Below are 57,671 nucleotides of genomic sequence, written 5' to 3'. Positions count from 1 at the left end.
AACAATATTTTTCAGTTCGACTATTGTCTGGGAGTCCTGTCCCTGTATATTGATAAAGAAATCAATCTCATCGGAATGGCTTTCACCGTCAGGATCTGAATAGTCAAGCTTCAATTTCAGACTATTGGCACCGGCCTCTATTTTCTTTGATGCCGAAAGATTATATGTTATTGTTGAAGTATCATATCCGTATATGATTGAACGGGTTTGCTTGCTTGTGGTTCCCTGGATACTGACACCGTCATTTTTCAGGCCTAACAGCGTAACTGAAACGTTTTTTGCAGATAACTGGCCTTCGTTTTCAAGTGTGATATCCATCCGAAAGTCCTGTCCCGGCTGTACGGGAGAAGGATTTGTAGTCACGGTTTTAAGGATCAGCTTTGGAAGGGCGTTTCCTTCCAGTGTTTTTATATAGCCGGTTTCTGTGGTACTGTAATAATCATTATATGTATTGTAGAATTGAATATTAAATTTAATGGGGTATGTCTTGGCTGCCGCTCCGGGAGTGATGCTGAAGGTGAATTTAACCTCGGTAGCCTCATTGGGGAGCATTGAGTCAATGGTTTGAGACAGATTCATTGATTCTATCTCAATTGGAACAGAGCCGTCCAATACGGGGGAAACAGTGACCTTTTTGGCCACATACTGTCCTGCGTTCTTTATGGGCAGTGCATAGGTAATTTGATATCCCGCCTGTCCCGACGGTATGGGGGAGTTACCTGAAATTACTATTTTAGGTGCTTTTTTAGTGGTATCTTCCGGTGCTGAGGAGGAAGTATCGGGTATGGCCTGTGATATGTTGATAAAATCGGATAAATTGTATTCAACACCGTTGATTTTATAATAAATATTAACTTCCAGTCTTTTAGAGCCTCCGTTAAAGACGAAGGTCGTATCATCGGTTTTAAAAATTTGATCCTTCGGGCCTTGCTGTCAGCGTCGATCCTCCGTCCTTCAGGGAAAAGGAGGAGCCGGTGATTTCAATATAATCCACCACAGCATTTGAGGTGTTTTTTTTGACATGAAGGGTTATATTGAACGTATCGCCGTCTGTAAGTGTCGGAGAATTGGATATGTTATAGCTATAGCCGCTCAAAACCACATCATTTACCTCGGCATTCACAGGGGTAACTCTAAATAAAACATTTGATAGTACTATCAGGCATATCAGCAGAATAGAATTATATTTTTTTACGGTTTTCATAAGTTTTTATCCTCCAGGCTACACTTTGGTGTTATTTTTAAATTTATTTTGGTAAATTCCTTCTATTTTATCAAGGAAGGAGTTTTAAATTCCACTTTTTCAATATTGCCGTCCAGAATATGTATTATTTTGTCGGCGTAACCGGCAATGTTTGTATCATGTGTAACTATTATCAAAGTTTGATTGTTTTTTCTGGCAATTCCGGTAATCAGGTCCATGACCTCCACGGTGGTTTTGGAATCAAGATTTCCTGTGGGTTCGTCGGCGAAAACTATTTCCGGATTGCCTACGAAGGCTCTTGCAATGCCCACCCTTTGCTGCTGGCCGCCGCTCATCTGCGAAGGCTTTCTGTTGCTGTGGGATTTGAGCCCCACAGAGCTAAGCATCTGCTTTGATTTCTTGTCCCTTATCCAACGGGGAATTCCTTTAAAGGCCAGCGGCAGTCCGACATTTTCCATGGCTGTCAGGTTTGGGAGCAGATTGTAGGATTGAAAAACGAAACCAATATATTTTTGCCGAAAAAGCACAAGCCTTTTTTCGTCTAATTTCTCAACATGTGTATTTTTTATTATGATTTCACCTCTGGTCGGTTTCTCAAGCCCGGCCATGAGATTCAGCAGCGTGGATTTTCCTGAACCCGAAGTTCCAAGCAGGCAGCATATTTCACCCTTGCCTATGGAAAGATCGATATTTTCAAGAGCTATGACCTTTTCATTACCAACTCTGTATACTTTGCGGATTCCTTTTACTTCGATGATATTCTCCAAATAAATTCATTCCTCCTTTGCCTGAATTTTCCTAACCATATTTAGACGAACCAATAATAATAAAGGTTCCCAATATAATGTAAAAAAAATTTTACATATATTGTACTTAAATGGCGAAATTTGGGTGACTATTTCCCAACTTTATTATATAATATTCTTGTAAAAAAAATAGTGGGTGTATTTCTTAAGTTTTTCTTAATTAATGAGAAAGCGGGCGGGATACTATGGAAAAAATATATGTCGGAGTTAATGAAGATATTTTGGGAAGTTATCTGGGCGAAGACGTGTACTCGGTGGGCGGTAACATGATTGTGCCCTCAAATACCATTATTACGGATTATATTTTAAAAAAGCTTGTTGACTTCAGAATTGACAAAATCTTTATCTATAATTCAAATCCTGTTCATGGGGATGAGTATCTATCCAATGAAAAATTAAACCAAGACCAGAAAAAATATATTGAGGATGTCAATGTTGCAAAACAGATGCTCCAGGACCTTGCCTCGGGTAAAAAATTGGACTTCAGCAAGGCCGAGGATATATCCGAGCATATTTACAGCAAGATAAATGACTGCGGCTCTCTGATGGATTGTGTAAATTCAGTCCGAATTGCAGATTCCTATACATATTCACATCTGGTCAATGTTTCGGTATATTCCATGCTTCTTGGCAAATGGCTGGGCTTTGGCAAAAAGCAGTTAAAGGAAATAGTAATGGCCGGCTTGCTCCATGATGTGGGTAAGGCACGGATTCCCGAAGAAATACTGAATAAAAAGGGTGCATTAACTGATTGTGAATATGAGATCATGAAAAGACATACTGTTTACGGTTATGAAATAGTAAAAGGCATCAAAGGGATCAGTATGGATATCAAAAGGGCTGTAATAATGCATCACGAAAAAGAAGACGGCACCGGTTATCCTTTCGGAATAAAAGGCAGTCAAAAAAATCTGTATTCCAAAATTGTTACTGTATCGGATATTTTCGATGCAATAACCTCCGAAAGAGTCTACAGGGGAAGACAGACTCCCTTCACAGCTTTTAAAGAACTGGAAAATGTGGGCTTTGAAACAGTTGATCCCAAGATCATGATGGCCCTATTTACAAATATGCCCAGCTATTATGTGGGTTCAAAGGTAAAGCTTAAAAACGGGGAAATCGGTGAGGTGGTATATGTTCCAAATCAGTGTGCATATGCTCCCGTTATCAGGGTCAATGAGGATTTCGTCGATTTCTCAAAAGAGAAAGAGGAATTGATCAAGGAGTTTTTATAAAAACTTTGCAGGGTACTTTCCTGGTTAAAATCTGTTTGTACAGACAATAAGGAACAATTTTAATTCATGTCTTTAAATCAATGGTGCTCCTGGTGAGTCAGCAGCCATTTATTACGAAAAGTACCTGCGTTTTTAAAACCGGTACAATATTATACTGGTACAAGCATTAAATTAACCCGTTGTGCTAATTAAAATTTTGTTTTGCTTTACAGATAGATTTAATCAGAATCAACTGGTACGAGAGGACAACTTCATGAAATAAGATGCACAGTTAAAAACAATTGCGGTAAATTGTCGACGACGGCAAAACCGCTTTAAATGAGGCGATACAATTTTCGCAATTGTTTTGTGGGTATCCTTATTTCATGAAGTTAGTACGGAAGTTACCAGTTGATATAAAAAATTACACAGGTAAAGTAAAGATTAAATTAACTGGCACAACACGTTAAATTAAATAACTGCAACAAATATTTATCACAGAAGGATATCTATAAAAGTTTTGACTGCTTTTGAAAGCATTACATTTTTCATGGTAACTATGCCGACCTCTCTTTGCGGCAGTTCTTCCATGGTTTTTATATGGAACAACTGCCCGCTTTTAATATGTTCAACCGCACTGTTCTTCAGAACATAAGCAATTCCTGTGCCGATCAGGGCGAACTCCACCAGCAGGTCAAGGCTTTCAAGTTCTATTTCAGGGGAGCAGGCAAGGCCATGCCGGGCAAAAAAGGCATCGATGGCCTTCCGGGTGGAACTGTCGGGAGGGAGCATGACCAGGGGGTTGGTGTTCAATTCCTCAAGAGATATTTCTCTGCCTTTAAGTCCGGAATATTTTTCAGAAGCAACAAAAATATCATCAACAGTTATAAATGGTACTGCCGAGTATATTTCACCGTTTACCGGAAGGGTCGAAATGACCATGTCCACCATGCCGTTTTTCAGTACCTCCAGCAGCTGAGGAGTGGTACGGTTTACTACTTTTATAGCTATCTGAGGGTACAGAAGTCCGAAATTTTTAATATATGGCATAACGAAGTATTTGCATATGGAATCACTGACACCTATCCGTATCTCACCGGATTTCAAATCCTCCAGCTCCTGAAGCTTCGATTCGGCCGTTTTCAGAAAATTAAAGGCCTGTGATACATAACTGAAGAGCATTTCTCCTTCCGAAGTCAATTGAATGGCTCTGGATTTTCTGAAGAAAAGTGTTACTCCCAGCTGGGTCTCCAGCTGCTTGATTGACTGGCTCACCGCCGATTGTGAAATAAACAGCTTTTTTGCTGCTGTCGAGAAACTTTTATTGGAGCAGCAGTAATAAAATATTTTATACAGCTCAAAGTTTATATCCATAAGTACTCCTAATGTAAAATATTAATAATATTAATTTTACTAATATATTTTATCATATTATAATTTAAATATCATCCTGTCCTTAACTGATAAATATAGATTTTTTAACATATTCTGAATTTTGAATGGCGTGAATTTTACGCCGGAAACGGAGCCGATATGGGAAGCATAGTAAAAAGACTTTTTGTTGAAAAGAAAAAACCATATGATGTGGAGGCACAGGGGCTTTTGTCCGACCTGACCGAAACATTGGGCATAAAGTCACTGGAGTGGGTAAAAATAGTAAACCGGTATGATATGGAAGGAATTAGCGACCAGGAGTACAGGATGGCACGAAACACTATCTTTTCGGAACCTCCCGTAGATTTTGCATACGATGAAGAATATGCAATCCCTGCCGGCTGCAAGGCCTTTGCGGTTGAATACCTGCCCGGACAGTATGACCAGAGAGCCGATTCGGCCGCCCAGTGCATACAGCTGCTGACCCAGGGAGAACGTCCTGAAATAAAGGCTGCCAGAGTAATAGTGCTGGGCGGCTCAGTTTCTGAGCAGGACCTTGCAGCTATCAAGAAATTTTATATAAATCCGGTTGAAAGCAGGGAAGCAGGGATGGAAAAGCCTGAAACCCTGAGAACCGAGGTTGAACAGCCGGAGGCTGTGGCAACTGTCAACGGATTTATAAATATGGACCGGGAACAGCTTTCGGGTCTTCTGAAAGAAATGGGCTTTGCAATGTCTTTTGATGATATTGTGTTCTGTCAGGAATATTTTAAAAATACCGAGAAAAGAGATCCATCTGTAACTGAAATGAGAATGATAGATACTTACTGGTCGGATCACTGCCGGCATACCACCTTCCTTACCTGCATCGACGACGTCAGATTTCAGCCGGGTAAATATACCAAAGTGATAGAAGAAACTTTTAATGACTACAAGTCTGCCAGAGAAGATATTTACAAGGGGCGTTCCGACAGGGATATATGCCTGATGGATGTTGCGCTCATGGCTATGAAGCAGCTTAAAAAGCAGGGCAGGCTGGAGGATCTGGACCTTTCGGATGAAATCAATGCCTGCAGTATTGTTGTTAATGCCGATATAGGCGGAAAGAATGAAGAATGGCTGGTAATGTTCAAGAACGAAACACATAACCATCCCACAGAAATAGAACCTTTTGGAGGAGCTGCCACCTGTCTGGGCGGCGCCATCCGCGACCCGCTTTCGGGAAGGGTATATGTCTATCAGGCGATGAGGGTGACAGGAAGCGGCGACCCCAGAAAGAAGATGGAAGAAACCATTCCCGGAAAGCTGCCTCAAAAGAAAATAACCACCGGCGCCGCAGCCGGCTACAGCTCCTACGGCAACCAGATAGGTCTTGCGACAGGGCAGGTTGCTGAAATATACAATGAAGGCTATGTTGCAAAGAGGATGGAGATAGGTGCCGTAATAGGCGCCGCCCCCAGGAAAAATGTTGTGCGCATGCAGCCGGTAGCCGGCGACAGGATAGTACTGCTGGGAGGCAGGACGGGGAGAGACGGCTGCGGAGGAGCAACGGGTTCATCCAAGGCGCATACCGAAGAATCGCTGGTAACCTGCGGAGCTGAAGTTCAGAAGGGAAATGCTCCCACAGAGAGAAAGATCCAGCGCCTGTTCAGAAACCCCGAGGTAAGCACCTTGATCAAGAGATGCAACGACTTCGGTGCAGGAGGCGTATCGGTGGCTATCGGCGAACTGGCCGACGGACTTGAAATAGATCTGGATATGGTTCCAAAGAAATATGAAGGTCTGGACGGGACAGAGCTGGCTATTTCCGAATCCCAGGAGAGAATGGCTGTAGTTGTAAATTCGTATGATGTGGAAAAATTCATTAAATATTCAAATGAAGAAAACCTTGAGGCCGTTGTGGTCGCCGAGGTTACTGCGGCACCCAGGCTTAAGATGAACTGGAGGGGCAAAACCATAGTCAATTTAAGCCGGGAATTTCTGAATTCAAACGGAGCAAAGCAAAGAATAGACATTGAGATAACTGCTCCGGATGAGGAGAGCTATTTTGACAGATATAAAAATATAAAAATTGAGAATCTTACCGAAAAGTGGGTGGAAAACCTTCAGAACCTGAACAGATGCAGTCAGAAAGGGCTTGTGGAGCGCTTTGATTCAACAATAGGCGCAAATACAGTCCTGATGCCCTTCGGTGGAAAGAACCAGCTCACGCCTGCCGAGGGTATGGCCGCAAAGCTGCCGTTAATGGAAGGGGACACCACTACCGGAACCTTGATGTCCTATGGCTGCAATACTGAAATATCCACGTGGAGTCCCTTCCACGGTGCGGTGTTTGCAGTTGTGGAATCTGTGGCAAAAATTGCAGCCATGGGCGGTGACTGCAAAAAGATCAGATTGACACTGCAGGAATATTTCGAGAAGCCGGGAAGGGATGCAAAACGCTGGGGCAAGCCTTTAAGCGCACTGCTGGGTGCATACTATACACAAATGAAACTCGGAACTGCCGCAATTGGGGGCAAGGACAGCATGTCGGGCAGCTTCAATGAGCTGGATGTCCCGCCTACACTTGTATCCTTTGCAGTAGATACAGTAAATGTAAACAATGTTGTTTCCAATGAGTTTAAAGGGGCTGGGAACAAAGTTGTACTTTTGCCGGTTGGACTGGACCGGAATAACCTTCCCGACTTCGAAGAACTGGAGAGGGTTTATGAAGCTGTTCACCAAATGGCTGCCCAGAAGTCAATATTGTCTGCAAGCTCGGTAAGAGAAGGCGGTATAGCTGAAATAATCAGCAAAATGGCCTTTGGAAATATGATTGGATTTGATTTTGCCGGGAATATGGAAACAGCAATGCTGTTTAAGCCGCTCTATGGCTCAATTGTTATTGAAGTTAAAGAAAGCACCGAGCTGTCATCGGTTCTGTCGGGCATAAATTACACGGTGCTTGGTATTACAGCTTCCACTGCCGAAATAAAGGTTGCAGGAGAAAAAATACCACTGGCCATGCTTGTAGAAAAGTGGCAGGCACCTCTGGAAAAGGTATTCCCGACCAGAGTAAAGCAGCAGGCGGCAGCCCCTGTGGAATATAAACATGAAGCCGGTAAAAAGGCAAGGCCATCCGTAAAGCTTGCCATACCAAGGATATTTATACCTGTATTCCCGGGCACCAACTGTGAATACGATACTAAAAAGGTTTTTGAAAAAGCGGGCGGAATTGTTGAAACTCTGGTTATAAGAAACCTCTCGCATAATGATATAGAAGCATCTATCAAAGAGATGGAAAGATTGATCAACAATTCCCAGATAATAATGATTCCGGGCGGCTTCAGTGCCGGAGACGAACCAGAAGGCTCAGGCAAATTCATCGCCACAGCCTTCAGAAATCCTGTGGTCAGCCAGGCTGTGATGAAGCTGCTCAAGGAGAGGGATGGTCTGGTGCTTGGCATATGCAACGGCTTCCAGGCACTGGTAAAGCTTGGATTGCTGCCCTTCGGGGAAATCAGGGATATTGATGAAAGCTGCCCGACGCTTACCTTCAACACTATTGGACATCACCAGTCCTGTCTGGTGAATACCAAGATAACTTCAAACCTTTCACCGTGGCTGAACAACGTAAAGGTTGGAGACATTCACACAGTAGCCATCTCCCATGGTGAGGGCAGATTTACAGCCGGCAGCGATGTGCTGGAAACTCTGCAGGCAAATGGTCAGATAGCTACCCAATATGTTGATTCCAACGGCAGGCCGACATACGATATCAGCTATAATCCCAACGGATCGGTAAATGCCATAGAAGGCATTACAAGCCCTGACGGAAGAGTATTCGGTAAAATGGGACACTCAGAGAGAATAGGGACAAACCTGTATAAGAATGTGCCGGGAGAGAAGGATCAGCAGTTATTCCAGGCAGGAGTGGACTATTTTAGAGCGTAGAATATAAACATAGGAAAGTACAGGTGTGGTCAATGAAGAAAATTACCGGCAGAAGTTTAAAATATGTGGCTGTATTTTTGCTGACAGCATATCTCTTTTTATTGGCCTACCTTACTTTTTTCAGTTCCCATTACGGCCGCGGAAACGGACTGAGAGGAATAAATATTGTCCCGTTTTCAACTATAATGCAATATTTGACCCGTCATATGGGAACCCGCAGTGTGATAGTAAACCTGGCAGGAAATATAGTGGCATTCATGCCGATGGGTTTTCTATTGCCATTAGCTTTTGAAAGTATGAAAAAATTCAGCAGGGTAATTGCTGCTTCCATTTTTGCAACTGTTCTTGTTGAAGTTGTTCAATACCTGACAAGCTCAGGGATAAGCGATATCGATGATATTTTTCTGAACCTCCTGGGGGGTATATCCGGGTATCTCCTTTATAAAGCATTACTTACCATTTTTAAAAAGCATAAATCTTAAAAGTATAAATCTTAAGACCTAAAATGGATTATTTCCTGAACTTCTAAAAGATATCAAAAGAATAATATTATAATATATATGGCAATACTTATACAGCGTATTAAAGGCTGCAGTGCATCACGGTATTGATGGGTTTTGTTTCCTTGCAGTCAACGGAAAAAAATGTTATTATGAGAACTAGTTAAATGTCTATTGATTACAATTTAACTGTGTGTCAACGGCACACGGACGGGAGGTTAATATGAAGATATCATTTTCTACGCTGGGCTGTCCTGGCTGGAGTTGGGAGGATATGCTCTCGACAGCAAAGGACATCGGCTTTGATGGTATTGAAATTCGAGGTATAGGAAATGAATTATATGCACCCAGAGCTAAACAATTTACTATTGAAAATATTGATTTGACTAAAAAGAAGCTTGATAAAATAGGTCTTGAAATACCTTGCCTGACGTCTGCAAGTTATTTATTTGATAAAGCAAATATTGATAAGCATATTCAGGAAGCACAGGACTATATTGAACTTGCTTCAAAACTCGGTGCACCTTATGTCAGAGTATTGGGAGATGCACAGCCTCAGCCCGGCGATGTTGACATTGAGTTTGTAATCGATAACCTGAGAAAACTGTCAGTAAAGGCTCAAGAGAAGGGCGTAAAGCTTCTCGTAGAAACAAATGGAGTTTTTGCAGCTTCAAAGGTATTGAAGGCGGCCATTGAAAAGGTGGCGTCGGATTATGTAGGAGTTTTATGGGATGTCCACCATCCAATCAGATTTTTCAATGAGTCTGTAGAGGAAACTTATGAAAATCTGAAGAACCATATTTCCTTCATTCATATCAAGGATTCAATAGTGGTTGATGGTGTTATAAAGTATAAGATGATGGGACATGGCGATATTCCCATTAAAAGTATAGTCAGAATACTTAAGGAAAATGACTATAAAGGATATCTGTCTCTTGAATGGGTAAAGAGATGGTGCCTTGACCTGGAGGAGCCGGGAATAGTTTTTTCACATTATGCCGGTTACATGAAAAGTCTGATCTGATCAGCAGGCTTTAAAAATATTACTGTATGAATAATTAGCCTGTCCATTCTTCAAAGTGGGGTGGACAGGAAATAATTGAGTTTATGTGGAAAAATATGGTATTATTCTTGCGATAATAATATTGCAGGAGACTACCATGAAGAGATTAACCATATATTTTCTGTTTCTATTTATAACAATTCTATTAGCAGGCTGCGGTCGGCAGGCTGTTGCCCTTCATAAGCAAGGCACCTATCAATATAAGAATTCTACAATTGAGCTAAGTAAAAAAGTAAGGACACTGGATATTTCGGTGGACTCGGGAAAACTTCAGATATTCTGCTGGGACAAGCCCGAAATAAGCTGTGAAATTAAACATACGGTCAGGGACAAAAAAACTGATGAGCAGCTTCAAAAGCTTCTTAACAAATTTTCAGTCAAGAGTACGGTTAAGGATAATATCTGCTATATTTCGGTAGACTATGACGGAAATATCAAAAATTCAAATGATATTTTTTCGGAAGTCAAGCTTACAATTCCCCGGAGAATCAACAGCATTGAGCTGGTACAGGAACAGGGGAGTCTTGTAGTCGAAGATAAATTCGAAGGAAGCATAAAAGCAGAACTGGAGGCTGCAAGTGCAGAGATTAAAGCTTTATACGGCTCAATGTCGATACATTGTGAAAATGGCAATTTCAGACTGAATTCCGGCAGACTGACCCGAGCTTCCGAGGTTAAAATTGAAAAAGGGAATATATATGTAAAGGCTGAATGTGAAGGTAAGTCTACCCATTCCTTTGAAACCAGAACCGGGAATATTGAGCTAACCTTTCCTGTTACCTCGGCTATAAGCCTTGACACAGCCGGCACTATATCCCATAATCAATTTACCGGATCAGAGGGAGATATCAAAGTAAATGCAAGTACAAAATTTGGTAAATTGTCAATTAATGGATACATAAATTGAGAAAAATGAAATAAATTAACAAATTTAGAAAAAACATGTTGACAAAAAATAAATCTGTATTTATAATTTAAATAGATCGTTTAAAAACCTTCTCATTTTCCAATTCGCTTATACTTTTAGAGAGATTTATATATATTATACAAAAGAACTGGAGAAAGCTAATGTCACTCATAAAAATAATGATTATGGACGATGATGATGAATATTCGTTCAATCTGTGTAATTCTCTTACCCATAATTTTTCTGAAACCTTGCTTGTAAATTATTGCAGCAATTCCTATAACATTGAAGAATGGATAAAAAAAATCGACCCCGACATTGTTCTCACCTGTGAAAAGTATTATCTCCAAATAAAAAAATATTTTGCAAAGCCTATCTTTATCTTATCATCAGGAATCACAGAGAGCAGCTTTTCAGAAATCCCTTCGATATATAAATACAAGGAAGTCGATAAAATTGCCGGAGATATTGTCAATGGCTTTATAAATACAGGAAATATCATAAAAAATACTAAGGAAAAAAACACGAAAGTAACAGCTGTCTACTCTGCTTCGGGCAGTGTCGGAAAAACCTCCATTGCCATGGGAATAAGTTCATTTTGTTCTCTATCCGGTCTAAAGGTTTTCTATCTGAATCTGGAACAGTTTCAATCCACAAATTTCTTTTTTTCCTGCAATGCGGAATACTCGCTATCTGAAATTATTTATTATGTACAGCAAAGGGACAGGAATCTGCTATCAAAGCTTCCAGCCCTGTGGTGTCAGGATCCGTCTGCAAATATTTTTTATTTCAAGGAGGCGAAGCATCCCTTTGAAATAAATGAGCTGCTTCCCGGGGATATTGAATTTCTCATGAATTCGCTGAAGGAATGCGGAAAATACGACCTTATTGTCATTGATATGGATTCGAGGTTTGACTCCAACTCAATAGAAGTCTTCGTAAATGCTGATGAAGTTATATATATTATCACTGACGAAGAAATATGTTTACATAAAACAAAGGTCTTTATGGAAAGCTTAAGCATGCTTTCAAATACAACAGGTCAACATTCTTATTTGTTACATAAATTCTTATATGTTGCAAATAAAGTATCAAATCAGGGTCTCCCATTATTCCCACATTTCATATCTAAAGAAAGTTTCATTTCTCAAATTCCCTTCAATGAAATTGTCAATTCAAAAAAGTTCAGTATAATGGGAGGACCTGAAGAAATATACAATTCCATAAAAAAAATCGCCGGCAGATACATCAGCAGTCAACCTGGAGGATAAAAATTGAATCAGAACCTGGTAAACGAAATTAAAGCTGCTATAAATGAAAGAATTGATTTAAAGAGGAATTTATCGGATGAAGAAATTAGTGAAATAGTTGAAAAATCGGTATTTGAAAAATCGAGAGAAATTATTTTAAGCACCTGTGAAAAGAAGGAAATAATATCGTCCATTTTCAATTCCCTGCGCAGACTTGATATTATCCAGCCCGTGCTTGAGGACCCCGGTATCACCGAGATAATGATAAACGGGCCGGATAATATTTTTATAGAGAGGAATGGAAAAAGTGAAAGACTTGATCTTCATTTTGAATCTTCTCAAAAGCTGGAAGACATAATTCAAATAATGGTAACAGCAGTAAACCGGACGGTCAACGAGTCCACACCTATTGTGGATGCCAGGCTCAAAGACGGCTCAAGAATAAATGTGGTTCTTCCGCCCATTGCTCTTAATGGGCCAATCGTTACCATCAGAAAATTTCCCGACAAACCCGTTAATATGGAAAAGCTCATAGAGCTTGGGTCATTGACGGCCCAAGCCGCCGATACTCTGAGAAAACTGGTGGTGGCAAAATACAATATTTTTATCAGCGGCGGAACCGGTTCTGGCAAAACCACCTTTCTCAATGCATTATCAAATTATATCCCACAGGATGAGAGAATCATTACAATAGAAGATTCTGCAGAACTGCAAATACACAATATCCCGAACCTCGTCAGGCTTGAGACCAGAAATGCCAATCTGGAGGGAAGAGGTGAGATCACCATCAGGGATTTGATAAAGACCTCTCTTAGAATGAGGCCAAACAGGATCATAGTTGGCGAAGTAAGAGGACCTGAAGCTATTGACATGCTGCAGGCAATGAATACGGGTCATGACGGTTCACTTTCAACAGGCCATGCCAATTCAGCCATGGATATGCTGTCAAGGCTTGAGACAATGATATTGAGCTCATCGGCCATACCCCTTGAAGCAGTACGTAAGCAGATAGCCTCGGCAATAGATATAATTGTTTTTCTGTCAAGATTGAGGGATAAATCCAGACGAACACTTGAAATTTCAGAAGTGCTGGGTCTTGAGAACGGACAGTATATGCTCAACCCGCTGTTTAGCTTTGAAGAGGTTCATGGGGACAATACCGGTTTAACCGGCAAGGTTACCGGCTGTTTGGAAAGAAGTGCAAATCCATTGGTTAATACTCAAAAAATGATAAATGCAGGCTTATCATGTGATATATAGTATATTGTCAGTGAATATGATTTCACTGATGTTTAAGGAGGGATAGTTTTTGCAGGACTACGATATTTATTTGATACCTCTGAAATGGAAGGTATTCTATATATTACTTGCTTCAGCAGTTATTTTTACAGTTTCCTATCTCTTTTACAGAAGTGTTGTATTTGCCGGAATTCTCAGTCCGTTGGGAATTTTATACCTGAAGTATAAGAAAAAGCAATTGATAGACAAACGAAAAAATGAGCTGAATATTCAGTTTAAAGATTTGCTGACATCTTTGGCCTCCTCTCTGTCTTCAGGCAAAGCAATAGAGAATGCCTTCAATGTTGCCCTGGGCGATTTGCTCGTTCTATACCCAGGTGAAGAGAGCGACATAATCAAAGAGACCAGAATCATAATTCATAAGCTGTCTTTAAACATCACAGTGGAGGAGGCCATATGGGATCTGGCCAAACGCAGCAAATTGGAGGATATAGTTAATTTTTCCGATGTGATAAGCATTTGCAAGAGGGCCGGAGGGAATTTGATAGAAGCAATAAAGAATGCCTCGGGAATAATAAGCGACAAAATAGAAATGAAGCAGGAAATAGAAACTCTGTTGTCTTCAAGAAATTTTGAGCAAAAAATCTTGAATATTATGCCTGTTGCTATGATTCTTCTTTTATCCCTGACTGCCCAGGATTACATCAGTCCCATATTTACAACGGTTCAGGGGAAAATGGCAATGACATTGTGCCTGCTGCTGCTATGGGCTGCTTATGTACTATCCGGTAAAATTATGAATATTAGGTTGTGAAATATGCTTCTTATAAAAATAATCACATTAGCTGCTCTCATGGGCAGTATCTCGTACCTGCTGGTCATACTTGCGGGTAACTATGCCAGGTACCTGGCATATATTAAGGCTCTGGACAAGTCAAAGGACCGCTTTTTGAAAAGATTTCTTCCTATCGGCCTGTATGTTCTTGACAGATATGGCTATTCGTTTAATTCTGCCTATGACAGGAGAATCCTTAACTTTATTTGTGAAGTATACGGTCAGGAATACTCCTTCTTTTACATAAGAGTAATGTATGCCAATAAGATTGCCCTATTTGCACTTTTTGTCATTTTGGAATTGATTACTGCTCTGGCTTCAGGATATGATCTGTCATATATGATTTACATTGTAATGCTGATGGCCTTAATTATGATAGTGGAGGATACACGTCTGAAGAACAGGGTGAAATTGAGAAGACTGGAGATTCAGCTGGAATTTCCGAATTTTATTAATAAACTTACCTTACTGTTAAATGCAGGGATGACAATGTCAAAGGCCTGGGAGAAGATTTCCGGCGACAGAACCGGCAGCAGGAGCACTTTTTATCAAGAGGTTGAGAAAACTGTATGCGACCTGAAAGCAGGGAAGAATGAAGCCGAGGCCTACAGCCAGTTTGCAAAAAGGGTCAAAGTGCCTGAAATATCAAGATTAATGTCGACAATTTTGCAAAATACCAAGAGGGGAGGAACTGATTTGGTCCTCTCATTGAGATTGCAGTCAAATGAATGCTGGGAGATGCGCAAAAGTGCAGTAAGAAAATTGGGAGAGGAAGCTTCAACAAAACTCCTGTTCCCGATGATGATAATGTTTTTTGCGATTTTAATAATAGTCGTAACTCCTGCAGTTCTCTCCATGCAGGGGATAGCATCGGATTTTTAAAAAGGGAATATCAAGATTTTATTATTTAGGAGGTCAGTTATGAATTCTGCATTAAAAAGGTTTTTTACAGAAGAAGATGGGATGGGTACTGTTGAGGTAATAATTATTATAGCTGTATTGGTGGGAGTTGCATTGCTTTTCAGAAAGCAGCTCATCAACTTTGTGAATGCTATAATCAACAATCTGTTTCCTGATGCAAGCAAGCTTGAGAATAATAAAAACGGAACCCAGGGTACTCTTGCCGGCTGAGAATTTTACATTTGATAACCTCGTATAAAATGGGGAGTTTATCTCCCCCGATGCTATGGCGGCCCGGACAATTGAGAAAATGACTGCCTGCCAGAATAGGGGATGAGAAAGAGTGAAGCAAGTTCTGAATAAAATAAAGTCAATGGTACTTTGCTTTAATAAGAAGGGCAGTTTTACGGTAGAAGCTTCCATTGTATTTTCGTTGGTATTTTTACTGATGGTTGTTCTGGTTTACTGCTTTATAATTATGTATCAATATATCTCTCTTCAAAGTGCTGCAAGCGAAGCTTCCAACCGGGGGGCAGCATATTATGTAAAACAATTTAAATCAAATTCTCAATGGCCGCCCCAAACAAATTTATACTGGAGAATTTTCGATTCCAACACAGCGGTCAAAAAGGGCAGTATAGAAACATACACATTAACCGGTCTTGAGCCCTCCATAATCAATTCGGGAAAAACAGCAAAAATTGATACACATTACAGTTTATTGATCAACCAGCTGAAGGTTGGGATTGAGGAAAATTATCCGCTTCCTGCCGGAAAGCTGCTCGCAATTTTCGGCATTTCTCCCCAACTGGCAATAAGGGCTGAGATCTCAACTCCTCTGGAGGATAACGCTGAATTTGTCAGGAATCTGGATATGGTTATCGATATAAAAAACTGCATGGTTAACAGCGATAATAAATGGATAGGAACCGGCTCGGAGGTTAATGAGATAATAGGCAAACTGCTAAAAAAACACTAAAAGTGTGGTGAAGAGATAATGAAAGCAGTAAAACCAATTTATAATAAAGGGTCTATTACTGTTTTTATCAGTATAGTATTATCTTCAATTTTTCTGGTGGCAGGCACCTTTACCGATGCGGCCAGAATCAGGCTCGCCCATTCCCAGGTGCAGAGAGCCAGCCAGACTGCCCTTTCCTCGGTGCTTGCATGTTATAACAATGAACTTAAGGAACAATACGGACTATTTGGTTTTTATCTGGATAACGAAACTGTTAATGACAGTTTCGAGGAATACTTTTCCAAAAATTTAAATATAGGCAGTCAGGATTTTCTTTACGGCTTTAACATTGAAAATATAAAATTGGAGCGGCCCTTCGGTTTGGGGAACAATAAGATTTTTGAAGAGCAGATAATGGAGTTCATGAAATACCGGGCTCCTCTTGAAATAGCTTCAGAACTTCTCTCAAAAATTGAAGGGATAAAAAAATTTATCAAAAGGCTCAAAAGTCTACAAAAGAAAAATGGAAACAGATAAGAAAGCGGGAGCAATAGGTAAACTTCAAATGCTACTGGAGGAAAAAGCCGGTGCCATAAATAATTCGGCTATGGCAGTAAAGATTAAGGATTTAAAAGAACAGCTTATAGAGAAAAATTCGATTATCGAGGAAATATCGGCAAGACTGGGGGACCTTCAGGGAATGTATTCCAATGAAAAAGATGCCGGTACCAGAAAGAGCCTGCTGAGCGAAATAAACTCTGTCAGAGCCGAACTCACAGATATTAATAATGCTAAAGCAAATATAAAAAATACAATATTGGATAATTTAAATTTGTTTAAAAACTTAAATACGGTGGCAGCAGATTATTCACAAAGCATAACTGTTCAAAAGGGTGACCTGCTCAACAGAATAGAGGAAGAAATGAAGTTTGTAAGTGACAGCCGGGAGGGTATCGAAGAAATACAAAAAGCCTATAATCAAAGCCTGTCAAACATGAAGGATATTATTGGGGAAGATAATTCCGGCTCAATAATAAGAAGTCTGGAATCAAATATCGTCAGCTGCCTTAACGCCATTGAAAAGGCCGGTGAAAGTGAAGGCAGCTTCCTGTCGGCATTGGATTCATTCCAGCCACAGGAGATAAATTACACTTTTAATAAGTCCGGACCTGCTTCTTCGGAGGATGAAGACAATAGGGACAAGGTGCTTCAGGTATTGCAAAAAGCCTTTAAATCAAAAGGAGAGATGAAAACCATCGACCATAGCTTGCTGACGCAGCTTCCTTCCAAAAAGCGGATGCTTCAGGAGGAAAATTCCGACTGGGATATACTGGACTTTAATACCACAAACGGTGCCGAAAAGGAGCTGCAATACATTGGAGAAAAAGAAAGCGGCTTTGAGCAGATAAAACTGAATATAGCTGAAGACTTGTTTGTTAATGAGTACATAATGGGAATTTTCAGACACGATGTTCCGCTTTTGAAAGGTGAGACTGACAGCGAGGCCTATAATTTGAGATCAGAAGACAAGTATCAAAGAAACGGTTTCTTTTCATGCTATGAGGTTGAATACATAATTAACGGAAACAAGGATGAAGCCGTCAACTCCATGCTGATAACATCAGAAATACTTGCTGTAAGGCTTGCTGCAAATGTAATACACATTTATACCGACCCTTCCAAAATGAACAGGGTAACTGCCCTGGCCGCGGCGCTGAGCAGTTGGAGTGCAGGCTTGTCGACCCCCTTGATACAAACCATGCTGGTTTTTTCCTGGGCCATGTTTGAGTCACTTTACGATCAGGAACAGCTAAGTCAGGGAGAGAAAATAGCTTTGTATAAAAACGGAGACCAGTGGAAAACAGATATATCAGGTGCAATTAACAACAAAAAAACTGCAGAGGCCAATAATAATCCATTGCTTTTAAGCTATCAGGATTATCTGAGAATATTTCTGCTGTTGACCGACAAGGAAAAAAAGCTGGCCAGGACCCAGGACCTCATACAATTAAATGTGGCTATGTCCCTCCAGGGCTTCTCAATAGAAGATACACACGTGGCTTTGGCGGCCGATACAACGGTATCCATGAAAAATCTCTTTTTATCCATCCCGGCTTTTTCCCTGGAACAGAGAAGAAACATTTCCAGAACTGATATCAACGAGGGTATGCTGTTGAGTTATTAAACCGGCAAGGAGGCTGCATGAAGAGAAACAGGTTCCGTAAGGGAGCAATTACCGTTGAAGCTGCCGTAATTCTTCCGTTTTTTATTATAGGGGTTATGTCCTTCGCTTTCATACTAAAAATATATTTCACGCATGAAATCATGCAGAATGCACTGGCGGGAGCATGCCGGCAAATGGGTGTTTATGGCCTTTTGTATTATAAAACAAATGCTGAAGAAGTTATCGGAGGTATTGAAAAGTTCAGCAGTTCAAATACTGTAGAGGATACACTGGGAGATAACTGGCTGGCGTCAAGCATACGTGAGGCCGGGAAGGATGTGACCGACCGTGTGAGAGCACAAGTGGCTCTGATACCTGCCGCGAGGCTGCTTGTGGGAAATCAGCTTGAGGCGTGCTTTAATACGGCAGTTGAAAAGGGACTTCTGGGACTGAACATAGAGGATGGATTTGAGGGATTGGATTTTTCCGAAAGCAGGATGCTGGCTGATGGGAGAAGCATAGACATTTCAGTGGGTTATAAAATGAGGTTTCCTTTCCTGTCCGGGCTTCTCCCGGGAGTAAAAATCAGACAGACGTCATCGGTTTGCATCTGGGCAGGTGAGGAGGGTGTAGGGGGCAGCGGGGATGAGGAAGAAAATAATAAAAGTGTATGGGATATGACCAATTTAAAACGCGGTCAGGAAATAAGAAAGCTCCAGGGTGCAAATCTGCCCTTTAACTTTCCGACTGTTGCAAAGTATGGGAACGGAACTGTAACCAGCATTAAAAGTCTAAACATCGAGGAAGCTTATTACAAGGATCCTGTAAACCTTGAAAAGAAAATAACAAGTTACATAAATAAATTGAAGGAGTTTAACGGTGGGACCTGCGGAGAAGTTTCCATAAGGAGCTCGGATATTTTCCGAAAGGAACTGTTACTTATAATCCCTGAGATAGAGCTTGCTTCAAATCAGCAAAGTGTTATTGACAAATGTATCGGTCTGGCTGAAAGCAGGGGAATAACCTTAAAACCTGTTAAAGCCTATGGGAAACAGGGCAGCGGAGGTACAAAAGCTGACACCGGAGAAAGCGGGGAGAAAAAAGCTGAAAATGATTAAGGCAATCGAAAGGAAAATTGCTTTGCCCATGGTTTTGATACTGATAATAGGTTTGGGCACTGAAGTCCGGTTGTTTTTAACTGCCGATGGGAGCCTCAAAGCAATACTTATGGCTGTTCTGCTGGTTATTCAACTTATTGCTGCCATCAGTGACTTGAGCACCGGATTAATACCCTTGTGGCTGGTATTTCCGGCGCTCGTACTGGGAATGCTGATCATTCTTATCTTTGATGGAACTTCTAGTATGTTGGGGCACATTTTAGGCGGTGTACTGTCATTTTTCATATTTGCTTTCTTTATGGTTTTAACCAGAGGTCAGATTGGAGGTGGTGATCTGCTGCTGTTTGCATTAACCGGTTTCTTTTTGGGTTTTTCCATGATCCCGGGAATTTTGTTTCTCTCAATTATTTTGTCAGGCATGTTTTCAGTATTTCTGATAGTTTTCAAAAAAACCGGCCTGAAAACAGAGATACCTTTTGCACCCTTTATTCTCCTGGCGACAGCTATTTTAAATTTTTAAATGTACTTTTCCTGTGAGGTGTTCCTAATGGACCAAGATTTTGAAAAAGAGTTTGCTTTTGATGTGCTGTTTGAAAATGATTCAATATCCAATTATTTGGTTTTAAGAGCAAAAGATTGCAGCAGTATTTTGAATTACCAGGTGCAAATGCTGCTGAACAACAATATAAACGGTTTACTGAAATTCAATATCAACTATGTGGGAAACGGGTTGAACTGCTTTTATAATGTTACCTCCAAGTGCTCTCTGGCAAATTTCATGTCCAGGAAAAAATTTTCGAGGAATGAGTTTTTAATAATGGCTCTTAATATTATAAATAATATTTGCCGCATGAAAAATTATTTACTCTATGATTGCAATATCCTGCTGGATGAGAGGTATATTTTTGTGGAGCCCGAAAGGATTGAGCTTTACTTTGTATATCTCCCGTTTTCAGGAATTAAAAATGATTATAAAACCTTCTTTATAAGGCTCATTGTGGATATGGCCAATTTTTACAGGGAGGACAGTGATAACTATCTGCAAAGGCTTCTTGAGGTAATCAAGAGCGATTTGTTCAATCTCAGCATCCTTAAAGCTCAACTGGAAATCCTTCTTAAAATTGACATTAAGAATCAGGTTCAGGCTTTGGAAAATTACACTGATGATACAGCGGACCCCGTACGTGAAAAAAGAATGGGGAGAAAGGCGGACAAAAAAATCAATGAGAAAACAGATAAAAAATCCAGGACTGCAGCACAGGCCAGAAATATTAAAATACCTTTATCCAATGAGGAAAACAACAATACTGAAAACTATAAACCCGGAATTATACAGAAAAAAGATATTGAAAAAAACATCAAAGAGGAAACGGGTAAAAAAGTAAACACAGGTTTTATCCTGCTTCAGCCAATATTATTAATAGCATATATCTTTGCAATAACCAGTGGATTTATTGATACCGGTGAAGGTAAAAGTATAACAGCTATTATTGCCTTCGTGATTCTTGCAAGCGTTGACATACTTGTTTTTAGGCTGATCAGGGAGAGGAACGGAAATACGTTTAAAGGCAATGGAACGGAGGTAATAAGCTTTATAGCGGATAAAATGAGGGCCGGAGTTTTTTCTGAAAAAGAGTACTTGGGAAAAGAATCAATTCCCAGGGCTGAAATGGACACAGTTTCCAAACAGGAGAGCAGTAAAGATAAAATCCCTGAACCTCAAGGCGTTTACAGTGGTGAAACAGAAATAATAAGAAAACCTGGTATTAATGCCGGGGCATATTTAAAGGAAACACAGGGGGAGGCTGTTATTGAATTTGACAAAAGCAGTATTCTGGTAGGCCGCATGGAAGGACTGGTTGATGCCGTGGTCAACAGCAGTGCGGTTGGGAAAATACATGCCGAGATATTATCTGAAGAGGGGATTTATTATCTGGTTGACTGTAATTCGAGGAACGGAACTTTTGTCAATGACAAAAGACTGGTGCCCAATACAAGGAATAAGGTATTAAACAACGATTTAGTCCGGTTTGCAAACAAGGAGTATCAATTCTTTGCCTCTGCAAAACCTCTGGAGGAGGCAATATGATTCGCTATTCGGCTATGTTTGTTCTGCTGGTATTTTCAATTGTAAGCGATCTGAAAACTTCTAAAATCAAAAATGTTTACGTGCTTATCTCAAGCTTTGCTGGAATTTCAATAAACACTTATAGCAGCGGTGCAGAAGGCTTCAGGCTAAGTGCCGCAGGCATGGTTCTGCCGGTAATCCTGCTCTGGAGTTTCTTTTACCTCAGACTGGTAGGTGCCGGTGATATAAAGCTGTTCAGTGCCATCGGGGCATTGGTGGGATGGAAGGAGGGCTTATGCATTATGGCTTACTCCATTCTTGCTGCGGGGGTGGTGTCCATTGTAAAACTGTCAGGCTCAGGGGAATTCGTAAAAGGCTTTCGTGCACTGGGAACGGAGTTGAAGCTATTTATCTGTGGCAGAGGGAAGCATATAATTGACTTGGGCGGAAGCAGCAGGCACTTTATAAAGCTGTCTCCGTCTGTCGCGGTGGGGGCGGGTATCCTGCTGCTGACAAAATTCGCATTATAGGATTTACCGGGATATACCGGCCGATATGATTCTGTTGATAAGCCGGCACTCGTCAGGCATTATAAATTATATTTTCCGCATCCCCGCAAAGCGCCATTATGTCCTTGAACTTTTCGGCGGCATCTTCGTAACCCTTCTGGTACAGCTTTCTCAGGTTGTCGGGATTTTTTTCGAATCTGGATACTTCCACTGGTTGTTTTGGTCTGATTATAAGGGCTTTGTTCTGCTTTTCCAGTTCCTCTGCAAATCCGATACTTTCATTATAGACAAGATGCCTGTTTTTAATGGAATCGACCAGGTTGGGAAATTTCCTCAGTGCAAGCTTGCATAATGGATATAACCTGCTTTTCTTTTTTTCGTAGCCCGTATGCCGGGTAAGAACCACAATGTGCATATCAAAGCCGCTGTCAACCGAGTAGCGTATCGGTATGGAATCCGAAGGACCGCCGTCTACAAGTTGTTTTCCGTCAACCTCCACAATAGGTGATACCAACGGGATAGAACTGGAGGCTCTGACATAAATGCCGTCAGTGGTCATATCCCTTATGGGAGTGTACACCGCCCTGCCTGTTGCACAATCGGTGGATACGGCGGTCAGTCTGCAAGCGGCATTTTTAAACTTTTCATAATCAAATGGGAGCAGCTTATTAGGTATGTCGTCAAATAAAAAGTCCATATTAAAAATAGAACCCCTGGTAAAAAGGCCTGAAATACTTACATATCGCTTATCTGAGCAGAAGCCGGCATTGATGTCCAGATTTCTTCCCCTCTGTCCCGTGATGTAAGACACGGAATTGCATGCACCTGCAGATACTCCTATGATGTCCTGGAAAACCAGTCCCCGATCCAAAAAACAATCCAATACTCCGGAAGTGTATAAGCCTCTCATCCCCCCGCCTTCAAGTATCAAACTTACTTTAGCCATATGATTTAACTCCTTACATGCTGTCAGACTAAAACTTTTGCCATTTTCTTACTGAATTATACCGTAAAATTTATATATATTCAACAATGCTTTATTTTGCATTTTCAGAGATAATTATATTGACAGTATATTTTAAGGTTTGATATATAATGTTTTGGGCAAATTCTAAAATGTAAAATCATTGTAAACTTTTATCAGGGATGATACTTTTAGAGAGCAATAGAGTATATAATATATTAAAAATCGCAGCTTAGTCGCAGTATTATGGGAGGTTGTAATGCCTACAATTGTTGAAAATTCATATGGAAAATTATTTCAATACACCATGAAAGCTATAAACCCTGTTAAAAAGGTTATAATGACTACGGAATGTAAAGTACATAGAGTCATTAACATTCAATCACTGGTAATTCTTAAGAATGATAAGAAATTTGAACAGTTCAAGCTTTTCTCACAATATATAACTGAACTAAACCTTGGTGTCGTTTGGGCCGATCAGGATTTCAAAAGTTCAGGTCATTTTTATAATCCCATAAAAGACAGGGGACTTTACGGAAACACCAATGCTCTCTCACTGGCAAATAATTATTATTCCTTTGCACTGGGTTACTATGAATCAGGGGATATAAAACGGGCAATGTTTTTTCTTGGAGCAGCGGCCCATCTGGTACAGGACATGACTGTACCGCAGCATGCAAATATCAAGCTTTTGAAGGAGCATCACAAATTCGAAAAATTCGTAAGGGATACATTGCTCAGCACACCTGAATATTTAGTCTGCGAAAATGGTTGTTATCTCAAGGACACAAAAGAATTTATACGTCAAAATGCCATTAATGCCATTAAGGCAAACAGCAGGTTGAGCACAATTATTGATGATGAACGAAGGTACTATGAGCTGACAAAGATTGTACTGCCTTTAGCCCAAAGAAGTACTGCAGGTTTGTTTTCAATGTTTTACAATGATATACAGTCAAGTGAAATACTGTCGGATGAAATACGGTCAATGTGAGCAAGCCGGTTTTTTTGCATAAGATTAAACTTTACAGGCAATTGCATATAAAAATAAATAAATAAATAATCCAACAAATCTTCCCAAAAATTGGACAGGCCTCATCAATTGAGGCCATCACCAAATCATCAAATAAATCAATCAATCCGGTATATTTAATAATAATGGGTTTTAGTAACTTAGGCATGTACAATTGCTACCTGTTTAATATATAATAAAGAGGATATAGTTGCCTTATATACCAGACAAAGGAAATCGTTGTGTTACAGCCCTCAGTATTAGTTTAAAAACATGCCGTATAATGTGCTGCAGCATGTTGCATTTTATAATTTTAAGGAGCAGACAGATGAAATCATACCGCAAGGAACTGTATTTCAATATTCCAAAGCGCAGGGCATATGTAAATATCACTCCGCAGGTTCAGAAGTGTATTGATGAAAGCGGAATAAAAGAAGGAATGGTATTGGTCAATGCCATGAATATTACGGCCAGTGTGTTTATAAATGACGATGAAGCCGGATTGCATCAGGACTTCGAAAAATGGCTGGAGACACTTGCCCCTGAAAAACCTTACAGCCAGTATAACCACAATGGTTTTGAAGATAATGCCGATGCACATCTGAAAAGGCAGATAATGGGCCGTGAAGCTGTTGTTGCGGTTACAAACGGAAAACTTGATTTTGGCACCTGGGAACAGCTTTTTTATGGTGAATTCGACGGTAAAAGAGAGAAAAGGGTTCTTGTGAAAATTATTGGAGAATAAAATACTGAATATCCTGCAGCTTTGTATCTTACATTTATAGTTTCCCTTTAATCAGTAAGCTTTATCTGGAGAAAAGGAGATTATTATGAAAATCTGTGTGATTCACGGAAGCCCCAGAAAGGGCAATACGTACAAGACGACACAAATATTCATGGAACAGTTGAGGAAAAATGCCCAACTTGAAATAGTGGAGTTTTATCTGCCCAGGGCATTACCTTATTTTTGCTGCGGCTGCTGCAACTGTTATGACGAAAGTGCCGACAAATGCCCTCATGCCCAGTATACGCAGCCAATTGAGCAAGCTATGAAAGAAGCTGACGGTCTTGTTTTGACTTCACCGGTTTATGTACTTGCAGAGAGCGGTGCTATAAAGTCTTTCATGGATCATTTCGGATATATATACCTGCCCCACAGACCAATGGAAGAGATGTTCTCAAAGGTAGCTATGGTTATTTCCACAACGGCAGGTGCGGGTACCGGAAAAGCTATAAAGGCCGTATCAAGGACTTTGAGGTACTGGGGTGTCAAAAGGATTTACAGTTTGGGACTGACCGTATTCACCAAGAATTGGGAAGATATGAAGGCTGGAAAGCAGATCAAATTGCAAAAGCTTATTGGAAAAAAAGCCGATATGTTTCATAAAGCACTGGTAAATAGAAAAAAGATCCCTGCCACAATATTTATTAAATTTATGTTTATGTACATTAAAAAGGTTATGAGGGACTATGAAGACGGTCACACAGATAAAAAATACTGGCTTCAAAAAGGATGGCTGACCGGTCAGAACAAGCCGTTTTAAATCAAAATATCTGGCAAAGCTGAAATCCATGAGGTTTCAGCTTTTTGTGTAGCTCCGTCTGTTCAAAATAAACTACCCAAATATATATAATTTATGATATTATTTGGAATATCGACGGTATTAAAGTTTATTCGGAAAAAGACCAAGAGGATGATCCGTTTGACATGAAAGCAGGAGAATGACAAATGAGAAAAAGAAATATTATATTAACGGCTATAAAGCCCATCATATTATCGGTCACAATTACGCTGGGTATAAGCGGCTGTTCATCGGACAACAAGCTCTACACGGCTTCGGAAGCCCCGGCAGCGGCAAATTATGAAGCGGTCAGTTCAAAGGCTGTTTCGGCAGTAACCAATATTGTGGGTGATACAAATACCGGGGTTATTAAGTCCTGGGAGGAATATGAAGCCCAAAAAATTCCTATGATTGCCGCAATACCTGATAAAAACATATTCTTATACGGCAAAAAGGATAGTGGAGTAATACTTTATTGTAATAGCACCGGGCATTTTTATAACTGGGACTATCTGACGCCAAGATTTATACTTCCCAGAATGGAATTGGCTGATTTTGACGGGGATGGCAGGGAGGAACTGGCTGTAATACTTTATACAGGGTCCGGGACAGGATATTCGGTTGAAGAACTGCACATGGTCAAGGTTTCTGAAAAGGAAGTGCTTTCTGATGATCCAAAGGATACAAGCTATCTGGTTCCAAATAAAGAGTATTTTAAGGATTATGCCTTTACAGATTATGTAGAGCAGCTGAATAAGCAGGTAAAGCTTAATACGCATAAAAAGGGTAGTTCTCTGCTGGCCGATGTCACTGTCGGAAAAAAAGTAAATTCTTTTGAACTGGCAAATACAGAAGATGATATTGATAACGATAATATTGGTTTTGGAAATATGGTAGGATTTGAATTCAAGGATAAAAAAATACTGGCGCGGTTTGCACTGGGTGCTATCAGAAAGTCTTACGCTTCTCCTGATTTTATCGGTGAGATCAACTCGGAAGTTGAATTTGACAGTGGAGTATTTACTTTAAAAAATCTTTCTTTTCAAAAGAATAGTGACAAATAGCAATTATTTTTTAAATAATGGAAGCAGTTTGATTTATATTATCTTTTTAAAAATTTATAGAGGTGATTTATGTTCTATTATCAGGTAAATGACCATATTCAATTGAGAGTTATGGAAAATAAGAATGCCAGAGAACTGTATAAATTGATTGATAATAACCGTTTGTACTTAAGAGAATGGCTGCCATGGGTGGGAGCAACGACAAGTGTGGATGCCATAAAAGATTTTATCAGGTCCTCAAGAAAGCAGTTGGCTGATAATAACGGATTTCAGGCAGGAATATACTATAAAGGTGAAATTGCTGGTTCTATCGGCCTCCATGGTATAGATTGGAGAAACAAAAAAACTACAATAGGCTACTGGCTTGCCGAAGAGTACCAGGGCAAAGGAATAATGACAGAATCCTGCAGAGCAATTATAAATTATGTGATAAAAGACCTGGGTTTAAATCGGGTTGAAATAAGAGCAGCAGAATTTAATAAAAAAAGCAGGGCAGTACCTGAAAGGCTGGGATTTACGCTGGAGGGCTCGGTAAGACAGGCCGAATGGCTGTACGACCACTATGTAAATCATGCTGTTTATGGTATTCTGGCTGAAGAGTGGAATAAAACACATTAAATCATATTTAATCATATTAACAGGAGGAATTAATAGTGGAAGATTGGATACCGGTGGTAGGCTCCCTGGGTTTGGCGCTAATAATAGTAATACCGTTTATTGCAAATAAAGTGATGAAATACAAGCTGGAAATTGCCAGGATAAATGCTGAAACCACATTAAAGGCCGAGCAAATTCGTGCAAATAACCAGCTGGAAATCGAGATGTTCGTGAAACAACAGGAAGGTCGGGCCAAAAAGTCCGGATACCAGGAAGATGCCGATTATGACCAGGCACCCGATAAAATAAGGCGAAGAGTGTAACAGATTTAAAGCTATTTAACAAGTCATTGAGGTGGGAGAATGGAAAGTATTACGAGGGATTGGAATCCCAAACAGGCAAGACTGAAGGAAATGATTTTGAAACAGGACAAATTCCGTGAAGCAATGGATCTGGCACTTGATATGCATAGTTTTGTACATACGTCTGAAATGTCGGGAAAGGCTGCTCCGACATATGAGGATGAGTTGTGGAAAGGGCTTGACCTGGGAGTATTCGGTTCCCAATATAAGAACAAGGGTTCCACTATAGCCTGGAATTTATGGCATCTGACCAGAATAGAAGATCTGACGGCAAATATTCTCATAGCTGAAAGCAGCCAGGTCTTAAGTTACGGAGCTTGGCTTGATAAAATGAAAGTATCGGTGACTGATACCGGAAATGCTATGAGCGACAGCGAGATTGCTGAATTCAGTGTACAGATTGATATGCTGGAACTGAGAAATTACAGGATGGCTGTCGGCAGGAAAACCCGTGAAATATTAATGAATTTGGTGCCCAAAGACATGAAGCGGAAAGTCAGGCACGAAAGCATCCGAAGGATATGGGAGGAAGGCGGTGTTACCGGATCGGACCAGTCCAGATGGCTATTGGACTTTTGGGGAAAAAAGACTGTTGCCGGAATAATACTGATGCCCATAACCCGGCATCAGGTGGTGCACATAAATGACAGCTTAAAGCTTAAAAGTAAGATTCGGGTTTAGGCCGACTTATAGGATAAAATTAAGCATAGATATAGATATAGATATGATAACCAGATAGGAGGCTATTATGGGAGTTATGAGGGAGATTTTCGGACCCAGCAAGAAGGAGATTTGGAAGCAGTTAAGCCTGCAGCTGGAAAACAGTGAGTACATAGAAGGCGGTTTTTTCAAGAGTGACAAAATCATTGCCCGCATAAAAAACTGGATTGTTACACTTGATACGTATACTGTTTCAACCGGTCAAGCTACCACCACATATACCAGAATAAGAGCACCTTATGTCAATAGGGACGGAATCAGATTCAAAATATATAAAAGCGGTATTTTTAGTGAAATGGGTGCTGCCCTGGGAATGCAGGACATTGAGGTCGGAAACCAGGAGTTTGATGAAGCATTTGTTATTAAGGGAAACAACGAGGAGAAAATAAAGGAATTATTCAAGAGTCTGCAGCTTCAAAAGTTAATGTTGATGCAATCCAGATTTCATCTGGAAGTAAAGGATGACGAGGGGTGGTTTGGAACTGCTTTTCCCGAAGGAGTTGATGAACTGTATTTCTCCATACCAGGCATCTTAAAGGATATTGATCAATTAAAGGGTCTTTTTGAGATATTTTCTGAGGTGCTGGATCAGTTATGTATTATTGGTTCAGCCTATGACAGCTATCCCGGAGTTGAACTAAAATAAAGGTTAAATACATAAGGCAGCCAGTCTTCTGGAGGAACTGTCCCTGGAGTTGGAGCATATAACCGGAAGCAGCTCGTTTGATATCTGTGGGATATAAATCGGTATGCCTTGAAACCAGGATTATCAATCACAATATAAATTTTGCAATTTGAAAATAAAATATATGTCAATAATACGGAAAGCAAAAATAACTCCGATATGTTAGAATAATACTCAGAAAAGCATGGGAGGTAATAAGCGTGAACACCGAAAAATTCAGCGGTAAGGCAAATATTTATGAAAAATACAGACCCGAGTACCCAAAGGCTTTTATTGACTATTTATACGACAGTGCCGGTTTTAACCGGGCAAGCACAATCGCTGACGTGGGTGCAGGCACCGGAATTCTCACCAGACAGCTCCTGGAGAAGGGGAGCAGGGTTTATGGTGTGGAGCCCAACAATGATATGAGAAGGATAGCTGAGACGAAATTAGCCGGGTTCAATAATTTTTATTCGGTAGACGGAACAGCGGAAAATACCCGGTTGGATGACCGGAGCATTGATTTTGTCACTGTAGCACAGGCCTTCCACTGGTTTGATGCTCTGGCTTTCAAAAAAGAATGCATGAGGATTTTAAAACCGGGGGGATTGGCGGTGCTGGTATGGAACAGCCGGGCTGTCGGGTCGGAACTTGTAATTGAAAATGCTGAAATCTGCAAAAAGTATTGTCCGGATTTTACAGGTTTCTCAGGCGGGATGGAAGAAAAGCCCTCCGACCTGTCAATATTTTTTAAAGACGGCTCATATGAAACAAAACAATTTGACAACAAAATTTCATATGATCTGGAGGGCTTCATAGGAAGGAATCTTTCTGCTTCCTATGCTCCAAATGAGAAAGAAACCAATTATGTTAAATTTGTAAATGCAATAACTTCATTATTTGACAGATATAGTGTCGGCGGAAAGGTTGCCGTTCCTAATGTAACAAGATGCTATTCAGGCGAAGTGCAGTGAACCGGTAAAAGTACACCGGGTAATCCGGGTAATCCCGGCCAACAGGCAGAACTCTGAAAGCCGGCTATATCAATTGATATCTGCAATATGCACAAAGAGTGATCTGTATGCGTCTTTAGTCCAGGGTAAATTCCAGGAATCAAAGGAATGGGTGGCTATAACAGGCTCATACCTGTCAAGAGCACTGTTGTGGACCATTCCTACAATGATGGCTGAATGCTTTATTCCTGAACCGGCGGTAAACTCATATTGAATAATATCTCCATAGTTTACATATTCACCTATATCACTTGTATAGGCCGAATCCCCAAAAATGACTTTTTGAATTCCTTTGGGGCCGAATTCTTTTTTGTTGTAATTGCCAAGTAAAATTGAATTCAGGCCCCTTGCGGTGCTCCAGGTCCAGGAATAGCTGACGGCTTTTGTATTGGAGGAGGCGCCCTTTCTTATATAGTACCACTGATGGCTTCCTTTGGTATCATTTTCGGCTCCTCCGGCCCTAATACACTGGGAGACGAAATTTGTACAATCTCCGCCATCCCATTGATTTTTGCCAAAATTGATATAATCATTTGAATAGTTTCTCCAGTGCTTTTGTGCCCAGTTGAAGGCGTTGTCCCTGCTGTACCCGGTCCTGGATTTTTGCTCCCTCTTGTTTGAGTGCGGCACAATTTGCAATTTCGAAGGGGGGCTGCTTTTGGACCTGCTCAATGAAGCAGCCGAAGTTTTCCTTAACTCATTCAAAGAAGATCTAAGCCTGTCCGGTGCTTCAAGACGGCACTGTTCCGAATTTCCTCGCCCGGTTTCAAAGTTATCCCGGATAATTTTCCATTGCCCATTTTCCTTGATTACCTGAAGTTCGTGTCTTTCCGATATCATCCCCACAACAGGGTCACCGGAGGAGTTTTCGGCATTCCAATGTACAAATGCCGTCATAAGTGCATTTATTGTCAATGTATTTTGCTCTTCTGCAGTACTGATAATTTTCAGGTTGGGAAAAATCTTCTTTATGGCATAATTGTTATTTGCATAGGAAATTAAATAATCCTGCAAGATATGATTCTTAGTGAAAAGCAGATATTTTTCCGCTTCATCAGCCTGTTTTGAATAATATTTATCCAAAACGTCCACATTCCGGGCCGTTATGGAATTCATCTTTTCACGCAGATATTCTTTTACCATGGTTTCGGCTGCATGGGAGCCGGCAGGTTTGGCTGCAATATTTACAGTTGCCCCTATTAATAAAAACAGAATACCGAATGCCGATATTACTTTTCGTGACATGTGAATCCTCCTGATAAAGCATCACTTCCCGGGTTTAACGCTCAAGGAAACCAATTTTTTTCAAAATGCGTTACCTCAGGTAAAATTATCTCCAGAGAAATGTTTGTTATGCTGGGTATAAAAGACAAGCATTTTGGAAAATAATAGATAATGGCATATTAAATTTATTTTTTAAATTGGGAGTACTTAATAAAAAATGGATAACACTGATGATTTTAAAATGAAAAATAGCGGAAGTATAATGTTAAAAACTCTGATTATAATATTGGTCATTACGGTTGCAGTTTTATCGTTCTTCTGCCTGAAGATCAACGATGTAGTAACCCTGTACAAGGATAAGTACAACAGCCAGTCCATCTCTGCCATGATGATAATGAAAACCAATCACTCTTTGACGGCAAACAGCAATTCCTATAAAGATCAAAGCCAGAAACTCAATAAAGAGAACAGTGAATTAAAAAAGCAGAATGAAAAATTAAAAAAGAGCTGGATGCCTTAAAACAAAAAAATCAGCAGCTTGAAGTGCTGCAAAAGGAATTGGCCGGTGATAATCTGGAATTGCAGAAATCTTTGAAAAAGGCGGCTTCAGTAGGCGTAACCCCTCAATCTTACACGATTTATAAAGGTGGGACTCTTGAAACCAACACAAAGGGGAAATATCTCGGCAAGTTCCTGGGAACAGCTTATACTCCTTCAAGTGAGGAATGCGGAAACGACAAAGGTATAACCAGTTCAGGACTGCCAATTGTTCCCGGAGTGTCAATAGCGGTGGACAGAAAGCACTGGCCCTATGGTACGGTATTTTATATAAAAGGCCTTGGGTATACGGTTGCCATGGATACGGGAAGTGCCATAAAAGGCAAAAAGAGGTTTGATTTTGCAGTTCTTGATAAGAAATTTGCATACGAGCTGGGCGAGGAGTATTACGATGTTTATTTAGTGAAGCTTGGAAATGGTAAGATTGATGAATCTATTATGTCATAATCCGATATAACATACGCATATAATAAAATATAAATAAATTTAAACCAAAATGAGGAAATATTGACCAAAATGAGATTTTAGTGTATAATAACAGTATAAATTTAACTTAATATTTTTTAATCGCTGAGTTACGGCACTTTTGCCGTGAGCGGGGGAACCATATATTGGGGTGAATCCTGAATTTTCAGGTAGGGTTAGTCTCGACCAATCCGAATCCGTCAGCTAACTTCGTAAGCGTTGGGGAGAAAGTGAATCATATTAATTATGCTTCTTATCCAATGCTACAGTGTATACTGTAGTTTTTTTATTTGATCGGGAAAGTTTGCAAGGGTGGCTTGCCACATTTGTTCTTTCATTCCTTTGGAACATATTCAATTCATTTTCTTCAGTTAAATTTAATCATTTCTATCAACCACTATATTTCGGGGAGGGGTCTGTTTATGATTAAAGTTTGCATCTCAGGACTGGGCCGCACAGGAAAAGAGATAGCCAAGGCAGTGTTGGATCAGGAGGATATCCAACTGGTATCAGTTATCTGCAGTCCGTCGAGCAAAACAAAAAATATGGATTTGGGAAGGGTTCTGGGTATTGATAATACCGGTATAATCATCAGAAGCTCTGATAATTTGGAAGAAATCATATTCAGAAATAAACCTGATGTTGTCATTGATTTTTCCAATCCAAAATCTGCGTTGAAAAACGCATTGATATTTTCAAAGTACAGAGTAAATATCGTTATCGGCACCACCGGCTTTACGCCTTATGAACTCAAAAAGATTTTTATATTAACCAGAAAATATAAAAACGGGATAGTATACGCACCAAATATAACCCTGGGCGTTAATGTAATGATGCTGCTGACCAATTTGACGGCAAGCCTTTTAAACGGCTATGATTTTCAGATTACAGAAGTACACCATAAAAACAAATTGGATTCGCCTTCGGGAACTGCTAAAAAAATTGCCCTTGAAATACAGGGAGGACTTAAAAATACAGGTATGCCAATGCCTGCGTCAGAAATCCCCATCAACTCTGTCAGAGCGGGAGGGGTTATAGGCAGGCACGAGGTGATGATAGTGGGGGAAGAAGATAAAATAGAAATCAGCCATGAATCATTTTCCAGAAAAGCCTTTGCACAGGGTGCTCTGAAGGCTGCAAAATTTGTACACAAAAAATCGGGTTACTTTGAAATGAGAGATGTGCTTGATCTGGAGAAGGTGCTTAAAACATATATTGAAAACAATGACAGGTCAAGAAGAAGGAGTCCGGAATTAAAGCAAAAATCTGTCTGATATATGGCTTGTGTCATGCAAGCCTTCCTGTAGAAAATGGGACCCCTTATTTTGAAGGGTGTCCCATTTTCTTTGCCATTTTTATGATTAATTTAATAATATTATAAAACAGAAGTATAAATTCTATAACAATCAATATTGTCACTATTAATACCAAATCCCGGTTTTCATCCAGAATGGTTTTTATCTTTGTCTTGTAATCCTGTTCAGGCACAATCTCCTTGTCGGAATAGAGATCTACATCAATTTCGGTTCCATCTTCCAGAATGTATTTCAGTACACCTGCAACAGTATCGGTTTTTATGGGGAATTCGAGCTTTTCATTCTTTGTAAAGCTAATGTCCTTTATATAGCTCTGTCCAACGGGATATGTGTAATAGACATCTATTTTACTGATCAGGTTCACGTCAACATTCTGTACCGCAATAGTTCTTAAGGGAGTATCTTTTGAAACCAGGATTCCATTATAATAGTTGGTAAATCCATAGTCAAAAAGCTGAGTGGTCTGTGAGAGGGTACTTTCCTCATCCTTGTCAAATACCACAGCTACAAGCCTGCGCCCATCCCTTGTGGCCGTTGTAACAGATATGACTCCCAGCTTGGGATTTGTGCCGATCTTGCCGCCGTCAACACCGTTATAACTCCAGAACAATTTGTTTTGATTTGTCAAAACAGAGGAATCTTTTCCGTTGATCCATGCGATCCCTCTTGAACTGAAAACAGAGTTGAAAACCGGATTTGCAATGGCTGATTTAATTAATTTGGCAATATCCCTCACAGAGGTAAACTGCTTTTCATCGTACAAACCTGTGGGATTGACAAAATAAGTGTCGTTAAGCATGAGTTTTTTAGCTGTTTCATTCATATAGCCCACAAACTTGTTGACATCACCGTCACCTACATATTCAGCCAAAGCGATGGCGGCATCATTTCCCGGTGACAGCATGATTCCATACAGCAGGTCTTCAACCGTATACAGATTTCCCACCGTAAGGTTCAGTGACGCTCCGTTAATTCCGGCAGCATTCTTACTGATGGTCACCTTGGAATTTAACTGTGTCTTATCCATTGTTATCAGTGCCGTCATAAGCTTGCACATTATTGATGGTGATAGAACCTTGTCCGCATCCTTTTCAAATAAAATCTGCCCTCTCATGGTATCCATGAGAATTGCCGAGCTGGCAGTCAGCTCCTCATCCGGCGTCCACGCCAGGACAGGAATACTGTTTAAAATTATTGCTGACAAAAGTATTATAAATAAAACAAGTTTGTGATGTAATTTCCTCATTTAACTTTTAATCCTCATTTGTTATTTAAGTTTTCTTATGTAAAATGCTTCTAATTATAATGATAGATTATTAACTATGTTTTCACAAGGTAGAAATGTATTAAAAATCATTAAATTAACATTACAAAATTTTGTAAGCCGGTACGTATGTATATAAAAATCAGTTAATTACCATAATACTCTTAAAAAGTATAAAAATCTTTACAGATAGAGGGAAAAAGATTGGGTTTCTTAAATTATCTGATTTTCAGGGAAAATTATAAAAGGGAAGAATTTGTTCTCAGGGAAAATAAAAGACGGGAATGTGAAACTGCCCTCAATGCAGAATCTCTTGATGTTTTCGGGAAGGAGGAGCTTGAGGAGGAATTCAGGGATTGCACTGCCGGGGATGAAATATTAAAAAAGAAAATATCAAAAGACCTGGAATTAAACATTCAGGTTGTAAAGAGGATATACAAAATACCCGACAACAGCGACCTTGTTACCAGGAAATTCAACATTACCGTGAAGGATAAGGTTTTGAAGGGTTTTATAGTTTTCATAGACGGTATGACCGACAGGGTAAGTATAAGCAATAATATACTTCAGCCTCTTATGCTGCTCTCAAATCTGGATATCAGGGAAAATATCCATGACATCGGAGAGTTTATATATAACAGGCTGCTTCCGTTCAATCAAATAAAAAAAGTCTGTGATTTTAAGGAAATAACCGAAAGTGTCAATTTCGGAGGCTGTGCGGTTTTCGTAGACGGTTTGGAATGCGCATTTGCGGCAGATGTAAAATCATGGGAACACAGGAGTGTGGACACTCCGAGATCGGAAACGGTTATCAGGGGCTCCCAGGAGGCCTTTAATGAGCAGCTGAGGGCCAATACCGCCCTTATCAGGAAAATATTGAAGGACAAGGATCTGATGATTGAGTCTACAACCATAGGAAGGCGGAGCAATACACCCTGTGCCGTAATGTATATACGTGACATTGCAAATGACTCGCTGGTGAACGAAGTTTTAAAAAGGGTAAAGAGCATTAATGTTGATTATATTTTTGATACCGGTGAACTGGAGCAGCTGATAGAAGACAATACCTTTGTGGCCGCACCTCAGATCATTGCCACCGAAAGGCCAGACAGGGTGGCAACCATGCTTTCCCAGGGAAATATAGCAGTTATTCTGGACGGCAGCCCCTATGTTCTTGTAATGCCTGCCACAGTGACGGAATTCCTTCATACGTCTGAAGATACCAACATCAGATATCCATATGTAAATTTTATAAGGGTTATAAGGATCATAGGTGTTGTAATTGCACTGCTTTTACCTGGGCTGTATATTGCCGTCACCAATTTCCACCAGGAAATGATACCTACAAATTTGTTGTTTGCAATTGAGGCTTCCAGGGAAAATGTCCCTTTTCCGTCGGTGGTTGAAATGCTGATAATGGAATTTTCCTTTGAACTGATAAGAGAGGCGGGAATCAGGGTTCCGGGAGCTATCGGCTCCACCATAGGAATAGTCGGCGGCCTGATTTTGGGACAGGCAGCTGTAGCTGCAAATCTGGTTAGCCCCATTATGATAATAATTGTTGCTATTACAGCACTTGGTTCCTTCTCAATACCAAGCTTCTCCATGTCCTTTTCAATCAGGCTTATACGGTTTGCCTATATTATTCTCGGAGCAACCGCCGGTTTTTTGGGCATAGCTCTGGGTCTTACAATAAATGCCCTGATGCTTGCTGCCTCGAAGTCCTTCGGTGTACCGTTCCTGGCTCCTTTTGGTCCGGTGACCAAAGAAAAGTATTCAGACAAGCTGTCCAGAAAGCCCATCTGGAAACAGGAATACAGGCCCGATTACCTGAATCCGAAGGATATTAAGAGCCAGTCAAAAATAAGCAGAAGCTGGGCTGTTAAAAATGATAAGTCAGAGGGTGAGGATGATGAAGACTAGAATGACCTTTGGCTCCTGGGAAGCAATAACGGTATTGGTAAATTCGATATTTGTCCAGGTGTTCCTGTCATTTCCAAGGGATATGGCCGCTTACGGCGGCAGCGCCGGATGGATGGTATCCCTGATAATAACGGTAGTCGTACTGATTTATTTTTCAATTTCATCAGCTTTATATGAGAATATAGGCAGTCTGGATCTGCTGGACATAAGTGAAAGAGTTGGCGGAAGAGTACTGAAGATTATCGTTGGATTTTTGATTACAGCTTTTTTGTTTTTTGAACTCACCGCGTTTTTGGGAGGTTTTTCCCAGGTGCTGAAAATGATTTCACTGGATAAATCTCCTCTGGGTTTTGTTGAGATTCTTTTCCTCATTGGAATCATAGCATGTGCTTACTTCGGGATTGAAGCGGTGGTGAGAATTAACGCCTTTTTGCTTCCGGTGGTTATAGCAGGTTTTTTATTGATAACGGCAGGTGTCATACCCCAGATGGACATAAATAATATTTTCCCTGTGATGGGGGAGGGTTATGGCTCCATAGCCATGGGAAGCCTGTATAAGCTTTCGGCCTATTCGTCCATTATAATATTGTTTTTTATGATACCCTTTTTCAAAAAGAAATATATAAAAAGGGTGGGTTATATGTCCATTTTGATTTCAGGACTTCTTCTGCTATGGGCAACCCTGTCCTTTTTACTGCTTTATCCATACCAGATTGCCGTTGATAATAAAATACCTGTTTTTCAGATGGCAAAACATATTGAATTCGGAAGTTTCCTGCAGCGGATCGAATCTGTATTCGTACTGATTTGCTCAATATCGTCCTTACTATACCTGGGAGTTGTTTTTACTTTTATTCTCCACATAATGCAAAAAACTCTCGGCTTGAAAAAATCAAAACCCATTATTCTTCCGATGGCTGTTATTTCATTGACTGTGTCCGACATACTCAAAAGGATGGATGCAGATATGGTAAACTCAAAGGCAGTAAATATGATATGGCTGACAGGACTGGTTCTGCCGCTGATCATTATAATTTTCGGAGCCTGTAAAAAAGTGGGAAAGAAGTCGGCAGAAGGAGGCGGGGAGATTGACTAAAACCAAAAGATTTACAGCAGCCCTTTTATGCCTGTTTTTCTGTTCCGGTGTGCTAGCCGGCTGCTACGATAACAGGGAAATAGAAGATCTGGCTTATGTGATAGCAATCGGGATAGATGAAGCAGAGGGAAACAGCTTCGACCTGACCTTTCAGACGGCTGTGCCGCAGGCAATCACAGGAGGGGGCGGTGAAGGCACCGATATTACCTCTTATAGGACGGATAATTTCCTTTCCGGTTTAAAAAAAGCCGGCCAATATCTCAGCAGGACAATCAATCTGTCCCATACAAAGATCATTGTGGTATCCGAAGCAATTGCCCAGAAAGGTATTACTGCCTTTGTTAACGGTTTACAGCAGGGTTTGCAGATCAGGCAGGATATAAATGTCATTGTGGCAGCCCAGGGAGCAAAAAAATATCTGGAGTCCATACAGCCAAAGCTCTCATCAAATCCTTCCAGATATTATGAACTGCTCTTCAAGTCCTATGAATCAGACTTTCTTGTGCCCCAGGCCCAACTTGAGGATTATCTGTACAGGGCAAAGAATCAGGGGGCTCAACCCCTGGCCATTTATACCACTGTTGATAAGAACATAGTGGAAACTAAAAAGCCTGAAGGCAGAGGAGATGAAGGGAAAAAGGAAGAAGGCGCTGAGAAGAAATCCGGAGGCGGTTCCGGAAAGGAGGGAGGAGGTCAGGAACAGCAGAGAATGTCTCTGGATGGGCTTGCGGTTTTTAAGTTTGATAAAATGGTTGGAAGACTTAATGCAAGGGAAGCTTCGGTATTCGCACTTATGACCGGAAAAAACAACATTAATTTTGACATTGTTGACCCGCTGGACAGCAGGTTTAAGGTGTTGAGCATTTTAAAAAAAGAGAAGACCTCCTCAACAAATATTACTTTCAAAGACGGGAAACCCTTGATTAACATAGATCTCATAATGGATATCAATGTCCAGTCGGTTCAAAGTGATTATGATTATGATGAACCTGGAAATGCAGATGTATTGAATAGAGCGTATAAGGAATTGCTTGAAAAGGAAGTCCGGAATCTGCTTCAAAAAGTGACCTACCAATTCAAGTCGGATATATTCGGATACGGAGAACTGGCAAAGCGGAATTTTGTCACCATTGACAAGTGGGAAGAAACCAGGTGGCCGGATGTGTTTCCAGAGGCCAGATATAATCTGAAGCTGTCTACCGAAGTAATAAGGCACGGGCAATAAATGCTGAAAGTATATATTATTTGGCAGATGAGATTGCAAAGGATATTAAAGAAAGGATTTTATATTCTGAGATGGAGAATAACATTGTATTTAATGTTGTGCTGATGCTGGCGGCAGTTTGGATAAGTATTTATACCTTTAGCTTCGGTGTCTGGACCTGGAAGAAAAAAAATAAATTCGGGGCTTTTATTGTCATGCTTATTGCGCTTGTTACAACAGTGCTGCCGTTCATATATCTGTTTTTATAAACTTTCAAGCTTGCACATATTGAAACCTGGAGGTTAAAAGCATTGATTTGTTGTCAATAATTTATATGTATATCCAACATACATTTTTTGTAAAGCCGTGATAAGCCTCCTGTGCGCTGTCATGGCTTTACTTTTGATGGAATGCAATGGTAAAATAAATTCAGAAGCTTAATGTGTGTATTCAAAGAAGGGGTACTGGTACTGGCATATGTACAGGATTGAAAAGTTTTTTATGCCTCTGGGCATGATTGGAGTAATATTTTATTTTACCCACATATTTTTGGGACAAATACTATGGTCCGAGTATAACCCGGTAACCATGGACATAAGCTCGCTTACTGCTGTCGGTGCTCCCGATGCCGGGCTGCTCCGTGTTTTTACCTCAGCCTACGGTATATGTACCATTCTTTTTGCCATTGGTTTAATAATAAAGGCTTTCAGGAAATACGGCATACTTGTGAAAATAGGGTACATAGTTTTATTTATAATGGAATTTACCAGCCTGCTGGGATATGCCATGTTCCCGTTGACAGGGGATAAAACCGAAATGAACATTCAAAACATGATGCACATAGTGGTTACGGTGGTTGTGGTATTTACAACCATTGCATCGGGTTATTTGCTGTCTATAGGTTACATAAGGCAGGATAAGCTCAGAGGTCTTGGCAGATTTATTCTGGTAATGTCGGTACTTATAACTCTATTTGGTTTTTCAAATCCTGTAGGAATGGGATTGAAACTGGATATACTGGGCCTTACCGAAAGAATGGTCATTTTCTCGCTGCAATTGATGATGTTTGTCATATCGGCATATTATACTTTTAGTAAAAGTGAAAGCTGATAATCAAGGGCTGCCTGAAACAATTATCCAATTAACCAATTAATTTGTTAGAATGCTTAAATTGAAATGCATCAGGGAGAGCAATGAGTGAAAATAATATGGGCGAAAATAAATTATGGAGATATTATGACGTATTAAAATTTCTGACCCTTATAAATGGGGAGCTTTATTTTGCCAGAGCGGATAAATTCAAGGATAAATATGAGGGGGCAATACCAAAACAGAATTATCTCCATTTTGCTGAACTGTATAATAGTTCGGTGCATGGCAGCAGTGAAATTAGCCATGGAAGAAATTGTGAAAGAGATCATGATGGAAGTGATGTCAGGAAAGAGTTCCTGGAAAAGTTCAGCGAACGAAAGAGAAAGGCAGCTATCAGCTGCTGGCATTTGAACGACAGTGAATCTGCCGCCATGTGGGAGGTTTATTCCAGAGCCGGTCAGGGGATTGCCGTGTGCACTACCCTGGAAAAGCTCAAAAGGATAAAAAAGCCCGATGGATACGAAATGGAAATGTTCAAAGTAGACTATATTGATTTTAATGAAACATTTGACGAGAGTTATATAAATTATGAGCTGCTTCCTTTTAAAAATAAACGGAAGGAGTTTGAATATGAGCATGAATTCAGAATAATGCTTTACAAAAGAAATAAGGCAGCCGAACTCGTTTATCTTCCGGAGGAAGGTATCAAGCTCGGCATAAATACGGCTGAATTGATCGACGGAATAATTGCGTCTCCTGATATGGCCGAATATGAAGTTTCAGAGATACAAAAGATTCTGGATATGATAAATAAACTCAACGGCACGGGATTTACAATAAAAAGATCCGGGCTGTATGAAAATCTGCATTATTAAAGGAGATATTTTGAAGAGGCGGATAATTTATTTCGGTTTGTCGGGGTTATGTTTTGTAATATGTTATATTATAGTGAGAAGTTTCAGCGGAAATCCGGTTATCCGGGGTTTTCTTGGAGATATCGTCATTGTTCTTCTGATATATAGTTTCCTCAAGGGCATAAGGGACTTCAACTCTATAAAGCTGGTTTTATTCACGCTGGCACTGTCATATACCACAGAATTTCTTCAGTATCTTCAAATATCTAAATACCTGGGCCTGGAGAATAACCTGGCCGCCCAGCTGATAATCGGTTCGGTCTTTGATCCCCTTGATCTGCTGGCTTATACCATCGGAGGGGTTATGGCATATCTGGCGGATAAGCTGATAGGATTTTATTTATTCAGGTAAACTCCTAAAGTATATGTGATTGCCGTCCGGATCACAAAAATGCATGTTTTTTGCCCCCCAGGGCTGTAGTTTTGGAGCGTCGATAATATGTACACCCAATTTTAAAAGTCTTTCATATTCGGCATCAACATCATCCACTGTGAAAGCTATGCTTATATTTTGGTTTTGATTGTTTTTAACTGCTCCATTATTGTAAACAGTCAGGGTAGTGCCTTTGGTGATGATGTACTGATGTATTTCGTCACTGCAATCAGAAGAAATGTTCAGTATTTTTCTGTAAAACTCTGCAATCTTAATAACATCGTTTGTTTCTATGCAAACTTCTCCAAGCTTCATTTTTCTCTTCCTTTTCCTGTTTATTTTTAATTGACACAGGATTTAATAAACCGGAATAATTCATCATTTCCTATCACTGTGTTAAAGCATATCAAATCAATATAATATGATTTTACAGCTTTATGCAGTGAAATGGAATAACAATGATAAACAGAGAGCGTGGATTAATAATTGGATATAAATCTTTTTTCGTACCACTTCTGGTAAAGGTAGATTATTGGAACAAGAGATACTATTATGAGGAAAAGTCCCAGATTACTCATTGTCCCCATTTTATAAAACCCCAGCTTTTCAAATATAAAAGGGCTTATTACAAATGCCTGGAACGCGTCTGCGGCGATATTTGCTGCAAAAAACAGAACAGCTCTGGAGTAGGTGAAATAAAACAAATATATTGTTACAACAGGTGATAAGCCATAATTAAAAGCGGATATATTTGTAAGGAAGGGCAGGTTGTTTGGTATTGTCCACCAATTCATAACCTCTGCTATCTGCCAATAAATAGAGGTTAACAGTAAAGTGAAAAAGGCAACCGATAGAAATGGCTTAACCCGCTTTATATCCAAAGGTATGAGTAAAAACCAGGGTACAATCAATGTAGCCCATAAAGCTAACTGAACCATAATAATAACTCCTTAAAGACTCTTTATATGTTATCATTATTATTACAAATAATTATAAAGTATATACTAATATAAATAGTACGGAGAGATAAAATGGAGTTAATATTATACTATGCATAAGGGCATTTAATATGGTTAAAAAATAATAAGGTGTCCGAGGAGGTCTGTAAATATGGCTGCTTATATAGCACTACTACGAGGAATAAACGTAGGTGGGAAAAATATAATAAAAATGGCTGAGTTAAAAAGGATATTTGAAGCGCTGGGACTTTGCGAAGTCCAAACATATATTCAAAGCGGAAATGTGCTGTTTAAATCAAACGAAGGTGAAGAAGCTTTGCGAAAAAAAATAGAGCATGAGATCGGGGTGGTTTTTGGCATCTCAAGCCCTGTTATTCTAAGAACGGCGGCAGAGTTGGAAACCATTATTCTGAACTGCCCATTTTCGGATAGGGAAATATCCGAAGCGGAGGCGTCGTCAGAAGCAGAGAGCTTGTATGTTTCACTGATGACACATGCTCCGTCCCAAGAAAAAATGGATTGTTTGAATGCATACAAAAGTGCCGATGAAGAATATCGAATTATTGGGAGGGAGGTTTATCTGTTTTTCCGTAATAGTATCCGTAATTCAAAACTGGCCAATAATCTTCAGAAGCTGGATGTCTCGGCTACCGTACGTAACTGGAAGACGCTGAATAAGCTTGTTGGATTGGCAAAAGCCATGAATACATCCCATTAAAATCCCAATGGTTTAAAATTTTTATCATAATATTATTATTTTGTATTTTGTTTTAAGGGACCAGGTTGTATAATAAAACAAAATCAATTAAACGAAGAGGTGGCAGATTTGATAAAACATATTGTTATGTGGAAATTGAAAGACTTTGCTGAGGGGAAGGACAAAATTGAAAATGCTAAATTTATAAAAACCAGCCTGGAGGAATTACGCAACAGGATAAAACAGATAAAATTCCTTGAGGTCGGTATAAATATAAATAATTCAGAGCAGGCATACGATGCCGTTCTTTATTCGGAGTTTGAAAATGTGGAGGATTTGAATTTTTATAAAAATCACCCTGAACATTTGAAGGTATCAGAGTTTTGCAGCAAGGTCAGAAGTGCAAGAGTCGTTACAGATTATGAAATCTAAAGTAGATGCTAGTTTTACATATACATCAAGCGTTAAGCCATAAATGAAAATCATATTTGTTTTTATGAAAACAGAAAGTCCGGAGGCATGATGACTCCGGACTTTCTGTTTCATTTTGCATTAAAAAAAATTAAATGCCTGTATTCTATTTAAATATTAACTGTTACTGCGGAGTTTTGTTTGATTTTTCACTTTCATGCTTTTCGCTGGCTTTTGAGGCATAATGCCCGATTATTGGGCCTCCAACACAAACAATTGCCATAAAGACAATAACAACAATAAGCGTTGTATCCAAGAATATCACCTCCGTTATCAAATTTTAAACAACGGTATGATTTCCCTTATATTTACTCCCATTGAAATAGTGCGGAATGGATTGCCTTATTATTTTTCGATGGTCAAAGGGCATTTCCAAAAATAAAAAACTGCTGACAGAAATACCCTCTACCGATATTGGAGGAACATAAAGCAGAGTATTATTTATTTGTACTTTTTGGATTGATGTTTTTTGGTTTCCATTGTGAATATATATAATGTCGTTATGAACAAAACCGGATAACAAGAGCGCTTTAGAATTTTGCGTATGAATTTGAAACCCATCGGCAGGAGCAGCCTCCGCCGGTATGAGCTGGAAAATCATAAGTGCAATTATCAGGAACAAAATAACGGTTACAGTTTTCTTTAGTCTCATTCAAAACCTCTTTTAAAAATCCTCATACTGAGTATATCACAAGAAGTTATGTAATTGAACCTTTCAAATATAAAGTGACAGACAGCCTTCAGGATTGATTTAAACAGTTTGCCTGTGCATCAAATGTTGCTATATTCTGGCCCACAGACATTAAAAAATTTCCTAATACATCGCGTTGGCAGCCATCTATGCCTTCGGCAAGAATTATGGAAATTGCCGTTGCAAGTAATGTAAGTTCACAAGGACTTAAAGAAAAAAATCCATTATCACAGGTATTTTTATTATTATCCAAGTTATATGCCTCCCAAATTAAATACAGTTAATACATGTTATGCCGGATAATATAAAAAAGTTTACTATTGACCTTTGCTATTGTCCCGGGGTCGATACATTTGTTGACTCATGCAAATATTGTTCTATGCCTGAAACGATGGCGGTCGCAGTGTCTTCTCTGAATTTTTCTTTTAACAATTCCCGACGTTCGGATTTATTTGATATGAATGCTGTTTCAACTATGACTCCTGGAATATCAGAGTTGCCTAAAACAAAGTATTTAGCTTGTGCCGGATTATGTACCGTACGTTTCCTGTTGTTTACTACAATATTGTTCAATGCCTTTTGAATACTGTAAGCTAAAGATTTATTCTGTTCATATTTATTATTATAAAATACTATTGCGCCGTCAGTAGCAGGTTTCTTTAAATTACAGTTGACATGAATACTTACAAATAATTGCGCATTGCTGTTATTAATGATATTAACCCTTGCGTTTAGGTCTCTTTGATGGCGGCCCTTACCTGAAGCATCCAATGTTTCCAGTGAAATATCTTCATCCCGTGTCATAATTACTTTATATCCTTTTTGTTCCAGAAGTGAACGCAGTTTTCTGCCTATGTCAAGGTTGATTTCCTTTTCCAGAATGCCGTCTTTATTTGTCCCTCCGTCAATACCGCCATGACCCGGATCAATGACAATAACGCCGCTCCTGGGGTCGGCAAACGTATTTGCAGGTAATATATTTATTCTAATGATAAATGAAATGGTGATAAAAATTAATAAAATAAAAATTATGAATAATAAAATTACAGATCTCTTTGTCAATATGACTATCTTAAACATTTTCATAGTGTACTTCCAAGTAAATTTCCTATATTATTTGTATTAGAGACTCCCGGACTATATGTAATTTTTTATTTTATTCCATATCTATTTATATAGTATGGGGGGACTCTGGGGATGGAATACCAAAGATAGATACATTAAAAAGATAAGATATTACTGAAAAGTCTGAAATTTTAGAGGATATAGTGGGATAGGCGCCTTTACAGACTTGTGCTTGCTCAAGATTTCAAGAAACAATATGGAAATATTTTACAATTAGGATATAATGTAATAATGTTGTTGTAAAATATTGTGAGTAAGAAGAAAGGTGGAGAGAATATGGGAAAAAAGGTTACATCATTGATTATGGCCCTGATGCTAATAACATGTGTTTGCACAGCAAATGTTCAGGCGGCAGATAATTATGTAACAAGGCTTGGAGCGTTGGTAAATTATCAAATAGAGCAATACTCACCTGTACAAGGTGAAACGTTTAGTCCATACCCGTTAAGCGTTTATACAACCTTTAATTTAAGTACATATGAAATAGTTAATTATTTTGCCGAAGATGTTGGAAAAGCCAGGTACAGTTTATCTTACGTGTCCAGATCTGGAGATATCTTGAATACTTATATAACATATAGATACATAGCAACCACTCCAACCGGTAGCCGTGCCTCAGGATATGTTACGATAGGTTATTTTGCGTAAATTTATTCCAGGTGCTATGGATTTGGAACACAATAAAACATTATAAGAATTACTAGATACTGTATTATTGCTTGCAATTCGCATAATAGCAGCTAAAAATCATTTTTTATATATAATATTTCGTTATTGGCAAATGAATACTGTGCTGATTTGATACACTTAACACCGCCTCTCAGGGTATAAAGGCGGTGTTTTGCTTTTATTTACCTGACTGTTTTATGGGTGTTTTGCTTTAACCAATTCAATTGCTTCTTTGCCGGTCATGTGCTCAATCACCAGCTCTACAAGGCATACCTGTTTAAAATGTTTTTCAATTTCCTGCAATCGGCCTTGTTCATGATCAGGAGAATATTTTGCAGCCAAAATTTCAAGGGCACTGCGTTTTTCATCTTCATTATTCAAAATCCGTGCTTTTCCAAAGACAATAACACTGCGAAAATATGAAGTATATTCTTGTGGTACCACATTGTCTTGATCAATCACGCAAAAGGAAACTTTTTCATTCCTTGCAATAGCATCCAGCTTGTGACCTGTTTGGGCACAATGAAAGAAAATCTTGCGGTCATGATATACATAGCTGAGAGGAACGGCATAGGGGTAATCGTTATCACCGGACACTGCCAGCACGCCAGATGTTCCATTATTAAGAACGGCAATGCTGTCCTCTATAGATAAAACCTGTTTTTTGCGGCGCATTTCTCTAAACATACAGTTACACCTCTTTCGTTAATAAAACAATAAAACGCCTGATTTCATTCCTTTAAAGGCCTAATGGAACGAACAAAAGACGTTTACCCGGCGGAAAGTTCAATATTCTGGATTTTATTATAATATAACATACCTGCAATGGAATGCAATACGGTACTATTATCATGACATATGTATTAATACATGTTGCGATTAACCATAGAAATGACGTGCTGAATGTATGAGCTGTAATGTTATTTTGCATTTTTTAATATAATTGCAATCATATTAGAACTGGAGCTGGACTGCTGGATAAGAGGATCATAAAGTGAACCATGCTTGTATATTTAAAAGACAACTCTTTTAGGAAAACAAGGTGGTTTTTTCTACTTTAGTGTATATTTAGTTATATTTGAATACTATTATACAGAGCCTGAATCGACTTGGAAGGCTCAATTCCCAGCTCGTCTTTGAACAGTTTCTGTAAAGCCAAATAATGGGTAATAAAAGAAACTTGATCCTTTTTGATAAAATAGCATTTTAAAAGCATTTCATGGGCGACTTCGTTTAAAGGTGATTTCTCCAGAATTTCATGGAGTATTTTTTCGGCCGCTATGTATTCATTTCTTTGCATATAGTAGACTACGATGGAAGTTGCCAATTTTAAATATTTAATAAAATATTCCTCTCTTTTAGATAATGCCCATAAGTAGTCATTATCCTCCAGATAACCGCCCTTATACAGCAAAAGGGCTTTTTCATATTTTTCTATTGTCCCTTCCTCGACAGATGCAACCGAAGCCGCCAAGGAATCGAACTCAACCATATCAATATACACTTGAGGAAGGCTCATCCAATAGCAACCATTGTTAAAACTGAAATCCAAGTTTATTCCGGCCGAGGACAAAACCTTTTTCATCTTGTATATGGTTGTATGAAGTTGAATATCCACCTTTTCCTGGACATATTCGGGCCAGAGAGCTTCACAGATTTTCCATTTTGAGACTTCCTTTTCCAGGTTTTGCAGCATATAGGCAAAAAGCTCTTCTGCCTTGGAAGTACGCCACTTGACAGGCTGCTTGCTCCCCGTGCCATATGCTGATAATTTGCCGAAGCAATAAATTCGTCCATTGCCTGAAAGTTTAAGATTGGAGTCTGTCAATAACCCCCTTCTCTTTATAAGCCGCGATATAGTTTGTTCAATATCTTCGAAAGACAAGGGTTTTAATAAATAATCCAAAGCATTGACTCGGAAAGCATTCAATGCATATTGATCATAAGCAGTTACAAAGATTATTTCAATATCATTATTGATTTCCAGAATCTTTCCGGCTAGCTCCAGACCATTTATTTCGGGCATTTCAATATCAAGAAAAGCAACATCCGGTTTTACCTTTACCAGTCCGGCCAAAGCATCTGCCGCGCTGAGAAAGCTGTCAATAACCGTTACCTGCCTTGTTCTTTCCAATAATATTTTCAGAATATTGATTGCGGGTTCCTCATTATCTACAATAATTGCTTTTAGCATAATACACGACGTCCTCCAAAAAATAGATTCTCTTACTATAGGTTGGCTATGTATGAATCGAATTAGCTGTATCTTACCGGTATATTGAACGATACTGTTGTTCCCCGGCCTTCCGCGCTCTGAATATCAATCTGTGTGTCTCTCCAACCTTTTATACGTCTGATAACGTTAAAAAAGCCTACTCCCTCGCTTACCGTCTCAAGGTTTATTAATTTATCGAGCTTCTCCGCCGACATTCCTATCCCTGTATCGCTGACCTTTATGATAACAGCTTCCTCACTCTTTTTCACCGCTACATAGACAGTGCCACCGGAATCCTTTTTTAACAAGCCGTGCTTAATTGCGTTTTCCACTAAAGGCTGAATGCAAAACGAGGGTATTTCCATGCTCAAAAGTTTCGGGTCAATATCGTATTCTACGTTGATTATCTCGCCAAAACGGGCTTTTTCTACATCAACATAGGTTTTAATCAACTCAATTTCTCTCTCTAACGGAACCAGCATTAATTTATGGTCGATATCAAAGGTGAGCCTTAAATATTTGCTGAAATTAACAAGCAGGTTCGCTGCCTTTTCGCTGTCGGTATAGCAAAACGATACCATAGTGTTAATTGTGTTATATAAAAAATGGGGCTTTATCTGTGCTTGCAGAAAAGCAAGTTCTGTATTCATCGCTTCTTTATTGGCATTCACCAGCGCCGCGAGATTATCGTGACCGTATTGAATTAAAACTTTAGCCAGAAGATATGAGCAGAGGAACATAAAGCACGCGACAAAAATTTCCATGAGCACACTACTGTTTAATTCCCCCGCGAAATATATTTTAACACCGAGCAGCAGAACGGAAATTACGCTCGTAAAAAATATCCAACGGGTTAGTTTCACATTGGAAAAAATAGTAGAAGAAAAAATTGGAAGGATGTAAGAACATAACAAAACTTTTGCAATGTCATGGGTTAAAGAAAGGTAGAGTGAGAAGATTATAAAAAGCGAAAGAGATAAATATTCCTTAGCCGGAAGTGAAAAACTGGCGGAGCGAACAAACATATCGACCAATAAATTTAAAGCGAAAAAACCCATGGCAGGTAAAATGATATAATTACGCAGATAAATATCGGTGGGCCAGGCAAGAACGCTTCTTGCCGCAAAATACCAAATCACATGTGCCAGGATTATAAGGGTAGCCGTGACATGACCGACTTTTACAATATAACGGCACCATCTGTCTAAGTCTATAGGTGTTTCTTGTCTGGAATTCATATTCTATTTCACCTTTTTTCAAATTAATCCAGAGATCATCTTGTTTATTAGAGTATTTGTCAGTATCTTCAAACTCACAAATATCATCCGGCATACAATAAAATTTTATCAGTTTCCCATCCGTTTTACAACAAAGAGTATATCATTCAGTATATTTCTATTGATAAAATAAACATCCCGGCAATCAATAAGGTATCCATAAAGAAATTATACATCTGCAAGGCATTAATAGATTGCAGGTTGCCCATATAGTCCGTAATAAATGCCGCTTATAAAGTCAAGTATTATTAGCTGAAAGCCAGCTTAAAAGCATATTCGCCTGAGAGTTGAAGGGCTTTTAACCGTAATTGACTCGGGTTACCAATATTTTGTAGGATTTTCTGGAAAATGTTAAAAATATGTAGAATTTTCTAGAAAATGTTCAGAAAATGTCCAGAGTACATTGATATAATAGTGACGAACCTCTGAAGGCCTTACTACAGAAAAACAAGGTCTTTAAGCAGTATAAATTTTAATACTATTTCATAGATGATCGATAAGGAGAAAGAATGAGCGATACCTTTAGATGTTTTGAATGGGAAAGTGTTGGAGATGTTGGACTGGGCAGGCCCACGCTGGGAGAGAAAATGCATGTAGCTGCTTACAGGATGTTCCACTATGCCCATCGCTGCGTCCTGGAGAAAAACTACGGTAAAGAGGCCGTCAAACGTAACATGGTAGAAGCTGGTCGGGCAGTGGGGGAAGAATTCTGTCAACATATGCTGGATATCAACCTTCCACCCGCCGACTTTTTCCGATTACTTAATCAAAAGATGGCTGAACTGGGGATAGGGATACTGGAAGTGGAACACGCGGATTTTGAGAATATGATCTTTATTCTGACGGTGTCCGAAGACCTGGACTGTTCAGGCGTGCCGGCAACCGGCGAAGCTATATGCAATTATGCTGAAGGATTTATTACAGGAATCATGCAAAGGTATACGGACAGGCAGTTTATTGTCAAGGAAATAAATTGTTGGTCAACGGGGGATTGGACGTGCAGGTTTCATGTGGTGGCAATATGATATTTACGTAGAAATACCTTTGCAAAATTCGTTATGGCCGCATGGAAAGGAAATTGAAGTGAGGCAGACAGCAAAAATATGATGAGGGGGAGATAAAGAAATGCCGAAAAGAAGGGGCAGTTTAAAATTAAAGATTGTCATTTTGATGAGTACAATATTGGTAGCCGTATGCTCGGGATTGGGGGTCATGGCATATCATAACATTTACAATTCTCTGACCGGCAATATTGAAGAGATGTTGCCAAAGCTTGCCGTTGAAGCTGCAAGACTTATTGAAACTAAAATGTCAAGCCAGTTTAACTCATTAGAGATACTGACCGCAAATGAAAAGGTAATATCCTCCGGAAGTGCACAAGAAAAGAGTCCGGGTATTGAGGCCTTGCTGGACAAGGAGGTAAAACGGCAGGGATATAAAAGAATGGCGGTAGCCGATGTTCATGGGAATGCTGTATATAGTGACGGACAAAAAGCCGGCATTCAGGACACTGACTATTTTCAAAAAGCCATAAAAGGTGAAAATTTCGTGTCGGATCCTATTGCGAACGGAGACGGCAATAATATTGAAATGATTTTTTCGGTCCCCATAAAATCGGGAGACAGCATTATCGGAGTACTTGTCGCCATCAGGGACGGATATGAATTAAGCAACCTTACAAAGGAGATTTCGGTCGGCAAGACGGGAAATGTATTTATTGTAAACAAAGATGGAAAAACCATTGCCCATTCGAATAAAGAAATAGTAAACAGTTTGATAAAAATGAGCGGTACCGGAATAGATGCAACCTCCTCGGCAACGAAAACAGCCGGGGCTGGAGAAACCGATGCGGTCTCATCGGCGACAACGGTACCCGGAAGCAAAAACGAAGGCCTGGGGAATAAAAATTACAATGAAATACAGGAGCAGATGATAAAAGGCGAAACTGGATTTGGTGGATATGAGTATAATAACGTACCCATGTATCTCGGGTTTTCACCTGTATCCTTTTCGGGATGGTCTGTAGCAGTACAGGTTGAGAAAGCGGAATTATTATCCGGGTTATCCATTCTAAAACGGGATACTATCCTTACATCTTTAATTTTTCTCGCTGTCGGCCTTCTGGTGGTATACCTTTTTACGATGCGGCTGACAAAATACCTTGCCAAGCTGAAATATTATACAACATTATTAGGAGAATTTGATTTAACCTTTGAGATATCGGACGAACTGCTGAAACAGAATGATGAGATTGGAGAAATGTCAAACTATTTCCGCTTATTCATAAAAAGCGTCCATACTATGGTGAAAAGCATTGTAGATGAGACTCGGAACGTAAATGCTTTGGTAGCGATGTTTCATCAAAATATAGCAGATCTCACGAGAGAGCTAGAAGATGCTGCGGCGACAGTGCAGGAATTGTCTGCGGGAATGGAGGAAACCGCTTCTTCCACCGAAGAAATTACCATAACTTCCAATGAGATTGAGAACGCAGTAGAAACCGTTGCGGAAAAAGCCCAGGAAGGCGCCATATCCGCCAGTGAAATCAGCAAAAAAGCAGTTACCTTAAAGGACAGCTCACTTACGCTTCAGATCGAGGCCGACCAGACCCGTTTGACTATTAAGAAAGGGATGGATGAAGCCCTGGAAAAAGCTAAGGAAGTCGATAAAATTAAGAATCTATCCAATGTCATTTTGCAAATATCCGAACAAACCAACCTGTTGGCATTAAATGCGGCTATTGAAGCAGCTAGGGCCGGGGAAGCCGGAAAGGGATTTTCCGTTGTTGCTGAGGAAACACGAAAATTGGCGGAAAACTCTAAAAACACTGTAAAAGAAATTCAGGATATGCTGGTTGTTACCTTAAAAGCTGTCGAAAACCTGGCTGGCTGCTCCAGGCAAACGCTGGAATATATCGAGACGAAAGTGGTAGACAGCTATAAGGAATCCGTCCAGGTCGGTGAAAACTATAAGCAGGACGCTCAATCCATTAATGATTGGGCCACAGAGTTAAGCGCGACCTCCCAGGAACTGCTCGCTTCTATAAAAATCGTAGCCGAAGGGATCACCCAAATTGCCAGGGCCACAGAAGACGGGTCGGAGGGAGCGACGCATATTGCCGATAAAGTTTCCAGGATAAAGGAAAGGGCGAATGAAATCAAATTCGAAACGGATGAAGTCAAAGTCAGTGCCGATAATTTGCATGACCTGGTTAAGAAATTTAGAATATAAAAATTTAACTGTTCATAGAATGCAAGCCGCCTGACCGAGCGTCATTGGTGGGCGGTTTATCTTTTGGAGGAGTAATTGATGGAATATACCTATCCCCCTTTGTTATTTTCACTGTTGTTTTTTACTGTATTTGCCGTATATTTATGTATTGGGATACATGGTATTTATTTAAACCCAAAGGCAAGCCTAAACAAATTGTTTCTTGCTGTTTGTATTTCATTATGCCTTTGGTCTTTAGGGTTTTCAATGACCAATTCGGCGTCAGGTTCCGAGACCTCCTTATTCTGGAGAAGGCTTGCTGCCCTTGGCTGGACGTCGAGCTACAGCATATTACTGCATTTTATATTGGTATTGACTGGTAAGACCGGCATTCTGAAGCGCAGCTGGTTTTATATTTTGCTGTATCTACCCGCCCTGATAAACCTGTATATTTTTTCTCTATCCATTAAAATGTCAGCCATGCAGTCTGATATGGTCGAAATAGATACTGGATGGGATTTGTTTTTTTATATTTATTATGCCGGATATTTGCTTGCCATCCTAGTGTTAATCTGGATTTGGAAACAAAAATCCTCGGAAAGAAATGTGCAAAGACAAGCGAAGCTTATTTTTACATCATTTCTCATCGTATCGTTTGGAAGTTCCAATTTGACAAATACATTGCCACAAATGGCTCCGGTATTTATTTTAATTCCGATTATAGCAATTTATTATTCTATCCAGAGGTATGGACTGATGCAGCATAAAATAATTAATAAAGACGAGCTTATTCTCGATGATAAGACACGCACTATATTGTTCGATTATTTATCTATTGGGTTTTTAACGGCAGGTTTGCTTGGTTTTTTATCCGAATTTCTGCCCCATACACCTACTGAAAAAAGCAGTCTATATTCTAACCTTTTAACAGGCGGTTTATTGCTTGGTATCGGTTTTGTTATTATGATTATCCAGCGATTAGTGGGCGAAGATAAAAAAAATACGTTGAATACTATTGTACTCCTCTTTAGTATACCATTGATTACACTGCGGTTTTTACAATATGCCGGCATAACTGTTTGGGCTTTCCCTGTCGTGTTTGTCATCATTTCACTGGTATTCAATAAAAGAAGCTTGCTGCTTGGGTTAACGGCAGTATCCATTATTACTCAGATTTTGATGTGGATATACATGCCAAAAACCATAGTTCAGGTGGATGCGTTCGATTATATTTTAAGGATCGGCATATTTATTCTCGCGCTTTGGATAGGGCTATATGTCAATAAAATTTATGTAGCAAGATTAAGAGAAAATGCTTATCAAATCAGTTTTCAAAGAATGCTTTCAGAAATCCTGATTGATTTCGTACGTATTAATCAAACTAATTTTGATGAAAAAACCAATCATCTTCTGGAGACCATAGGCCGGTTTCTTCAAGTGGACCGTACATACTTTTTTTTGTTTAATCATGACAATAACACGATGGCCTGTACCCATGAATGGTGCAACCAGGGAATAGAGCCCGAAATAGCCGTTAATAAGGATATACCGTTTAGCGTGTTTCCATGGTGGATGGAGCAGTTGGAAGGCAACAAACTGGTTTGCATCCAGGATGTAAGTCAGCTGCCCGCTGAAGCTGGTGCAGAAAAGAAGCAGCTTCAGCGGCAAAAGGTTAAATCCCTGGTTTCAGTTCCAATTAAAGGAAACGGAAGAGTCCAGGGCTTCCTTGGAATTAATGCCGTCACATCGTTCAAGGAGTGGTCACCCGACCATATTAAGATGCTTAAAATACTGGCGAATTTGCTGGCGGACGGTCTGATTAAAATCAAAGAGGAAAAAGAGATCGAAATTAAGGCTTATTATGACCACCTGACAGCTCTTCCCAACCGTATCCTGTTTGCAGAAAGGCTCAGCCAAGCTATTCACCTGGCCAAACAGTCCGGAAAGTTTGTCGCCGTCATGTTCATTGACCTGGATGATTTTAAGACAGTAAACGATACCATGGGACATAGCGGAGGGGACGCATTGATTAAGGAGGTGGCTCAGCGCCTGGAGAGGTGTTTGCGGGAAACAGACACCGTCGCCCGTTTCGGCGGTGATGAATTCCTGATCATGATAAATAATATCCCCGATGATAAGGATATTACTAAAATTGTGATGAAAATAATGGGACTCTTTGAAAGACCGATTCACCTGTTTGGACAAGAGTTTTTTATTACGGGAAGCGCAGGTGTCTCTGTTTATCCTGTGGACGGGGAGGATACCGAAACATTAACCCAAAATGCCGACATCGCAATGTACAAGGCCAAGGGAAAAGGGAAAAACCAATGTGTTTTATTCACCGCCGATATGAAGGATGAAGTACAGCAGGACATGAAGCTGACCCATAGTTTATATCGTACCAAGGAGAGACAGAAGCTCCCTTTATTATCAGCCGCAAGTCAAACTGTTTACGGGTCAGATAACAGGTTTGGAGGCCTCACTGAGCTGGAACCACCCCCAAATTGGTATGATTCCTCCTAGTATATTTTCCTTTAGCTGAAAAAAGTGGCTTGATGCTATTTTTTAGAGCTTGAAGCCCATTATAACCAATGTTTTTGAATTAGAGCCGCTTATAATATTAAAACCGATAAGGGGGTGAGGTAATGGATGTATTTATTGCTAGACAGCCAATTTTTGATAAAAACATGAATATTTACGGGTATGAACTATTATACAGGCAGAGCGGGGATAACTTTTTCACCGGAATTGATGATGACCAGGCTACATCCGAATTAATTTACAACGCTTTTCTAGTTATGGGCCTTCATGACTTGACGGATGGGACAAATGCCTTTATTAATTTCTCTAAAGAGCTCATTAAGAGTGATGTTCCTTTTTTACTTCCGAAGCAGAACATCGTTGTGGAGGTCCTCGAACGGGAAAAAGTAACTCTCGCAACGATAGATGCCTGTAAAAGGATTAGAGCGATGGGATACAGGCTGGCTCTTGACGATTTTGTTTTGGATCAAAACAATTTGCCTTTAATCGAGATCGCGGATATTATCAAAATAGAATTTCCGGCTGTTAGCCGGCATGAACAGTACCATCTTATACAAAACTATGGAAAAAGAGTTAAGTTTTTAGCGGAAAAAATTGAAAGCAAAGAAGAGTATAAACAGGCGGCTGAAATGGGTTATGAGTTGTTTCAAGGATATTTTTTCAACAAGCCTTCTATTATCAGATCCAAGGAGGTCGTAACACTTAATGCCAACCTTTTTAGTATTCTTAAGGAGCTAGGATCTTCCGAGCCAAGCTATTTAGTTATTGCCAATATTTTCGAAAGAGACCTGGGACTTTCATATAAATTATTGAAACTTGCCAATTCAGTTTACATAGGGGCAAGGAATAAGATCAAATCAATCCCCCACGCCCTATCCTATATCGGCATTAATGAAATGTATCAGTGGATTTCACTGATGATGCTGAAGGATATACAGAATGTAGAAAATGTCGAACTGATTAAACAATCGCTGATCAGAGGCAAGCTTATGGAACTCCTGACCCCTGAGCTACACTTAGAAGGAGAAAGTTCTGAGTTCTATTTTACGGGGATATTTTCTGCCATTGATGTTTTATTAAACAGCTCGATGGAACAGGTTTTAAAAGGCCTTCCCCTATCTGTCAATGTAAAGAATGCCCTATTGGGTATAGACAATGAGCAGCGAAAGCTGCTGAATTTCATCATGAACTGGGAAAAAGCTCACTGGGAAAAAGCTGAGGATCAATATCCAATGACCAATAAGTTTATGGAGTTATATATGGAAGCATTGAAATGGGCAAAAAAACTGAACTATTGATAGGATTGTTACAGGATGTTCCAGTTAATTTCGCAAAGTAAAAATGGATGTTCAAAACGGTTACCGTTGAACATCCATCATTATGCTCTATGGAGGAAAACAGCGGGACTCAGTTATTTATGTAAATCCGGCTAACAAATGGGGACGAAACAAATCCGCTTGCAAAAAATATTATCACACATCTTAACGGCACTATTTGTGTTCTGATCGAAAACAGGCAAACAACTTATTCTATTTAACTTCCTGCCGTAGTTACGAAAGCAAAGGAGGACTAACTTTGAGAGATTTGTTCGCATATATTGTTCTTGGTGCATTGCTGGTTGTTATTGTAATAATATTACAAGCCCGGGAAATAAGTAAAAAAATAGTGATGCAGATTGCCGACAATATACTTATGTTCGTACCTTCTGGCTTATTGCTGCCAATCGTCTACCGGGCTCTTACACTCGCCTAAAAATGTGCATTCAGCACATTTTCTATACGGCTCGTGCCCTCTCGGGTTCAAGTCCCAATAGGGACACAATAAAAAAGCCTTGTACAAATGTACAAGACTTTTCTTTGGCAGGGGAGACCGGACTTGCACCCGCAGCCGACGGTTTTGGAGTTGGAAGAAATAAGTTTGAAAACCCTGAAAACCGCATGAAATAAGGGTTTCTATTTTTGCCTTTTTGTGTTTTTAGTCAAAAATGGTGTCTTTTTTGAAAAGTGGTGTCCAAAATGGTGTCCTAAAATTATTAAAAATGGTGATAAAAAATTTAAGAGAAACAGATAATAATTAACATTTTTAATGTACAATATAATCTAATAGTTAGGATAATAGTTTAAAATTTACAAATGATTTTTATATATGATAAAATACTAAAGTATAATAGAACTATATTCTATTTTGAAAGATTTATTGGGCACAAATTATTCTAAGCTCTTTAAATTTAACTATTAAATGGTTATTTAGAATGGAAGGTTAATTATGGATCGAGTAAAATTTTACTCCAGAAACGATATTTCATGTGGCTATTATATTGCAAATATTGAAAAGCTGATTAATGAATATACTGAGGGAAAAAAGCTTCAGGATATTAATGATGT

At 39.6% G+C, this 57,671-nt stretch carries 60 protein-coding genes, 1 pseudogene and 1 riboswitch (1 of these 62 running past the window's edge); of the genes and pseudogenes, 45 read left to right on the top strand and 16 right to left on the bottom strand.

The window, feature by feature from the left end; translation table 11 throughout:
- From CTER_RS01780 to CTER_RS01770, 3 genes are all read right to left on the bottom strand, one after another.
- Positions 1-642, bottom strand: partial view of a COG1361 S-layer family protein gene (locus tag CTER_RS01780; RefSeq protein WP_004623286.1) — the 5' portion only. 1,179 nt of this gene lie to the left of the window's left edge; 642 of the gene's 1,821 nt are visible here — the first part of the coding sequence; its start codon is at positions 640-642; the stop codon falls past the left edge of the window.
- 262 nt (positions 643-904) lie between these two features.
- Complete coding sequence (locus CTER_RS01775; protein WP_004623281.1) at positions 905-1,204, bottom strand: hypothetical protein; 300 nt, start codon at positions 1,202-1,204, stop codon at positions 905-907.
- 62 nt (positions 1,205-1,266) lie between these two features.
- The gene (locus tag CTER_RS01770) at positions 1,267-1,971 is read right to left on the bottom strand and encodes an ABC transporter ATP-binding protein (protein WP_004623293.1); all 705 of its coding nucleotides are present in this window, start codon (positions 1,969-1,971) and stop codon (positions 1,267-1,269) included.
- A gap of 224 nt (positions 1,972-2,195) precedes the next feature.
- On the opposite strand from CTER_RS01770, the gene CTER_RS01765 reads away from it, so the two are divergent.
- Positions 2,196-3,245, top strand: coding sequence for an HD-GYP domain-containing protein (locus CTER_RS01765; RefSeq protein ID WP_004623270.1), 1,050 nt, complete (start codon positions 2,196-2,198; stop codon positions 3,243-3,245).
- Between the two features lie 474 nt (positions 3,246-3,719).
- Here the strand turns inward: CTER_RS01765 and CTER_RS01760 are convergent, their stop codons facing one another.
- Positions 3,720-4,598 (bottom strand): LysR family transcriptional regulator, encoded by an 879-nt coding sequence (locus CTER_RS01760; protein ID WP_004623232.1) that lies wholly within the window; start codon positions 4,596-4,598, stop codon positions 3,720-3,722.
- 159 nt (positions 4,599-4,757) lie between these two features.
- Here CTER_RS01760 and CTER_RS01755 point away from each other — a divergent pair, with 159 nt between their 5' ends.
- The 16 genes from CTER_RS01755 (at position 4,758) to CTER_RS26720 (ending at position 22,063) form a co-directional block, all read left to right on the top strand.
- On the top strand, positions 4,758-8,531 hold the full coding sequence (locus CTER_RS01755) for a phosphoribosylformylglycinamidine synthase (protein WP_004623206.1): 3,774 nt from the start codon (positions 4,758-4,760) through the stop codon (positions 8,529-8,531).
- 32 nt (positions 8,532-8,563) lie between these two features.
- Positions 8,564-9,013, top strand: a complete 450-nt coding sequence (locus CTER_RS01750; RefSeq protein WP_004623184.1) for a VanZ family protein — start codon at positions 8,564-8,566, stop codon at positions 9,011-9,013.
- A gap of 241 nt (positions 9,014-9,254) precedes the next feature.
- Entirely contained in the window at positions 9,255-10,055 is an 801-nt protein-coding gene (locus CTER_RS01745) for a sugar phosphate isomerase/epimerase family protein (RefSeq protein WP_004623296.1), read from the top strand.
- 136 nt (positions 10,056-10,191) lie between these two features.
- Entirely contained in the window at positions 10,192-11,001 is an 810-nt protein-coding gene (locus CTER_RS01740) for a DUF4097 family beta strand repeat-containing protein (RefSeq protein ID WP_004623291.1), read from the top strand.
- Between the two features lie 161 nt (positions 11,002-11,162).
- Complete coding sequence (locus tag CTER_RS01735; protein WP_004623287.1) at positions 11,163-12,272, top strand: P-loop NTPase family protein; 1,110 nt, start codon at positions 11,163-11,165, stop codon at positions 12,270-12,272.
- A gap of 3 nt (positions 12,273-12,275) precedes the next feature.
- Positions 12,276-13,511 carry a TadA family conjugal transfer-associated ATPase gene (locus CTER_RS01730; RefSeq protein ID WP_004623282.1) on the top strand — a complete coding sequence of 412 codons (1,236 nt, stop codon included), beginning with the start codon at positions 12,276-12,278 and terminating at the stop codon, positions 13,509-13,511.
- Positions 13,512-13,560: 49 nt separating this feature from the next.
- A complete protein-coding gene (locus CTER_RS01725; RefSeq protein WP_004623259.1) occupies positions 13,561-14,304 on the top strand; it encodes a type II secretion system F family protein in 744 nt (247 codons plus the stop codon).
- 3 nt (positions 14,305-14,307) lie between these two features.
- Positions 14,308-15,207: a type II secretion system F family protein gene (locus CTER_RS01720; RefSeq protein ID WP_004623284.1), complete on the top strand. Its 900-nt coding sequence runs from the start codon at positions 14,308-14,310 to the stop codon at positions 15,205-15,207.
- A gap of 39 nt (positions 15,208-15,246) precedes the next feature.
- Positions 15,247-15,456, top strand: coding sequence for a Flp1 family type IVb pilin (locus CTER_RS01715; RefSeq protein ID WP_004623202.1), 210 nt, complete (start codon positions 15,247-15,249; stop codon positions 15,454-15,456).
- Between the two features lie 112 nt (positions 15,457-15,568).
- A complete protein-coding gene (locus tag CTER_RS01710) occupies positions 15,569-16,204 on the top strand; it encodes a TadE/TadG family type IV pilus assembly protein (protein WP_004623241.1) in 636 nt (211 codons plus the stop codon).
- A gap of 18 nt (positions 16,205-16,222) precedes the next feature.
- Positions 16,223-16,720: a hypothetical protein gene (locus CTER_RS28655; RefSeq protein ID WP_004623234.1), complete on the top strand. Its 498-nt coding sequence runs from the start codon at positions 16,223-16,225 to the stop codon at positions 16,718-16,720.
- Positions 16,707-18,368, top strand: a complete 1,662-nt coding sequence (locus tag CTER_RS01705; RefSeq protein WP_004623273.1) for a DUF5702 domain-containing protein — start codon at positions 16,707-16,709, stop codon at positions 18,366-18,368. Before CTER_RS28655 ends, CTER_RS01705 begins: the two co-directional genes overlap by 14 nt.
- Positions 18,369-18,385: 17 nt before the next feature.
- A complete protein-coding gene (locus tag CTER_RS01700) occupies positions 18,386-19,465 on the top strand; it encodes an endonuclease toxin domain-containing protein (RefSeq protein WP_004623230.1) in 1,080 nt (359 codons plus the stop codon).
- A complete protein-coding gene (locus CTER_RS01695) occupies positions 19,458-19,985 on the top strand; it encodes a prepilin peptidase (RefSeq protein ID WP_004623255.1) in 528 nt (175 codons plus the stop codon). The genes CTER_RS01700 and CTER_RS01695 overlap by 8 nt, the downstream gene beginning before the upstream one ends.
- 27 nt (positions 19,986-20,012) lie before the next feature.
- Complete coding sequence (locus tag CTER_RS01690; protein ID WP_004623272.1) at positions 20,013-21,554, top strand: DUF6382 domain-containing protein; 1,542 nt, start codon at positions 20,013-20,015, stop codon at positions 21,552-21,554.
- The gene (locus CTER_RS26720) at positions 21,551-22,063 is read left to right on the top strand and encodes an A24 family peptidase (RefSeq protein ID WP_004623283.1); all 513 of its coding nucleotides are present in this window, start codon (positions 21,551-21,553) and stop codon (positions 22,061-22,063) included. The genes CTER_RS01690 and CTER_RS26720 overlap by 4 nt, the downstream gene beginning before the upstream one ends.
- Positions 22,064-22,115: 52 nt before the next feature.
- Here the strand turns inward: CTER_RS26720 and CTER_RS01680 are convergent, their stop codons facing one another.
- Complete coding sequence (locus CTER_RS01680; protein WP_004623224.1) at positions 22,116-22,988, bottom strand: patatin-like phospholipase family protein; 873 nt, start codon at positions 22,986-22,988, stop codon at positions 22,116-22,118.
- A 277-nt stretch (positions 22,989-23,265) separates the two neighbouring features.
- Here CTER_RS01680 and CTER_RS01675 point away from each other — a divergent pair, with 277 nt between their 5' ends.
- The 9 genes from CTER_RS01675 (at position 23,266) to CTER_RS01635 (ending at position 29,964) form a co-directional block, all read left to right on the top strand.
- Positions 23,266-24,000, top strand: coding sequence for a zinc dependent phospholipase C family protein (locus tag CTER_RS01675; RefSeq protein WP_004623226.1), 735 nt, complete (start codon positions 23,266-23,268; stop codon positions 23,998-24,000).
- Between the two features lie 346 nt (positions 24,001-24,346).
- The gene (locus tag CTER_RS01670; protein WP_004623231.1) at positions 24,347-24,763 is read left to right on the top strand and encodes a secondary thiamine-phosphate synthase enzyme YjbQ; all 417 of its coding nucleotides are present in this window, start codon (positions 24,347-24,349) and stop codon (positions 24,761-24,763) included.
- A gap of 85 nt (positions 24,764-24,848) precedes the next feature.
- On the top strand, positions 24,849-25,562 hold the full coding sequence (locus CTER_RS01665) for a flavodoxin family protein (RefSeq protein ID WP_004623248.1): 714 nt from the start codon (positions 24,849-24,851) through the stop codon (positions 25,560-25,562).
- 185 nt (positions 25,563-25,747) lie between these two features.
- Positions 25,748-26,644, top strand: a complete 897-nt coding sequence (locus CTER_RS01660; RefSeq protein ID WP_004623265.1) for a hypothetical protein — start codon at positions 25,748-25,750, stop codon at positions 26,642-26,644.
- Between the two features lie 69 nt (positions 26,645-26,713).
- Positions 26,714-27,262 carry a GNAT family N-acetyltransferase gene (locus CTER_RS01655; RefSeq protein WP_004623262.1) on the top strand — a complete coding sequence of 183 codons (549 nt, stop codon included), beginning with the start codon at positions 26,714-26,716 and terminating at the stop codon, positions 27,260-27,262.
- A 35-nt stretch (positions 27,263-27,297) separates the two neighbouring features.
- Positions 27,298-27,564, top strand: a complete 267-nt coding sequence (locus CTER_RS01650) for a hypothetical protein (protein ID WP_004623246.1) — start codon at positions 27,298-27,300, stop codon at positions 27,562-27,564.
- A gap of 39 nt (positions 27,565-27,603) precedes the next feature.
- Positions 27,604-28,284: a DinB family protein gene (locus tag CTER_RS01645; protein WP_004623186.1), complete on the top strand. Its 681-nt coding sequence runs from the start codon at positions 27,604-27,606 to the stop codon at positions 28,282-28,284.
- A 67-nt stretch (positions 28,285-28,351) separates the two neighbouring features.
- Complete coding sequence (locus CTER_RS01640; RefSeq protein ID WP_004623295.1) at positions 28,352-28,969, top strand: hypothetical protein; 618 nt, start codon at positions 28,352-28,354, stop codon at positions 28,967-28,969.
- Between the two features lie 239 nt (positions 28,970-29,208).
- Entirely contained in the window at positions 29,209-29,964 is a 756-nt protein-coding gene (locus tag CTER_RS01635) for a class I SAM-dependent methyltransferase (RefSeq protein WP_004623208.1), read from the top strand.
- 69 nt (positions 29,965-30,033) lie between these two features.
- Here CTER_RS01635 and CTER_RS01630 read toward each other — a convergent pair whose 3' ends face one another.
- Complete coding sequence (locus CTER_RS01630; protein WP_004623264.1) at positions 30,034-31,248, bottom strand: amidase domain-containing protein; 1,215 nt, start codon at positions 31,246-31,248, stop codon at positions 30,034-30,036.
- Positions 31,249-31,444: 196 nt separating this feature from the next.
- On the opposite strand from CTER_RS01630, the gene CTER_RS28650 reads away from it, so the two are divergent.
- From CTER_RS28650 to dapB, 3 genes are all read left to right on the top strand, one after another.
- Positions 31,445-31,747 (top strand): hypothetical protein, encoded by a 303-nt coding sequence (locus CTER_RS28650; protein ID WP_004623289.1) that lies wholly within the window; start codon positions 31,445-31,447, stop codon positions 31,745-31,747.
- A gap of 23 nt (positions 31,748-31,770) precedes the next feature.
- Positions 31,771-32,232, top strand: coding sequence for a 3D domain-containing protein (locus CTER_RS28645; protein WP_004623188.1), 462 nt, complete (start codon positions 31,771-31,773; stop codon positions 32,230-32,232).
- A gap of 111 nt (positions 32,233-32,343) precedes the next feature.
- A riboswitch (cyclic di-AMP (ydaO/yuaA leader) is annotated at positions 32,344-32,484 on the top strand.
- A gap of 188 nt (positions 32,485-32,672) precedes the next feature.
- Positions 32,673-33,524: a 4-hydroxy-tetrahydrodipicolinate reductase gene (gene dapB, locus CTER_RS01620; RefSeq protein WP_004623227.1), complete on the top strand. Its 852-nt coding sequence runs from the start codon at positions 32,673-32,675 to the stop codon at positions 33,522-33,524.
- 46 nt (positions 33,525-33,570) lie between these two features.
- Here dapB and CTER_RS01615 read toward each other — a convergent pair whose 3' ends face one another.
- Positions 33,571-34,812, bottom strand: a complete 1,242-nt coding sequence (locus CTER_RS01615) for a D-alanyl-D-alanine carboxypeptidase family protein (RefSeq protein ID WP_004623204.1) — start codon at positions 34,810-34,812, stop codon at positions 33,571-33,573.
- A gap of 222 nt (positions 34,813-35,034) precedes the next feature.
- Here CTER_RS01615 and CTER_RS01610 point away from each other — a divergent pair, with 222 nt between their 5' ends.
- From CTER_RS01610 to CTER_RS01580, 7 genes are all read left to right on the top strand, one after another.
- The gene (locus CTER_RS01610) at positions 35,035-36,753 is read left to right on the top strand and encodes a spore germination protein (protein ID WP_004623278.1); all 1,719 of its coding nucleotides are present in this window, start codon (positions 35,035-35,037) and stop codon (positions 36,751-36,753) included.
- The gene (locus tag CTER_RS01605) at positions 36,740-37,849 is read left to right on the top strand and encodes a GerAB/ArcD/ProY family transporter (RefSeq protein ID WP_004623258.1); all 1,110 of its coding nucleotides are present in this window, start codon (positions 36,740-36,742) and stop codon (positions 37,847-37,849) included. The genes CTER_RS01610 and CTER_RS01605 overlap by 14 nt, the downstream gene beginning before the upstream one ends.
- Positions 37,842-39,074, top strand: coding sequence for a Ger(x)C family spore germination protein (locus CTER_RS01600; protein ID WP_004623290.1), 1,233 nt, complete (start codon positions 37,842-37,844; stop codon positions 39,072-39,074). The genes CTER_RS01605 and CTER_RS01600 overlap by 8 nt, the downstream gene beginning before the upstream one ends.
- Positions 39,075-39,094: 20 nt before the next feature.
- On the top strand, positions 39,095-39,322 hold the full coding sequence (locus CTER_RS01595; protein WP_040759992.1) for a hypothetical protein: 228 nt from the start codon (positions 39,095-39,097) through the stop codon (positions 39,320-39,322).
- Positions 39,323-39,497: 175 nt separating this feature from the next.
- The gene (locus CTER_RS01590) at positions 39,498-40,163 is read left to right on the top strand and encodes a DUF998 domain-containing protein (RefSeq protein WP_242834920.1); all 666 of its coding nucleotides are present in this window, start codon (positions 39,498-39,500) and stop codon (positions 40,161-40,163) included.
- Between the two features lie 83 nt (positions 40,164-40,246).
- The gene (locus tag CTER_RS01585; RefSeq protein ID WP_004623269.1) at positions 40,247-41,020 is read left to right on the top strand and encodes a DUF2971 domain-containing protein; all 774 of its coding nucleotides are present in this window, start codon (positions 40,247-40,249) and stop codon (positions 41,018-41,020) included.
- Positions 41,021-41,030: 10 nt separating this feature from the next.
- The gene (locus CTER_RS01580) at positions 41,031-41,411 is read left to right on the top strand and encodes a ribosomal maturation YjgA family protein (protein WP_004623256.1); all 381 of its coding nucleotides are present in this window, start codon (positions 41,031-41,033) and stop codon (positions 41,409-41,411) included.
- Here CTER_RS01580 and CTER_RS01575 read toward each other — a convergent pair.
- Positions 41,400-41,747 carry a VOC family protein gene (locus CTER_RS01575; RefSeq protein ID WP_004623247.1) on the bottom strand — a complete coding sequence of 116 codons (348 nt, stop codon included), beginning with the start codon at positions 41,745-41,747 and terminating at the stop codon, positions 41,400-41,402. The genes CTER_RS01580 and CTER_RS01575 overlap by 12 nt on opposite strands.
- Positions 41,748-41,911: 164 nt before the next feature.
- Positions 41,912-42,370 (bottom strand): hypothetical protein, encoded by a 459-nt coding sequence (locus tag CTER_RS01570; protein WP_004623261.1) that lies wholly within the window; start codon positions 42,368-42,370, stop codon positions 41,912-41,914.
- 172 nt (positions 42,371-42,542) lie between these two features.
- On the opposite strand from CTER_RS01570, the gene CTER_RS01565 reads away from it, so the two are divergent.
- Both CTER_RS01565 and CTER_RS01560 read left to right on the top strand, forming a co-directional pair.
- Positions 42,543-43,109, top strand: coding sequence for a DUF1697 domain-containing protein (locus tag CTER_RS01565; RefSeq protein WP_004623274.1), 567 nt, complete (start codon positions 42,543-42,545; stop codon positions 43,107-43,109).
- Between the two features lie 108 nt (positions 43,110-43,217).
- The gene (locus tag CTER_RS01560; protein ID WP_004623285.1) at positions 43,218-43,520 is read left to right on the top strand and encodes a Dabb family protein; all 303 of its coding nucleotides are present in this window, start codon (positions 43,218-43,220) and stop codon (positions 43,518-43,520) included.
- A gap of 163 nt (positions 43,521-43,683) precedes the next feature.
- Here CTER_RS01560 and CTER_RS29030 read toward each other — a convergent pair whose 3' ends face one another.
- The 4 genes from CTER_RS29030 to CTER_RS01545 all read right to left on the bottom strand — a co-directional run bounded on the left by CTER_RS29030 (position 43,684) and on the right by CTER_RS01545 (position 45,336).
- Positions 43,684-43,815 carry a hypothetical protein gene (locus CTER_RS29030; protein WP_004623294.1) on the bottom strand — a complete coding sequence of 44 codons (132 nt, stop codon included), beginning with the start codon at positions 43,813-43,815 and terminating at the stop codon, positions 43,684-43,686.
- 24 nt (positions 43,816-43,839) lie between these two features.
- Entirely contained in the window at positions 43,840-44,211 is a 372-nt protein-coding gene (locus CTER_RS01555) for a hypothetical protein (RefSeq protein ID WP_004623219.1), read from the bottom strand.
- Between the two features lie 88 nt (positions 44,212-44,299).
- Positions 44,300-44,503, bottom strand: coding sequence for a hypothetical protein (locus CTER_RS01550; protein WP_004623257.1), 204 nt, complete (start codon positions 44,501-44,503; stop codon positions 44,300-44,302).
- A gap of 77 nt (positions 44,504-44,580) precedes the next feature.
- On the bottom strand, positions 44,581-45,336 hold the full coding sequence (locus CTER_RS01545) for an N-acetylmuramoyl-L-alanine amidase family protein (RefSeq protein ID WP_004623279.1): 756 nt from the start codon (positions 45,334-45,336) through the stop codon (positions 44,581-44,583).
- A 315-nt stretch (positions 45,337-45,651) separates the two neighbouring features.
- Here CTER_RS01545 and CTER_RS01540 point away from each other — a divergent pair, with 315 nt between their 5' ends.
- Positions 45,652-46,023: a hypothetical protein gene (locus tag CTER_RS01540; RefSeq protein WP_004623217.1), complete on the top strand. Its 372-nt coding sequence runs from the start codon at positions 45,652-45,654 to the stop codon at positions 46,021-46,023.
- Positions 46,024-46,239: 216 nt separating this feature from the next.
- Here CTER_RS01540 and CTER_RS01535 read toward each other — a convergent pair whose 3' ends face one another.
- The 3 genes from CTER_RS01535 to CTER_RS01525 all read right to left on the bottom strand — a co-directional run bounded on the left by CTER_RS01535 (position 46,240) and on the right by CTER_RS01525 (position 49,497).
- Positions 46,240-46,731: a pyridoxamine 5'-phosphate oxidase family protein gene (locus CTER_RS01535; RefSeq protein WP_004623244.1), complete on the bottom strand. Its 492-nt coding sequence runs from the start codon at positions 46,729-46,731 to the stop codon at positions 46,240-46,242.
- A gap of 385 nt (positions 46,732-47,116) precedes the next feature.
- Positions 47,117-48,238, bottom strand: a complete 1,122-nt coding sequence (locus CTER_RS01530) for a response regulator (RefSeq protein WP_004623249.1) — start codon at positions 48,236-48,238, stop codon at positions 47,117-47,119.
- 62 nt (positions 48,239-48,300) lie between these two features.
- The gene (locus tag CTER_RS01525; RefSeq protein WP_004623266.1) at positions 48,301-49,497 is read right to left on the bottom strand and encodes a sensor histidine kinase; all 1,197 of its coding nucleotides are present in this window, start codon (positions 49,495-49,497) and stop codon (positions 48,301-48,303) included.
- Positions 49,498-50,045: 548 nt separating this feature from the next.
- Between CTER_RS01525 and CTER_RS01520 the strand changes: the two genes are divergently transcribed.
- The 6 genes and pseudogenes from CTER_RS01520 to CTER_RS28155 all read left to right on the top strand — a co-directional run bounded on the left by CTER_RS01520 (position 50,046) and on the right by CTER_RS28155 (position 57,039).
- Complete coding sequence (locus tag CTER_RS01520; protein ID WP_004623254.1) at positions 50,046-50,561, top strand: V4R domain-containing protein; 516 nt, start codon at positions 50,046-50,048, stop codon at positions 50,559-50,561.
- Positions 50,562-50,661: 100 nt separating this feature from the next.
- The gene (locus CTER_RS28640; protein WP_004623271.1) at positions 50,662-52,767 is read left to right on the top strand and encodes a methyl-accepting chemotaxis protein; all 2,106 of its coding nucleotides are present in this window, start codon (positions 50,662-50,664) and stop codon (positions 52,765-52,767) included.
- Between the two features lie 78 nt (positions 52,768-52,845).
- Positions 52,846-55,071 (top strand): annotated as a pseudogene (locus tag CTER_RS01510) (diguanylate cyclase domain-containing protein); the annotation flags it as partial.
- A 61-nt stretch (positions 55,072-55,132) separates the two neighbouring features.
- Positions 55,133-55,288: an EAL domain-containing protein gene (locus tag CTER_RS29225; RefSeq protein WP_423219192.1), complete on the top strand. Its 156-nt coding sequence runs from the start codon at positions 55,133-55,135 to the stop codon at positions 55,286-55,288.
- 103 nt (positions 55,289-55,391) lie between these two features.
- Positions 55,392-56,585 (top strand): EAL and HDOD domain-containing protein, encoded by a 1,194-nt coding sequence (locus CTER_RS01505; protein ID WP_004623252.1) that lies wholly within the window; start codon positions 55,392-55,394, stop codon positions 56,583-56,585.
- 277 nt (positions 56,586-56,862) lie between these two features.
- Positions 56,863-57,039: a hypothetical protein gene (locus CTER_RS28155; protein ID WP_004623268.1), complete on the top strand. Its 177-nt coding sequence runs from the start codon at positions 56,863-56,865 to the stop codon at positions 57,037-57,039.
- The last annotated feature ends 632 nt before the right edge of the window (positions 57,040-57,671 follow it).

The sequence above is a fragment of the Ruminiclostridium cellobioparum subsp. termitidis CT1112 genome (assembly GCF_000350485.1).
Taxonomy (GTDB): Bacteria; Bacillota; Clostridia; order Acetivibrionales; family DSM-1351; genus Ruminiclostridium; species Ruminiclostridium termitidis.
This window is presented reverse-complemented; position numbering and strand designations above follow the sequence as displayed.

Excerpts from the sequence above, each read along its gene's own strand:
- CTER_RS01775 (WP_004623281.1), bottom strand. The coding sequence starts at position 1,204 with ATGAAAACCGTAAAAAAATATAATTCTATTCTGCTGATATGCCTGATA.
- CTER_RS01765 (WP_004623270.1), top strand. The coding sequence starts at position 2,196 with ATGGAAAAAATATATGTCGGAGTTAATGAAGATATTTTGGGAAGTTAT.
- CTER_RS01760 (WP_004623232.1), bottom strand. The coding sequence starts at position 4,598 with ATGGATATAAACTTTGAGCTGTATAAAATATTTTATTACTGCTGCTCC.
- CTER_RS01755 (WP_004623206.1), top strand. The coding sequence starts at position 4,758 with ATGGGAAGCATAGTAAAAAGACTTTTTGTTGAAAAGAAAAAACCATAT.
- CTER_RS01750 (WP_004623184.1), top strand. The coding sequence starts at position 8,564 with ATGAAGAAAATTACCGGCAGAAGTTTAAAATATGTGGCTGTATTTTTG.
- CTER_RS01745 (WP_004623296.1), top strand. The coding sequence starts at position 9,255 with ATGAAGATATCATTTTCTACGCTGGGCTGTCCTGGCTGGAGTTGGGAG.
- CTER_RS01740 (WP_004623291.1), top strand. The coding sequence starts at position 10,192 with ATGAAGAGATTAACCATATATTTTCTGTTTCTATTTATAACAATTCTA.
- CTER_RS01735 (WP_004623287.1), top strand. The coding sequence starts at position 11,163 with ATGTCACTCATAAAAATAATGATTATGGACGATGATGATGAATATTCG.
- CTER_RS01720 (WP_004623284.1), top strand. The coding sequence starts at position 14,308 with ATGCTTCTTATAAAAATAATCACATTAGCTGCTCTCATGGGCAGTATC.
- CTER_RS01715 (WP_004623202.1), top strand. The coding sequence starts at position 15,247 with ATGAATTCTGCATTAAAAAGGTTTTTTACAGAAGAAGATGGGATGGGT.
- CTER_RS28655 (WP_004623234.1), top strand. The coding sequence starts at position 16,223 with ATGAAAGCAGTAAAACCAATTTATAATAAAGGGTCTATTACTGTTTTT.
- CTER_RS01705 (WP_004623273.1), top strand. The coding sequence starts at position 16,707 with ATGGAAACAGATAAGAAAGCGGGAGCAATAGGTAAACTTCAAATGCTA.
- CTER_RS01700 (WP_004623230.1), top strand. The coding sequence starts at position 18,386 with ATGAAGAGAAACAGGTTCCGTAAGGGAGCAATTACCGTTGAAGCTGCC.
- CTER_RS01695 (WP_004623255.1), top strand. The coding sequence starts at position 19,458 with ATGATTAAGGCAATCGAAAGGAAAATTGCTTTGCCCATGGTTTTGATA.
- CTER_RS01690 (WP_004623272.1), top strand. The coding sequence starts at position 20,013 with ATGGACCAAGATTTTGAAAAAGAGTTTGCTTTTGATGTGCTGTTTGAA.
- CTER_RS26720 (WP_004623283.1), top strand. The coding sequence starts at position 21,551 with ATGATTCGCTATTCGGCTATGTTTGTTCTGCTGGTATTTTCAATTGTA.
- CTER_RS01680 (WP_004623224.1), bottom strand. The coding sequence starts at position 22,988 with ATGGCTAAAGTAAGTTTGATACTTGAAGGCGGGGGGATGAGAGGCTTA.
- CTER_RS01675 (WP_004623226.1), top strand. The coding sequence starts at position 23,266 with ATGCCTACAATTGTTGAAAATTCATATGGAAAATTATTTCAATACACC.
- CTER_RS01670 (WP_004623231.1), top strand. The coding sequence starts at position 24,347 with ATGAAATCATACCGCAAGGAACTGTATTTCAATATTCCAAAGCGCAGG.
- CTER_RS01665 (WP_004623248.1), top strand. The coding sequence starts at position 24,849 with ATGAAAATCTGTGTGATTCACGGAAGCCCCAGAAAGGGCAATACGTAC.
- CTER_RS01660 (WP_004623265.1), top strand. The coding sequence starts at position 25,748 with ATGAGAAAAAGAAATATTATATTAACGGCTATAAAGCCCATCATATTA.
- CTER_RS01655 (WP_004623262.1), top strand. The coding sequence starts at position 26,714 with ATGTTCTATTATCAGGTAAATGACCATATTCAATTGAGAGTTATGGAA.
- CTER_RS01645 (WP_004623186.1), top strand. The coding sequence starts at position 27,604 with ATGGAAAGTATTACGAGGGATTGGAATCCCAAACAGGCAAGACTGAAG.
- CTER_RS01640 (WP_004623295.1), top strand. The coding sequence starts at position 28,352 with ATGGGAGTTATGAGGGAGATTTTCGGACCCAGCAAGAAGGAGATTTGG.
- CTER_RS01630 (WP_004623264.1), bottom strand. The coding sequence starts at position 31,248 with ATGTCACGAAAAGTAATATCGGCATTCGGTATTCTGTTTTTATTAATA.
- CTER_RS28650 (WP_004623289.1), top strand. The coding sequence starts at position 31,445 with ATGGATAACACTGATGATTTTAAAATGAAAAATAGCGGAAGTATAATG.
- dapB (WP_004623227.1), top strand. The coding sequence starts at position 32,673 with ATGATTAAAGTTTGCATCTCAGGACTGGGCCGCACAGGAAAAGAGATA.
- CTER_RS01615 (WP_004623204.1), bottom strand. The coding sequence starts at position 34,812 with ATGAGGAAATTACATCACAAACTTGTTTTATTTATAATACTTTTGTCA.
- CTER_RS01605 (WP_004623258.1), top strand. The coding sequence starts at position 36,740 with ATGATGAAGACTAGAATGACCTTTGGCTCCTGGGAAGCAATAACGGTA.
- CTER_RS01585 (WP_004623269.1), top strand. The coding sequence starts at position 40,247 with ATGAGTGAAAATAATATGGGCGAAAATAAATTATGGAGATATTATGAC.
- CTER_RS01575 (WP_004623247.1), bottom strand. The coding sequence starts at position 41,747 with ATGAAGCTTGGAGAAGTTTGCATAGAAACAAACGATGTTATTAAGATT.
- CTER_RS01570 (WP_004623261.1), bottom strand. The coding sequence starts at position 42,370 with ATGGTTCAGTTAGCTTTATGGGCTACATTGATTGTACCCTGGTTTTTA.
- CTER_RS01565 (WP_004623274.1), top strand. The coding sequence starts at position 42,543 with ATGGCTGCTTATATAGCACTACTACGAGGAATAAACGTAGGTGGGAAA.
- CTER_RS01555 (WP_004623219.1), bottom strand. The coding sequence starts at position 44,211 with ATGAGACTAAAGAAAACTGTAACCGTTATTTTGTTCCTGATAATTGCA.
- CTER_RS01545 (WP_004623279.1), bottom strand. The coding sequence starts at position 45,336 with ATGAAAATGTTTAAGATAGTCATATTGACAAAGAGATCTGTAATTTTA.
- CTER_RS01540 (WP_004623217.1), top strand. The coding sequence starts at position 45,652 with ATGGGAAAAAAGGTTACATCATTGATTATGGCCCTGATGCTAATAACA.
- CTER_RS01535 (WP_004623244.1), bottom strand. The coding sequence starts at position 46,731 with ATGTTTAGAGAAATGCGCCGCAAAAAACAGGTTTTATCTATAGAGGAC.
- CTER_RS01530 (WP_004623249.1), bottom strand. The coding sequence starts at position 48,238 with ATGCTAAAAGCAATTATTGTAGATAATGAGGAACCCGCAATCAATATT.
- CTER_RS01525 (WP_004623266.1), bottom strand. The coding sequence starts at position 49,497 with ATGAATTCCAGACAAGAAACACCTATAGACTTAGACAGATGGTGCCGT.
- CTER_RS01520 (WP_004623254.1), top strand. The coding sequence starts at position 50,046 with ATGAGCGATACCTTTAGATGTTTTGAATGGGAAAGTGTTGGAGATGTT.
- CTER_RS28640 (WP_004623271.1), top strand. The coding sequence starts at position 50,662 with ATGCCGAAAAGAAGGGGCAGTTTAAAATTAAAGATTGTCATTTTGATG.
- CTER_RS01505 (WP_004623252.1), top strand. The coding sequence starts at position 55,392 with ATGGATGTATTTATTGCTAGACAGCCAATTTTTGATAAAAACATGAAT.